Genomic DNA, 56583 nt, shown 5'->3' on the forward strand with positions numbered 1-56583 from the left:
TGTCCGCGCCTCCGTCCAAATGTCTCTCAGGACCGATCTTGCCATGAAGAGGGCGGATCGCCGAGGAGAAACGTGATCATCCGGGATGGAGCACCTAGCGGCACGCGCAACCGTATATGCCAGCGACTTGTTCGCGGGCAAAACCGTTGTCGTGACCGGCGCTGGCGGTGGTCTGGGTCTGGCCATTGCGGTCCTGTTCGCCAGGTTGGGTGCCAGTCTTGCGATCAATGGACGTGACGCGGAAAAGCTGACCTCGGCCAAGGAATTTCTCGAAACTTTTGGCGGCAATGTGTTTGCCATGCCCATGACCATCCGCGACCCAGAACGGGTCGAGGGTTTTGTCGGTGAGGTCAATCGGGAATTCGGTTCGATTGACGTTCTGGTGAACAATGCCGGAGGACAGTTTCCCCAGGCGGCGCTGGATTTTTCCCCAAAAGGCTGGAACGCGGTCATCGACACCAACCTCAACGGAACCTGGTGGATGATGCAATCCACCGCGCGCCGCTGGGTCGAGCAAAAGCGTCCCGGCTCTATCGTGAATATCGTGGCCGATATTTGGCGCGGGATGCCGGGCATCGCGCATACCTGTGCGGCGCGGGCAGGGGTGATCTACCTGTCCAAGTCGGTCGCGGTCGAATGGGCACCGCACGGCATCCGTGTGAATTGTGTGGCACCGGGCTGTTGCGAGAGTACTGGTTTCAGTCGCTATCCCGAGGATGGTGCGGCAACCTTTCAGGACTCGAATCCGATGCGGCATGCAGGCGACGAATGGGATGTTGCCGAAGGCGTTGTTTATATGGCGGCCAATTCAGGGAAATTTGTGACCGGTGAAGTTTTGAACATAGACGGCGGTCAGCAGTTGTGGGGAGATCCCTGGCCAACAGGCAGACCGGATTATTTCCGGATTTCCTGACGCAAGCTACGAACCTAGTGGGGACAACAGGATTAGATGACAGCAAAAAGCAAATCAGCAATCGGCATCGGTGATCGTGCGATACTGGAGTGCAGCGGGATCGAGCGCCGGTTTGGCGGTATTGTCGCTGTCACGGGTGTGGATATCTGCATTCGGGCGGGCGAAATTTTTGGCCTCGTCGGTCCGAATGGTAGTGGCAAGACAACGCTTGTCAACGCGATCACCGGGTTTTTCCCGCCGAATGTGGGGACAGTCCGACTGGCCGACAAGGACATCACCGGCACGACGCCTCACAAGGTTGCAAAGCTCGGGGTCGCCCGGACATTCCAGAACCTCGCCCTGTTCAACGGGATGAGCGTTCTCGACAACATCCTGCTCGGGCGGCATATCCACATGAATCCGGGCGTTTTGCGCACCGCACTTTATTGGTGGGCGGCTCAGCGTGAAGAAATCGAGAACCGTAAAATCGTCGAGGAGGTGATCGAGTTTCTGCAACTTGAGAGCGTCCGGCACGAGCTGGTCGATGGCCTTCCGATCGGGCTAAAAAAGCGGGTCGAACTGGCCCGGGCGCTGGTGGCAGAGCCGCAGATGCTGATCCTCGACGAGCCGATGGCGGGCATGAACCAGGAAGAAAAGGGGTATATGTCCCGCTTCATTCTGGATGCGCGGGCGGAACGCGGCGTCAGCGTGTTGCTGATCGAGCACCATATGGATGTCATCATCGGCATTTGTGACCGGATGCTTGCGTTGAACTATGGCGAAATGATCGCCAGCGGCATTCCGAGGGAGGTTGTGAACGACCCCCGGGTCATCGAGGCTTATATCGGAGGGTCTCATGGTTGAGGGGGCAAAAATGCAGTCTTCGGGGGACAATACGCTCGGCGCATTGCTGGCGCGGAACGCGTCGCGCCACGGAACGGATATCGCGCTTCGCGAAAAGGAACGCGGCATCTGGAAGGAAACCACCTGGGCCGAATATACTGAAGAGGTTCTTGAATGCGCGACTGGTCTTGAAACGCTCGGTGTCGCGCCCGGCAAGGCCGTGCTCATCCTGGGCGACAATCGTGCCCGGCTCTATATGAGCATGATCGCGGTCGCGCTGCTCGGGGGCTATGCGATGCCAGCTTATCCAGGCGCGACGCTCGAAGAGCTTCAGCATTTCCTTGGCGAGGTCGAAATCGTCGCGGCCGTCGCCGAAGACCAAGAGCAGGTGGACAAGATCCTTGAGGTGCGAGACGCAGGGGCTCGCGGCATTGCTCACATTATCTATGACGAAGCGCGCGGGCTTAGCTTTTACGAGATTGATGGCCTGATGTCCTGGGACCATCTAACCGCGGTGGGTCGGCACGTCCTCAACGAAGATCCGCATAGGCGCGAAAACCTCCTGCATCGGACCAAGCCAGAAGATCCGGCAATTTTTCTGCACTCGTCGGGCACAACGGGCAAACCGAAGGGCATAGTTTTGAGCCAAAAGAACGTTCTGGCCGCAGCGCGCAACGGGCACGCTGGCGGTACATTCGACGAAAACGAGGAAATCCTTGCCTATCTGCCCATGGCCTGGGTCGGCGACTACGCCATAACGGTCGCAGCCGCGTTGCTTCTGCGTTTTACTGTGAATGTGCCGGAGCGACAAGAAACAGTCCTTCGTGACATGCGCGAAATTGCGCCGACCTTCTATCTGGCAGCCCCCAGAAGCTGGGACCAGATGTTGACAACAATCCAGGTCGGAATGGAGGACTCAACCCCATTGAAGAAATGGTTGTACCATTTCTTCATGGACCGGGCTATTGCCGCCGAAACACGAAAGCTGAACGGTCAGGGCGGCGGGATCTTGGAACCATTGGGCCGACTATTGGGCGAGGCGATCATCTTCGGCCCGATCAAGGACCAATTCGGCATGAGCCGCTTGAGGAATGCATTCACCGGCGGCGAGGCGATCGGCGAAGACACGTTCGTATTTTATCGCGCCTTAGGGATCAAGCTGCGCCAGTTTTACGGTCAGACCGAGAACAGCGCGATCAATGCAATTCAGTCACCAGAGGAGGTGCGCCTTCATACGGTTGGCAAACCCGTGCCAGGCGTCGAAGTGAAGATCGCGGAGGATGGGGAAATCCTGTTGCGCTCTGACAGCGTGTTCGAGGGATATTTCAACAAGCCCGAAGCAAGCGCAGAGGCCCTGGAGGGCGGGTGGCTGCATTCCGGCGACGCCGGCTATCTGGAGGAGGACGGCCATCTTGTGGTTCTGGGACGCGTGTCCGAAGTCATGCACACGGCAGGCGGTGAACGGTATGTGCCCAACTATATCGAGAACAGGCTGAAATTCAGCCCGTATATAAAGGATGCCGCCGTGATCGGCGCCGGTCTGGACGAATTGACGGCAATGATCTGTGTGGACTTCGAATCGGTAGGACATTGGGCCGAGGTGAACGGTGTACCTTACGTGTCCTATTCGGATTTGTCGCAACGCGACGAGGTAGCCCTGCTTCTGCGCGAGGCTTTCGAGCGGGTGAACAAGGTCATCCCCGAGCCGCTACACCTGAAGCGCTTCGTAAGTCTGCCGAAGGAGTTCGATCCGGACGATGGAGAAATAACCCGAACAAGGAAACTGCGTCGGAAGGTCGTTCAGGAACGCTATGCAGACGTTATCGCGGCACTCTATGACGGATTTAACGAGGTCCATGTAAGTGCGCAGGTGACTTACGAAACCGGTGAAACGGGGAAGGTCGACCGAACTCTTCCCATAAGGGAGGTATGAATGGACTGGGTCTTTCTGACAGAGCTTGCGATCAACGGTGCCCTTACGGGTCTGCTCTATTCGCTTTTTGCCATTGGCCTCGTGCTGATTTACAAAGCATCCTCGGTGCCAAATCTGGCACAGGGGGGACTGACGATGCTCGGGGCATACGTGGTTCTCGCGCTCGCGCGCGACGCGGGTCTGCCGATGTGGCTAGCCATTCCGTTGGCGGCAGTTCTCATGTTCGGCCTTGGCTTCGGTATCGAGCGTGTTGCTCTCAGGCGCCTCGCTGGACGTCCTGTTGTCATGATCCTGATGCTGACACTTGGCCTCGACATTTTCCTGCGGGGCACGACGCTTGCCATCTGGGGTGGGACGTCGCGTCCGATTGAGCTGGGCGTCAGCTATGAGCCGCTGTTTCTGGGCGATATCTTCATCAGCCGCATCCATCTCGTTGGTGCCGGAGTTGCGCTCGCGCTGTTTGTTGCCTTCATGCTGTTCTTTCGGACCCGGACCGGGATTAAATTACGGGCGATTGCGGACGATTACATGGCGTCGTGGTCGGTCGGGATTTCGGTAGAGCGCGGGGTGGGGCTTTCTTGGGCACTGGCGTCGGTGGTGGCCTTGGCGACAGGTGTCATATGGGGCGAAATTCAGGGCGTCGATCAGGCGCTTTCGCTCTTGCTCTTAAAAGGTCTGACAGTCGCTGTTCTGGGTGGTCTCGACAGCATTCTGGGTGCGGTGATTGCGGGGATCATCCTTGGCATTATCGAAAACGTCGGCGCAGATTTTCTCGATCCGCTTGTCGGCGGCGGGAGTCGTGAACTCATCGTCGCCGCAGTCCTGATTCTCACGGTCATGATCCGTCCGCACGGACTGTTTGGCCGCCACGACATCGAAAGGGTGTAGTGATGTTTTATCGACTTTCCGGTGTCCATCACGCCAACTTCATATCGGACAGCCGCATGTTCAAGGTTCCAGCAGACCGGAATTTGGCGGTGTTCTTCCTTTTGTTCGGACTTGGGGCACCGTTCATCATACCGTCGCTTTACCTGAACAGTTACATGCTGCCTTGGTTGATTTGGACGGCGGCCGCCCTGGGACTGAACCTGGTGACGGGATGGGCCGGGCAGCTTCATCTGGGCTATGCCGCCGTCATGGCCGTCGGCGCATATTCGGCGATTCACGCTGCGCGGTTCGGGGTGCCTTGGGAATTCGCTCTGATCATCGGCGGGCTGGCGTCGTCGGTGATAGGTAGCCTGTTCGCCTTTGCCGCCTTGCGGGTGAAAGGTCTCTATCTCGCGCTTACGACGCTGGCGATGCAGTTCGTGATGGACTGGGTTCTGAACCACTCACCAGCGATTTCCGGGGGCTCGCACGCCTCGCTCCAATCGCCGACGCTGGCGCTGCTCGGACAGGAGATCACCTCCGATACCGGCTTTTATTATGTCGCGTTTGGTTGGTGTGTGCTGGTGACAATCTTCATGCTGAACCTCAAGCGCACCGGGCTGGGGCGGGCGCTGGTCGCCGTGCGGGAAAAGGACTTTGCCGCCGCGATCCTAGGCGTGAACAGTTTCTACTACAAGATCCTGGCCTTCGCGACATCGTCCTTCATCGCAGGGGTCAGCGGGGCCTTGCTGGTCGCGACCTTCTTCTTTCTGGCGGCACCGGAGCAGTTTTCGGTAAACGTATCAATTCAGGTACTTGCGATGGTGATCGTCGGCGGATTGTCGAGCATAATCGGTACTTACTTCGGGGTTGCTCTAATCCTGTTGGTGCCGGGGTTGGTGAACGGTTTTGTCGTCGTGACGAGCCAAGCGCTTGGCATGAAGATCAACGTTGAAACGCTCGCCCATATCCCGAACGCGGTCTATGGCGCGCTGATCGTCATCATTCTTCTGATCGAACCGTTAGGGCTGGGAAAGCTCTACGGCAACATCAGGGATTATCTGATGGTCTGGCCCTTCGATCAGCTCAGAAAGTAAAGGGAGAACCCGATGCAGGAAAAAGTCGAAGCCCCGTGCATTCTGGCGATGAACAGTGTCGAAGTGCTGTACGACAACGTAATGCTGGCGATCAAAGGTGTTTCGGTTCAAGTGCCAAAGGGCGAGATGATCGCACTTCTGGGTTCGAACGGAGCGGGGAAAAGCACAACTTTGAAAGCGATCAGCGGTCTTTTAAAGTCCGAACGCGGACATATCAGCCGGGGTGAGATCACGTTCGAGGGGACCAACATTACCGAAATGCTCGCGCAAGAGCGCGTGGAGATGGGGATCTGTCACGTTATTGAAGGGCGGCGTGTCTTTGAACATCTGACACCAGACGAAAACCTTACCGCGGCCGCACCGAAGGGAATGTCCCGATCAAAGCTGAATGTGGAAAAAGATAAGATATACAGCTATTTTCCCCGGCTTGCCGAGCGCCGAAATTCGCAGTCAGGCTATCTGTCGGGCGGTGAACAGCAAATGCTTGCCATAGGTCGGGCGCTGGTGACCCAGCCGAGTTTGCTGATGCTCGACGAGCCGAGTCTTGGGCTTGCGCCTTTCTTGGTGGCCGAGATCTTTGGGATCCTTCAAAAGATCAACCGGGAGGAGGGCATGTCAGTTCTTCTTGTGGAGCAGAACGCTCTCGCCGCTCTGGAGATCGTTTCTGAAGGATATCTGATTGAAAATGGTCGAGTGGTTATGCACGGCACCGCTGAAGCCCTGAAGGCCAATTCCGACATTCAGGAATTTTATCTTGGCGGTGGGGAAGGCACTGATTTTCATAATGTCAAACATTACAGTCGACGCAAGCGTTGGCTGAACTGAGATCCGAAAGGGTAAAGGTTCTAGGTGAATAATATGCAACAAGTTGCCAAGGCGTTAGCGGTTTTTTCGGTGACTGATGGTCTTATGTCCGGTGCCAAGGCTTTGGCCGCGCCCGTCGAAGTTGGCGTCGCTTACGATCTCTGCAAGCCCTATACGATTGGCTCACCAACAATTTCGCAGGCGGCGATGGATCCGATCATCTTGGGAGTCGCGCGGAACGCTGTGGATCTCCGCAGGCTGCCGATTACGCAGCACTCCTACAGCGCAGGAGTTGATGCACTGGAAGACTTCGATGCAAAAGGTCTGGTGTCCCAAGTAGCATTAGCGGTCGCCCCCCATGGCACCGACCAGACGCGCATCGAGATATGAAGCAGCCAGGTATGGGATTCGCGAACAGATTGGATTGCCGAACATACCGTTATCAGTTGAAACGTGGTCCCGGAAGGTCCTCGAAATACGGTTAATGCAGGTATGGCGGCAGAAGGCGCAGTGTCACGCGGGGGATGCGTCGGAACAAGTAAAAAGACCCCGCACCCAGTCCAAAGGGAGAGAGAGAGAAATGAAACTCAAACAGCACGTCAAGGCAGCGGCCCTTGCCACTGCTTTCGCATCGAGCGCTGCGGTCGCATCAGCCCAAGCCGAAGAGCCAATTCGGTTTGGCCTTTGCTTTGACCTCAGCAAGTCCTATTCCTTCGTCTCGCCACAGGTGGCGCAGGCCGCTCAGGATCTCGCGATGTACACCAACGACAATGGCGGCATCGAAGGCCATCCCGTTGAAATTATCGTCCGCGACCATGGCAACGAACCCCAGCGCGGCGTGGAATGTTATGAGCAACTCAAGCGTGAAGGTGTCTTCAACTTCTACTTCCTGTCTACGCCGGTGACCAACGCGGTGCTGCCGCGTGCCATGAAAGACGGAAATATCCTGATGCAAACTTTTGTTGGTCGCGGCGACGCAGTGGACGGTGAGGTGTTCGAATGGGTCTTTCCGGTTGGGCCGACCTACTGGCAGCAAGCGGCAAACGATGTGGCCTTCATCAAGGAGCAAATGGGTGGCAATCTCGAAAACGCAAAAATCGGCTTCATCTATCTGGATTATCCGTTCGGTCAGGAACCGATCGAGATTCTGAAGGCCATCTCCGAGAAAGAAGGTTTCGAGCTGGACCTCTATCCGGTTCCGTTGCCGGGGTCTGACCAGTCCGGCGCTTGGAGCAATATCCGACGCGACAAGCCTGACTATGTGATCAGCTGGCTTCTGGCTGGTGGACACGTGGTTGCGTCCAAGGAAATGCGCCGCAACCGCTTTCCGATCGACCGCTATCTGTCGGTGAACTGGATGAACGAGGTTGATATCAGCAATATTGGAGCGGAAGAGGCCAAGGGCATCCTGCGCGGGACCAATGTTGCCGGTGGCCAAGATGTGCCGATCGTCAAGACGATGCTCGAGACTTACTATGCTGATGGCAAGGGCTCAGGCCCTGAAAGCCTGGTTCGCGACGTTTATTACAACACTGGAATGGCCATCTATTCGACCGGGTTCGAAGCTGCGCGGCTGGCGATCAAGGCGAACGGCTGGCCGCTGACGCCCGAGACCATGAAGGCGGCCTTTGAGTCGATCGAAAACTTCGATGCCAATGGCCTGATGGCCCCCGTGACCGTCACGCCCTCGGATCACGGCGGCGGCGGCAAGACGCGCGTCGAACAGTGGGACGGTGACACTTGGGTTCCGCTGACCGACTGGAGCGCCGACTATCTCGATGTGGTGTGGGAAGTGATCAAAGAAAGTTCGGCGAAGTTCACGGTTGAATGAGTATCGACTTCCCCGCAGCGCAACAGCTGCGGGGGAACCCTCACGGCATCAAACCCGAAAAATTTACGACTTGGAGAGGCGTGGCTGATGAACCCCATCGACGTGACGATTGAAGACGGAATCGCAACGGTTTGCATTGACCGGCCCGAGCGCAAGAACGCGTTGTCGGTGGCAGCAACGAACGCGCTGACCGATGCCTGGGAGACAATCGAAGCCGATGACAGTGTCCGCGTGGCGATTCTTACCTCGACCGATTGCGGCGTGTTCTGCGCCGGGCTGGACCTCAAGGAAGCTGGGCAGATCGCGCGCGACGAAGGCGTCGATATCCTGATGAAAATGCGCGACCCTTTTCATGAAACGATGCGCGCCTGCAAGAAGCCCATCATCGCGGCCATGACCGGATCGCTGATGGCGGGGGGCATGATGCTGACGCTGAATTGCGATCTTCGCGTCGGCCTCAAGGGCACTAGGGTCGGCATCACCGAGGTCAAGATTGGCCGTGGCTCACCCTGGGCGGCCCCGGCGCTGTCGATGCTGCCGCAACCTGTCCTCATGGAAATCGTTTTGACCGGAGATCTGATGCCCATCGAGCGGCTGCATGGGTATGGGTTTACCAACTATCTCGAGGATACGCCGGACGCCGTGCGCGCGCGGGCGTTCGATCTTGCCAAACGGATCGCCAGCGCCGCACCGCTCTCTGTGGTGGCGGCCAAAGGCAGCGTTCGCGCCACCATGGATTTGGGCTGCGCTGGCGGTCTGGAAGCGGGCAAGCGGCTGCACGAGGTCGTTTACGCCAGCAATGACGCGATCGAAGGACCGAAGGCTTTTGCCGAAAAGCGATCGCCGGTCTGGACAGGAACCTGATGGAGACCTTAATGACCGACCTTATTCGCTTGGACAGGGATGGCCCAGTCGGTATCCTGCGCTTCCTCCAGCCCGAGAAACGGAACCCCTACAGCATCGCGTTCGTTGAGGAATTGGTCACGTATCTGCGTGAGGCCGAACGGGACGATACGATCCGCGCCATGGTCATGACCGGTGGCGAACACTTCAGCAGCGGGGGTGACCTGGTCGGCTTCCAGGCTGAGATCGCCAAGGGCGCGAGGGCCACATCCGAAATGGTCGACAAGGTTCATGATGGTGGGCGCGCCGCCTATCTCTTTCGCAAACCGTTGATTTCCGCAGTCTGCGGCGTCGCGTTCGGTGCCGGTCTGAGCTTGGCCCTGTCGGCGGATATCATAGTGGCCGCCGAAGATGCCCGGATATGCGAGGTTTTTGCCCGTGTGGGCGGGTGTCCCGATACCGGATCGAGCTGGCTTCTTCAGCAACGCGCCGGCGCGGGGGTGGCGCGGATGCTTGTGCTCACGGGCCGCGAGATTGATGGGCAGACCGCGAAGGACCTCCGCGTTGTGGAAGAGTGCGTTCCGGCCAAACAGGTTGAGCAGCGCGCGCTTGAGATCGCTCACGAGATTGCCCCACATCCGATGTTCGGCGTGCAGACCGCCAAGCGCGTGATGCGCGCTTCGGCGGAATGTAGCTATTTTGAAGCACTGGAAATCGAGCGTGATGCCCAAAGCGTTCTGCTGTGCGCGCATGACTTTCCCGAAGCCATGAAAGCGTTCTCCGAAAAACGAAAACCCTGCTTCCAAGATCGCTAGATCTATTGAAGCCAAATCGCAAACTCAAGGAGACCATGCCAATGAAGGTGCTTGTGCCTGTCAAGCGTGTGATCGACTATAACGTGAAGGTCCGTGTGAAGGCGGACGGGAGCGGTGTCGATCTTGCGAATGTGAAGATGTCGATGAACCCGTTTGACGAGATTGCCGTCGAAGAGGCGATCCGCCTCAAGGAAGCGGGCAAGGCCGATGAGGTTATCGCGGTTTCCATCGGCGTTAAACAGGCGCAAGAAACCCTGCGCACGGCGCTGGCCATGGGCGCGGATCGCGCGATCCTCGTGATTGCCGCCGATGACGTGCATCAGGATATCGAGCCGCTGAGCGTGGCCAAGTTCTTGGCGAAAATCGTCGAGGAAGAGCAGCCGGGCCTCGTGCTCTGCGGCAAGCAGGCGATCGACAATGACATGAACGCCACCGGCCAGATGCTCTCGGCGCTCCTGGGCTGGTCTCAGGCGACCTTTGCCTCGAAGCTCGCCATCGAGGGCGATCATGCGCTGGTCACGCGCGAGGTGGATGGCGGTCTGCAGACGATCAAGGTCAAGACGCCCACGATCGTCACCGTCGATCTGCGCCTCAACGAGCCGCGCTATGCGTCGCTGCCCAATATCATGAAGGCCAAGAAAAAGCCGCTGGATGAGAAGACCGCCGCAGATTACGGCGTCGACGTCACCCCCCGGCTGGAAGTTACCGGCACATCCGAGCCCGCAAGCCGCGCGGCCGGTGTGATCCTCGGCTCTGTCGACGAGCTGGTTGCGAAACTCAAGGAAGTAGGAGCCGTATGATGTCTGTTCTTCTTCTCGCCGAAGCCACCGATGGGGAACTGGCGCTCGACGCCACCGCCAAGGCCGTGACCGCCGCTGCCAAACTGGGCGATGTCACCGCTCTGTGCTGTGGCGCATCGGCTGCCGCGGCAGGGGCCGCTGCGGCCAAGATCGCCGGAGTGAAAAAGGTGCTCGTGGCCGAGGATGCCTCGCTGGGGCACCGCTTGGCCGAGCCCACCGCCGCGCTGATCGTGTCGCTCGCAGGCGACTACAGCCATATCGTCGCCCCCGCCACCACCGATGCTAAAAACGTGCTGCCGCGCGTGGCGGCGCTGCTTGATGTGATGGTGATTTCCGACGCCTCGGGCGTGGTGGATGCCGACACATTCGAGCGTCCGATCTATGCTGGTAACGCCATCCAGACCGTGAAATCGCGTGACGCGAAAAAGGTCATCTCCTTCCGTACCTCGACCTTTGACGCGGCGGGAGAACAGGCGGCAGCCCCCATCGAGACCATCTCGGCCGTGACCAACCCCGGCCTGTCGGAATGGATCGAGGACAAGGTTGCAGCCTCGGACCGCCCCGAACTGACCTCTGCCGGGATTGTCGTATCGGGTGGACGTGGCGTTGGCTCCAAGGACGATTTCGCGCTGATCGAGAACCTCGCGGACAAGCTGGGCGCGGCCGTTGGCGCGTCCCGTGCGGCGGTCGACTCGGGCTATGCGCCGAACGACTGGCAGGTCGGGCAAACCGGCAAGGTCGTGGCACCGAACCTCTACGTTGCCGTGGGCATCTCCGGTGCAATCCAGCATCTTGCGGGCATGAAGGACAGCAAGATCATCGTCGCCATCAACAAGGATGAAGAAGCGCCGATTTTCCAGGTGGCCGATTATGGCCTCGTGGCCGACCTCTTCACCGCCCTGCCGGAACTCACCGAAAAGCTGTAACCGATACTGGAAGGCCCGCCACCCGGCGGGTCTTTCCCGTGGGCGCAGAATTACTCGCCTTTGCCCAGTATGCTTTTGTTATGTTCTCCAAGCAAAGGGGCCGGGAGGTAGTCGTGCCTTGCAGGGGTAGCCGAAAACCGAACTGGTGGGCGTGTCGTCCAGATGGCGCCTTCCGTTGGATGATTGATCTGCTGAAAGAAACCGGTCGCGGCAAGATGAGGATCGCTGGGCAGGTCCGACAGGTTTCGCACCGGCATAGCGGGAATGTCGGCCTGTTTCATCAGGACAAGCCATTCTTCAGTTGTCCGTGTCAGCGCGATCTGCGCCACCAGATCGTAAAGTGCGCCAATGTTTCGGCTGCGGGTATCCATATCGGTAACCCATGGGTGGGCGAGCATGTCATCGCGCCCGACCGCCTTGAAGAACCGCGCCCATTGCACGTTGGTGTAGGGCAGGATCGTGATGAACCCGTCCGATGTCTGAACCGGGCGGCGGTGGGGGACCAGCATGCGATTATAGCCGAAATCCTGTGGTGTGTCCTCGAAAGTGGCGCCATCCATGTGCTCAACCAGCAGGAACGCCGAAAGCGTTTCGAACATCGGCACCTCGACATGCTGGGCCTCGCCCGTGCGCTCGCGGTGGAACAGGGCCGCCATGACGGCATAGGCCGCCGTGACGCCGCCAAGCTTGTCGGCAAGGATCGTCGGAGCATAGGCGGGCGCGGCCTCAGGGTCGCGCATTGATGCCAGGCTGGCCAACCCCGAGACCGACTGGACGATGTCGTCGAAGGCTGGTTTGGCGGCATAGGGCCCGTCCTGCCCGAAGCCGGTGGCGGATACCGTAATCAGATTCGGGTTCTCGCGGCGCAATGTGTCGGGATCGAGCGACAGTCGGGCAAGCGCTGCCGGTCGGATGCTTGAAATCATCACGTCAGCATCTGCCAACAGCTTGCGGAGACGGTTGCGATCGGCTGGCGTCTTGAGGTCGAGTATAACACTACGCTTGTTGCGGTTGGCCCCCAGAAAGGCGGCCCCCATCAACTTGTTGCGTGACGGCTGGACCTGGCGCAAGAGATCTCCCTCGGGGCTTTCCACCTTGATCACATCCGCCCCCAGATCGCCCAGCATTTGCGTGGCTAGGGGGCCGAAAACCACCGAAGTCAGATCAATAATCTTCACGCTATCAAGGATGGCGGGCTTCTGCGCGGCAGTCATCTATGTGAGCATCCTGTTTTATGCACGAGGGTCAAACTCGGCGCGGATGGCTTTACCGTCCGCGTCGAAAGCCGGGCAGGCGCCAAGGGTCGTCTCTCCGAGGCTGCGCCGAATCGGGGGCGCAGGAACTTTGATTTCGCCAGACGGCGTGCCGATGGTGGATCGGTCAAGCTGCGGATGGCCGGAAAGGGACGCCACGTCGTTCACCGCCCCGGATGCTATGCCCGCAGCGTCGAGCAGCTTCAGCATCTCGGCGCGGTCATGCGAGGCGAACACGGTCTTGATGAGCGCTTCGAGCGCGGGCTTGTTGTCAATTCGCGCCGTGTTGTCATGAAACCGGGGGTCGGCTGCCAGAGTTGCACCGCCCAGTATGTGTTCACAGAACCGTTGCCATTCGCCGCTGTGCTGCACGGTAATGACGACAAGCTGACCGTCCTTGCACTCATAGGCGCCGTAGGGGCAGATCACCGTATGGTTCAGACCGACGCGGGGCGTCGGTTTGCCAAGATAGTCGTGATAGAGCAGCGGAACCGACATCCAGTCGGCCATCACGTCGAACATGGCCACCGAAACGCCGCTACCTTTGCCGGTGCGCTCACGCCCGATCAGCGCTTCGCAGATCCCGGCATGGGCTGTCATGCCCGTGGCGATGTCGCAGACCGACACGCCAACCCGCCCCGGCCCGTCCGGCGTGCCGGTCACCGATGCCAGGCCGCTTTCGCATTGCACCAGAAGGTCATAGGCCTTGGCGTTGCGCATCGGGCCGTCTTCGCCGTATCCGGTGATGTCGCAAGTCACGAGACGCGGGAACCTCTCTCGCAGACTCGCGGAATCCAGACCCAGCTTTGCCAGGGCGCCCGGCAAAAGATTTTGAATGAACACATCCGCGTTTTCCAGCATTTTCAGCAGGATATCGCGATCTTCTGCTGCTTTGATATCCAGTGCGACCGATTCCTTGCCCCGGTTTAGCCATGTAAAATAGGCGCTTTCGCCGTTGGCGGCAGTATCATAGGCGCGCGCGAAATCGCCCACGCCCTTGCGTTCGACCTTGATCACCCGCGCACCGGCATCGGCAAGCCGCGAAGAGCAAAAGGGCGCCGCCACCGCCTGTTCGAGCGCGATGACGAGCTTGCCGGAAAGGGGGGCTGAACTTGAATCTGACATGGCGTTCTTTCAAGTGAACCTATGGGATTGACAAAATCTAACAGCTGTTAGAAATATTATCAATACGATTAACCAGGAATGGACCATTTGAGGAGAATGCCGGTGCCGGACGCCACAGGACCAGACCAGATATTCCAACGCGCGCTGACAAACGGGGAGATCATGCTGCCCAGGTGCGATGATTGCGGAGCCTATCATTTCTTTCCAAGGGTCCTGTGTCCGCACTGCCATGGGACCGCGATCTCTTGGCATCCCGCCAGCGGCAAGGGCCGGGTCCACACCACCACTGTCGTGCGTCAGAAGCCCGAGCGCGGCGGCGACTATAACGTGTGCGTGGTGGAACTGGAGGAAGGCGTTCGGATGATGAGCCGGGTCGAAGGCATTGCCCCCGGTGACATTGTCATCGACATGGCCGTGACAGCCTTCGTGGGCGAGGCCGAGGGCCAACCGGCTGTGCTTTTCAAGCCAGTGGAGGTATAACTCATGACCGCTAAACTTCGGGGAAAATCCGCCATTGTGGGAACCGGGCACGCGGGTTTCGGCGAGGCATATGGGCTGACGGCCTATGATGTCATGGCGCAATCCGCACTTGCGGCACTTGGCGATGCGGGGCTGAAGCTGTCCGATGTGGACGGTCTGTTCTGCACCATGATGGAAGACAGCATGCCTGCCCTTATGGCGGCCGAATATCTGGGCATTCAGCCCAGGTTCATCGACGGCACCATGACGGGCGGGTCGTCCTTCGTGAATTACCTGACCTCCGCCACAATGGCGCTGGAGGCTGGCCTGTGTGATGTGGCGCTGATCGTTTATGGCTCCAACCAGCGCACCGCGTCGGGCAAGCTGGTGACGGCCTCGCGCCCGCCCGCCTATGAGGCGCCCTATAATCCGCGCTATCCGATTTCCGCCTATGCGATGGCAGCGGCCCGGCACATGCACCTATACGGCACCACCCGCGAGCAACTGGCCGATGTGGCCGTGGCCGCGCGGGCCTGGGCGCAGCACAACCCCGAGGCATTCGAGCGCGGCCCGCTCAGCCGCGAGGATGTTTTGGGCGCGCGTATGGTGGGCGATCCGTTGACTGTGCGCGATTGTTGTCTTGTCACCGATGGCGGCGGGGCGATCGTGATGGTTCGCGCCGACCGTGCCAGGGACTTCCCTAAGGCCCCGGTTTACGTTTTGGGCAGCGCGGCGGAAAGCTCGCACCGGCAAATATCGCAGATGAAGGATTTCACCGTGACCGCCGCCCGCGAGTCGGGCGCACGCGCCTTTGCCGCGGCGGGCGTGTCGCCTTCGGACATTCAAGCGGTCGAGCTTTACGATGCGTTCACTATCAATACGATCCTATTTCTGGAAGATCTCGGCTTTTGTGCCAAGGGCGAGGGCGGTGCCTTTGTCGAGGGCGGGCGCATCGCGCCGGGCGGGGTCTTGCCGGTGAATACCAATGGCGGGGGTTTGTCCTGTGTGCATCCCGGCATGTATGGCATTTTCACCGTGATCGAGGCGGCGCGGCAGATCCGTGGTGATGCACCCGGCATTCAGTTGAAGGATGTCGACCTGGCGCTGGCGCATGGGAACGGCGGTGTACTGTCCAGTCAGGTCACGGCAATCTTGGGTTCGCAAAACACGCTCTGACAGCGATCGAGGGAGGAAATATCATGCCATTGGATTTCGACGCGCTATCGAACTGGGACTTCGAAGAGATCGAGCAGACGCTGACCGAGCGGGATACGATCCTTTATGCGCTCGGCCTCGGGTTCGGCGAGGATCCGACCGACAGGAAAGAGTTGGCCTTCGTCTATGAAGATGGGCTGAGGGCCGTTCCCTCGATGGCGGTCACGATGGGGTATCCGGGCTTCTGGCTGCGCAATCCGAAAACCGGGGTGAACTGGCAGAAGGTTTTGCACGGCGAACAATGGCTGGATATCTACAAACCGTTGCCGGTCAAGGGCAACATCATCGGCCGTCCCCGGATCGACTTCATTTCCGACAAGGGCGAGGGCAGGGGCGCCGTCATCTATCAAAGCCGCGACATCATTGACGCCGACACCGGCGACAAGCTGGCTCGCGTGGCGATGTCGGCCTTCTGCCGCGGCGATGGCGGGTTCGGTGGCGAAAACAGGCCCGGCCCGGCCCCGGCGGCCTTGCCCGACCGCGCGCCCGATCATGTCTGCGATATCGAAACACTGCCGCGCCAGGCGCTGGTTTACCGCCTTAGCGGTGACATGAACCCGCTTCATGCCGACCCGGATGTGGCGCGTTCGGTCGGGTTCGACCGCCCGATCCTGCACGGCCTTGCGACCTATGGTCTGGCGGCGCGGGCGATCCTCAAATCGCTGCTCGATTATGACGCCGCCCGGCTTGTCGGGCTGGACGTGCGGTTTTCCGCCCCGGTCTATCCCGGCGAGACCGTGCGGTTTGAGATCTGGGAAGAGGGTGGCGAGGCCCGGTTCCGCGCTTCGATCCCGGCCCGCGACGTGGTGGTTCTAAACAACGGGGCTGCGCGTTTCGCGTGAGGGAGGGACGATGACACAGCCGCTCAAGGATATCCTGGTGCTGGATTTCAGTACCCTTCTTCCCGGCCCGATGGCCACGCTCATGTTATCCGAAGCCGGGGCCGAGGTTATCAAGTTCGAGCGTCCGGGCACGGGCGAGGATGCGCGCCTGACCGCGCCGAAAATAGACGGGGAGAGCATTGGCTTCGCTGTTTTGAATCACGGTAAGCGGTCGGTGGCGCTCGACCTCAAGTCAGACGCGGCCATGGATATCCTGCGCCCCCTGCTGGAAAAGGCCGATGTCGTGGTCGAACAGTTCCGCCCCGGCGTGATGGACCGGCTGGGCCTGGGCTATAAGGCGGTGCGCGCGATCAATCCCGGTATCATCTATTGTTCGATTACCGGCTACGGCCAGACCGGCCCCAAGGCCATGGCCGCGGGCCATGACCTCAACTATGTGGGCGATTCGGGGATCCTCTCTCTCAGTCGCGGGCCGGACGCGCGGCCGACCATGCCCTTCGGGCTGGTCGCCGATATCGGCGGCGGCACCTATCCGGCGGTGGTGAATATCCTGCTTGCCCTGATCGCGCGACAGAAAAGCGGGCAGGGGGTGCATCTGGATATCGCCATGGCCGAGGGGGCGTTCGCCTTTGCCTATTGGGCCCATGCCGAAGGCGTGATCGCGGGGCGGGAGATCGCAAGCGGCAACACCCGCCTGACCGGGGGGCAGGCGCGCTATCGTCTCTATACGGCGGCGGATGGTCGGCAGATCGCCGTCGGCGCGATCGAGGAAAAGTTCTGGCAGGCGTTTTGCGACGTGATCGGCCTGCCGCCGGAGCTTCGTGATGACCTGAGCGACCCGGAACCCTCCGCCGCCGAAGTCGCGCGGCGTCTGGCAAGTCAGCCTTCGACCCATTGGGAACCGTTGCTGGCGGCGGCGGATTGTTGTTGTACCGTCGTGAAAACACCCGCCGAAGCTGCGACCGACCCGCATTTCACCGCGCGGGGCGTGTTCGGGCGGAAACTGAACATATCCGGTCGGGTCGTGCCAGCACTGTCGCTGCCTATCGCGCCGGAATTCCGTTCCCCCGCAGACCCGGCCGGACGTGCGGCCGCCCTGGGCGAAGACAATGCGCGCTTTGGCCTGGGTGTGCGGGAGACGGAATAAATCCCGTTGACGGGCAGGTTATGAATCATTAATCTAACACTTGTTAGAAAGTGAGGGGGGAAATGGCAAATTCCAAGGACGATCTGCCGACAGAGGCAGAACGCTATGTCATGCCGTCGCACTTTGTAGAAAGCGACAGTCGTGAAGTGCGGGACTTCGTGGCCTCTGCGTTGCGCGATCTTCCGCCGGATGCGTCCGGGCGCGACAAGGCGATCCGCCTGTTCGAGGCGGTTCGCGATGATATCCGTTACGATCCCTATTGCTTCGCGCTGGATGAAGACTCCTATCGCGCCAGCCGGATCGCCGGGGCAGAGGCGGCGTTTTGCGTACCCAAGGCAATTCTGCTCGCGGCTTGCCTGCGTTCCGTCGGCATCCCCGCCGCTTTGGGGTTTGCGGATGTGCGCAACCACCTGAATACACCCAAGTTGCAGGAATTGATGGAGACCGATCTCTTCATCTATCACGGCTACGTTCAATTGTGGCTGGGCGCAGAGACCTACAAGGTCACGCCTGCGTTCAACATGGAGCTATGTGAACGCTTCGGGGTCAAACCGCTGGTCTTCGATGGGTATCACGATGCCCTCTTTCACGAGTTCGATGAAGATAACCACCGGCACATGGAATATGTTAATGACCGGGGGCTCTATGTTGACCCGCCGATGGGGGAATTCCTGACAGCCTTCAAGGAAACCTACCCGAGACTGGAAGAGTTCAACCGTGTGCGAATTGCCAGGGATTCGAGCGGGTACGATTCCGGTTTCGCGAAGGAGGGGGCCTCTTGAGGTATCTGGAGGATTTCGCGCCGGGGCAGGTCTTCCGCTTTCGCAGCGCCCCGATGAGCGTGGATGCCATCAAGGCATTCGCCAAAGAGTGGGATCCACAACGGCTGCACACCGACGAAGACTATGCGACCACCATACATGGCAGTCTGATCGCCTCGGGCTTTCAGACGGTTCTCGCGATATTCAAGCCGATCATGAGTGAATTCATGACCGATGTTGCAAATATCGGCGGCATTGGTTTCGACAATCTACGCTGGTTTCGCCCTGTCCGCCCGAATGAACCGCTGGATATAGAAATGATCATCAACTCGGTCACCCCGTCGAAAAGCAAGCCCGACCGGGGCGTCCTGCACTACACCGTCAAGGCTTACAATCCCAAGGGCGAGGTTGTTTTTTCAACCGACACGCCCGCTATGGTTCAGCGAAAACGTAATGACAGAGGCTGATATGCACTCAAGCGACCAGGAAGATCTTCGCCTGCTGCGCGAAAGCGCGCGCACCCTGTTTGAACGGGCAGGGGGCAGTAGCCGGGCCAGAAAGCTGCGTGACGCCAGTGGCGGCTGGGACCAGAAGATGGTCCGCGAGCTGGCCGAGGCCGGCGTTTTTGGCGTCAATGTGCCCGAAGCAAATGGCGGGCTTGGCATGGGCCTGGCCGCCGGGGGCGTCCTCGCCGAGGAAGTAGGCCGCGTGATTGCCCCGGAACCGGTGGTGGTGACGGTCGGGCTGAGCCTTGGCCTTTTGCGCAGGCTTTGCCCGGATCACCCGAAGATGGCGGAGCTGATCAGCGGCGAAACCACCTTGGCGGTGGCCTGGCAGGAACGCGGACCGGGCGGGGCGCCCGCCGAGGCGAGCTGCCGCTTTGTCGACGGAAAACTGACCGGCAGCAAGGCCTGGGTCGTCGGCGCAGCCGGGGCGCATGGTTTCCTTGTTGTGGCCCAAGGGGACAATGGGCCGGTTCTGGCCCTGACCGAGGCCGCCGCCGACGGACTTTCCGTCGTTAAGCGTGTCCAGGCCGACGGCAGTTCGATGTGCGAGCTTTCGTTTTCGGGAACCCCGGCAGAGCAATTGGCCGGAGGCTCTGCGGTACAGGACGCGCTCTCCGAGGCGATCAGCGATGCAACAGCACTTGCCGCGGCCGAGCTTGTCGGGCTGAGCGATCGCGCCTTCGAAATTGCTCTGGACTACATCAAGACCCGCGAGCAATTCGGCAAGCCCATCGGGACGTTTCAGGTTCTTCAGCACCGCGCCGTGGACCTGCACATCATGCGTGAGGTTGCACAGGCGACCGTGCGCGAAGTTCTCGCGCAGATGGACTGCGAAACCGACCAAAAGATCCGCACGCGGCTTGCCAGCCGTGCCAAGGCGCGTGCGGTCACCGCCGCCAGGAGGATCACGCGAGATGCGATCCAGATGCACGGGGCGGTCGGCTATACAGACGAGTATGATATCGGGCTTTACCTGAACCGCGCGCTCGTCCTGTCGGCTTGGCTGGGCGACGACGCCCATCACCGAAGGATCTGGTTCGAGACGCGCGAAGAAGAGGGGGCAGCATAATGACCGACTGGAACGCAATGAGCGACGCGGAATTTCGAAAGGAGATCCGGCAGTTCTTTGAGGCGGAATACCCCGATGATCTGCGACATCTGCCGTACCGTCCGAAATTTTCCGAAATCGAGCATTGGCACCGCAAGCTTCACGCCAAGGGGTGGGTTGCCCCGGCCTGGCCCACGGAATATGGCGGCATGGGGCTGAGCGCGTCCAAGCTTCTGATCTTCTACGAGGAACAGCAGCTCTGGGGCGTGAACCGTGGGCGTGACATGGGTGTCCAGATGGTCGGTCCGCTGATCATCAAGTTCGGCACCCAGAAGCAGAAAGACTATTGGCTGCCGCGCATTCTGAGCTGCGAAGACATCTGGTGTCAGGGCTATTCCGAACCCGGAGCCGGGTCGGATCTGGCCAACCTGCGCACCCGCGCAGAGATCGACGGCGACGATTTTGTCATCAACGGCCAGAAGATCTGGACCACAATGGCGCATGATGCCACGCATATCTTCATGCTGGTGCGGACCGATCCGGATGCGCCAAAGAAACAGCAAGGCATCAGCTTTCTTCTGGCGCCGATGTATCAGCCCGGCGTCGATGTGCGTACGATCACGACGCTTTCGGGGGAACCCGAGTTTTGCGAGGTCTTTTTGGACAATGCCCACACCCCGCGCGAGAACCTTGTGGGCGAGCTGAACGAGGGCTGGACGATGGCCAAGGCGCTCTTGAGTTTCGAGCGTATCTTCATCGGTTCGCCAAGCCTGGCCCAGAACGCCCTGGGTCAGCTTGAAAGCTTCGCCCGGAGCCGTGGCGCTTTCGACGATCCGGTATTCCGCGACCGTTTTGCCCAAGCCGCGCTAGATGTTGAAGATCACGCCGCGCTTTACGCCCGTTTTGCCGACCAACTCAAGCGAGGCGAAACGTTGGGCGCGGATGTCTCTATGCTCAAGATCTGGGTGACCGAGTGCTTTCAGCGCATCAGCGAACTGATGATCGAGGCGGCCGGACCCGATGGCGGCACTGTTGGCCCGCTTCAGGTTGGCAACGTAAGCGTGGATGTCTTGTCGAACTTCTACAAGGCCCGCCCGACAACGATTTACGGCGGATCGAACGAGATTCAACGCAACATCGTGTCCAAGGCCGTCCTTGGACTGCCTGGTTGAACCCACACTGACATCAAACGAAGGAACAGAATCATGTCGGACCGTTACGCAAAATATCACAAGATGAAATTCGACTACCCGGCTGATCGCGTCCTGCGCATCACATTCGACCGTCCCGAGTCATTCAATTCCGTGGACGCGGAAACCCACACTCAAATGACGGATATGTGGATCGATATCGACCGCGACCCCGACATCAATGCAGTGATCGTCACCGGCGCGGGCAAGGCATTCTCGGCCGGCGGCGATTTCAGCCTGATCGAGAACATGATCGGCAATTCCTACGAGATCATGAAGACGTGGAAAGAGGCCAAGGACCTCGTCTACAACATCATCAACTGCAACAAGCCGATCATTTCCGCCATCAATGGCCCTGCCGCTGGTGCCGGCCTTGTTGTTGCCATCCTGGCCGACATCTCGATCGCCGGGAAAAAGGCCAAGATCGTCGATGGTCACCCGCGCCTGGGCGTTGCCGCTGGCGACGTCGCGGCGATCATCTGGCCGCTGCTGACCTCGATGGCCAAGGCGAAATACTATCTGATGACCTGCAAGCCGGTTTCCGGCGAAGAGGCAGAGCGCATCGGTCTTGTGTCGATGTGCGTCGAGGATGACGAGTTGCAACAGATCGCGCTGGACACGGCTGTGGAACTATCGAACGGCTCGCAAAGCGCCATTCGCTGGACTAAGTATTCGCTCAACAACTGGCTGCGCCAGGCCGGGCCGATCTTCGATGCCTCGACGGCGCTGGAAATGCTCGGCTTTATGGGCGAGGATGTTAAGGAAGGGGTTCTGTCGCACCGCGAAAAACGCGCGCCGAATTTCCGCAAGGACTGCCCGCTTTGATCCACACACGGTCAGGGAGGCATGGTCATGTCTGACGATATCTACCGGGACATCGCACAAGCCTATGCCGCCGCGGCCGAAAAGGCCCCGGGCCTGAAAGCGCGATTCGCGGCGGTCGGGTTCGATCCGGCCGCCGTCACATCCCTGGCGGATCTGTCGCACCTGCCGATGATGAAGAAGGAAGAGCTTCTCAAGCTCCAGCGTGACACCCCGCCCTTCGGCGGGTTCCTCGCCGCTGATCTCAAGGATATCGGGCGGATCTACGTCTCGCCCGGCCCGATCTTCGAACCCACACTTCCCGGAGCGGGGGGGCATGGTCTGGATCTGCTGTTCAAGACGGCCGCCGTGGGCGCAGGAGACATCATCCTGAACACCTGGATGTATCACCTCGTGCCGGCGGGGCTTTTGTTCGACGAAGCGGCGCAGGCTGCGGGGGCGACGGTGATCCCCGGCGGCGTCGGCAATACCGAACTTCAGGCGCAGATCATTGTCGAGGTCGGCGTTACCTCAATCTGCGCATCGACCGCTTTCTTCCTGACGCTGGCGGACAAGGTGATCGAAACCTATGGGCGCGACGCCTGGAAGGTGAAAACCGCGTTTCTGGGCGGTGAGATGGGCGACTGGATGGCCAAGCGCCGCCGGATCGAGGCCGAGTATGGCGTCTCCACCTGGGCCGCCTATGCCACCGCCGATCTGGGCCTTGTCGGTTATGAGGATGGCGGCGAGGGCTATGTGGTCCATCCTGATCGGGTGGTGCAGATCTGCGATCCGGTCAGCGGCGCGCAGGTGGCCCATGGCGAGCCGGGCGAGGTTGTGGTGACCGCGCGCGACGCCACCTGGCCGATGATCCGCTTCGGCACCGGCGACAGTGCATTCGCCCTTGAAAGCAACAAGGATGGCGGCGTCCGCCGCCTTTCCGCCTTGCAGGGCCGGGTCGGCGCGGCCGTGAAGGTGCGCGAGATCTTCGTCTATCCGCGCGTCATCGAGGAGGTCGTCATCGCAACGCCGGGCGCCAGGGCCGCGCAAGCCGTGGTGACGCGCGAGAACGACCGCGACATCATCCGCCTATCGCTCGTCCTGGAAAGCGGTGCCGATTCCGCTACCGCCGTGGCTGCAGCTGCCGAGGCATTCAAGCAGCACGCAAGAATCCGCGCCGATGCAGTTAATGTGTTGGCTGAACTACCGGAAGGGGCAGATCTGATCGTGAACGCGAAAGACGTCTGATCGCTCACGATCCAGTCCGGGATGGTCGTCAAGTGCTGGAACGACCGGTCATGAAAGCGCGCCGCCCGTTCCGGTCGTCCCCGAATCTGGCGCGTACGGCAAGGCCCCTGCGCGCCAGGATTGATCTGCTGAAATTTCCTTAGTTCAAAAGGACCGCGGCATACCCAAGATATGCTCGGCCACATAGGACAGGATCAGGTTGGTCGAGATCGGCGCCACCTGATACAGCCGGGCCTCGCGGAACTTGCGCTCGACATCGTATTCGCGCGCAAAGCCAAAACCGCCATGCGTCTGGATGCAGGCATTGGCCGCCTCCCAGCTGGCATCGGCCGCCAGCAGCTTGGCCATGTTCGCCTGCGCCCCGCAATCAAGCCCGGCGTCAAAACGCCGGCACGCCTCAAAGCGCATCAGGTTGGCAGCCTCGACATTCACATAGGCGCGGGCGATGGGAAACTGCACACCCTGGTTCTGACCGATGGGGTGATCGAACACAATCCGTTCGCCGGCATAAGCGCGCGCCTTGTCCACGAACCAGTAGCCGTCACCGATACATTCCCCCGCAATCAGCGTTCGCTCGGCGTTCAGCCCATCGAGGATGTGATAAAAGCCGCGCCCTTCCGTGCCGATCAGGTTTTCGGCGGGGATTTCGAGATCGTCGAAGAACACTTCGTTGGTCTCGTGGCCGGGCATGTTGGCGATGGGGCGCACCTCCATGCCGCTTCCGATAGCCTCTTTCAGATCGACCATGAAGATCGACAGCCCCTCGGATTTCCGCTTCACCTCGCTCAGCGGCGTGGTGCGGGCCAGCAGGATCATCAGGTCCGAATGCTGGATGCGGCTGATCCAGACCTTCTGACCGTTGATCACATAGCGGTCGCCCTTTCTGACCGCCGTGGTCTTTAACTTGGTGGTGTCGGTGCCGGTGGTCGGTTCGGTCACGGCCATGGATTGCAGGCGCAAGTCGCCGCTGGCGATGGCGGGCAGGTATTTCTGCTTCTGTTCGTCCGAGCCATGCCGCAAAAGCGTGCCCATATTGTACATCTGCCCATGGCAATGGCCCGCGTTGCCGCCGCAGCGGTTGACCTCTTCCATGATGATCGAGGCCTCGGTCAGGCCAAGGCCCGAGCCGCCGTATTCCTCGGGGATCATGGCGGCAAGCCAGCCCTCGCGGGTCAGCGCATCGACAAACGCCTCGGGGTAGGTCTCGGCGGCGGCGGCTTCGCGATGGTATTCCGGCGGAAACTGCGCACAAAGCGCGCGCAGGGCGTCGCGCAGGTCATTATGCTTTTCGGGGGCCGATGTCCGCATCGCCTATTTCGCTCCGGGGCCGGAGGTTTCGAGGATCTCCTCTTCGGCGCGTTGCCACAGTTCGAAGGAAATCGGGTTCTCGCTTTCTTCAAGGATATGGCCGACCAGCCCGATGGCCCGCGCCATCACACCAAAGCCGCGCACGATCTTCCATGGGAAGCCGAATTCGCAGCAGATCGCGCCGATGGCACCGGTGGCGTTGATCGGCAGCATCTTGCCCGATTTTTCCTCGGCCACATCCTGAATCTTCTGGATCAGTTCGACATATTCGCCGGACTTGCCGTTCTCTGCCGCGATCTCGAACAGGCGCGGCGTGCGCGGATCGACCGGCTTGTGCACCGGGTGGCCCAGCCCCGGCACGATGGCCTTGCGGGTGCGGAATTTCTCGACCGTCTCTGCGGCGATCGCATCCAGATCGGCACCGGTGCCCAGGGTGTCCTGCGGCAGCGCCTCGTAAAGCATTTTCGAAGCGCCCTCCATCGAGCCGACAAAGACCATGCCCAGCCCGCACAGCCCGGCCGCCACCGCCGCCTGAAGCGATTCCGGTGCGCCCATATAGGTCATGCGCGCGGCCAGCGCCGAGGGCGTGATGCCATGTTCCACCAGGGTGATGATGATGGCGTTGAAGACTTGGCTTTCTTCGGGCGTCGCCTTGCGGCCCGTCAGTTGCAGAAAGGCGAGATCGCCCAGGTTCATGTGCCCCAGAATTTCATTCGGCAGGTCGAGGCCACGTACGCAGATCTTGTCCGGCGTGCTCCAGGCGATGTTCGAGCTGATTTTTCCCTGTCGTTTTCCCATCAGACCGGATCCCACGAAAAGACGTCCGCCGAAACTTCGAGCGGCGTGAATTGCGATTTGAGCGCGGGAATGGCGCGCTCGGCGATTTCATCGGCGGTCCAGCCATCGCTCGAATGGACGGATCGCACCGGACGGGGCTGATTGAATAGGAATATCTCGTTGTTGCGCACAGCGAAGATCTGGCCGCTGACACCCTCGGCCCGGTCGGACATCAGGAAACAGGCCATCGGCGCCACCTTTGCGGGGGTCATCTGTTTGAGTTTCTCGACCCGCGCCTGCTGCTCGGGCGTGTCGGTCTTGATCGACGAGATCATCCGGCTCCAGGCAAAGGGCGCAATGCAGTTCGAGCGCACGTTCCAGCGCTTGAGATCGAGCGCGACCGATTTCGAGAAGGCGGCGATGCCCAGTTTGGCTGACGCATAATTGGCCTGCGCGAAATTGCCGATCAGCCCCGAGGTCGAGGTCATGTGCACCAGTGCGCCGCTTTCCTGTTCCCGAAAATAGTCGGCGGCCGCGCGGGATGTGTTGAAGGCACCGTAAAGGTGGACCTTCACCACCGCGTCGAAATCCTCAAAACTCATCTTGTGGAAGAACCCGTCGCGCAGGATGCCGGCATTGTTCACAACCGCGTCGATACGGCCGAATGCCTTGACGCCGGCCTCAATCATCGCGCGCGCCGCGTCTGGATTGGCGACCGACCCGCCATCGGCGATCGCATCGCCCCCTGCGGCCTTGATTTCCTCGACGACCTTCTGCGCCGCCGTTTCAGTCTGGCCGGTACCCTTGAGCGACGCACCCAGATCGTTTACAACCACCGCGGCCCCTTCGGACGCTGCCATCAAGGCAATATCGCGACCGATCCCGCCACCTGCCCCGGTGACCAGAACCACCTTTCCCTCAAGTGCCCTTGCCATGTCTTTCCCTCCTCAACTTGCCTTGCGATATTTGTCCAGACCGCCGCTATGCATGGCCCGGCCCATGAGCGGCGCGCCGATGATTTCTTCTGCCTTGAGCGCCGCCGCGATCAGCTTGTCGAGATCAATTCCCGTCTCGATACCAAGCTCATGGCATAGGAATACGGCATCCTCCGTGCAGACATTACCTGCGGCGCGCGCGTGGCCGTGGCCAGCGAACGGACAACCGCCCAGCCCGGCGATCGAGCTTTCGAACATGTCCACCCCCATCGACAGGGCCGCGTAGAGATTGGCGATGCCAAGGCCGCGCGTGTCGTGGATATGCATCCCGATGCGGGCGTCCGGCGCCAGATCGCGCAGCGCACCGATCATGCGCTTGACCGCCTCTGGGTTGCCCCAGCCCATGGTGTCGGCGATGACAAGGATCGGAACCGGAATGTCCTCTTCTTCGCAAACCTGCAGGATAAAGCGGAAATCGTCAAGAATGCGCTCTTGCGGGATCGGGCCCTCATAGTTGCAGCCAAAGGCGGTCATCACATAGGCCGCATCGACCGTGTAGCCGTCCTGCTTGTAGATTCGGACCCACTCGCGCTGTTTCTCGCGCATTTCAGCGGCGGAGCAGTTGTTGTTGGCCTGCGCGAACGCTTCGGACGGGTAGAACAGCAGGCGCGGGTCGATATCGACCTCATGCGCGGTCAGCGCCTTGCGGAACCCCTTGTCGTTGAGCCAGAGCGACGTGTATTTCACGCCGGGCTTGCGCTTGATGCGCTGGAACAACTCGCCGGTGTCGGCCATTTGCGGCACATATTTCGGGCTGACGAAACTGCCCACCTGAATGCGTTTCAACCCGGTCTCGCTGAGCATGTCGATCAATTCGATCCGCTGCTCGATCGGATAGATCTTCTTCTCGATCTGAAAGCCCTCGCGCGGGCCCTCTTCGTGGAATTCGACGAATTTTGGAAAATCGCTCATGTCGTCATTCCTCAAGTTCCAGGATCTCGGCGATGACCTGGCCGCGATCGACCATGTCGCCATTCGAGACGGATATATTGCTGGCGATGCCGGCTGCGGCCGCGCGGATCGAGATTTCCAGTTTCATGGATTCCATGACCGCGATCACGTCGCCTTCGGCCACGGGCTGACCCTCTGCCACCTTGACCTCGACGATCGCCCCGGTCAGCGGCGAGGTCACGGCGCGATCCGCCGCCGCATCGCCGCCGGCGAAATCCAGCGGGGCCGCCGGACAGAAGATCAGGCGGCCTTCGGGCGTGTCCATCTCGATCACCCCGGCATGCAGCCGCGTGTCGATCAGGAAGACGGTATCGCCCTCGCTCAGGCGCCATCGACCCGGCGTGATTTCGCGCGCGGTCAGCATGGTCGCATCGCCGTTTTCCGACAGGACGGTGTAGTTCTCTGCGTGTTTGACCGGGCCGACGCGCAATTCCTCGGATATCGCGTCGGCATCCGTGAGCGTCACGCGCTGTCCTGCCTCCATCGCATCGCCACCGAGGCCGAGCCGCCAGCCGGTGAACGTGTCGCGGTTGGTCCAGGGATCGGCACTCTGGCTGCACCGCCCGCTTGCCACGAAGAGAACGGCGGCGGCCGCCTTCCACAGCTCGGGCCGCGACAGGGTGCGTGGCTGCGTCAGATCGTCGATCCGGCCGTCGATCCAGAGCGTATGCACCTGCATCCGCCCGAACTCGGGATTTCGCGCCAGCGCCGTCAGAAAGGCGCGGTTGGTCTGCACGCCCTCGACCGCGACATGATCGAGCGCCGTCGCCAGCCGCGCGAGCGCGGTTTCCCGGTCGGGCGCGTGCACGATCAGCTTGGCGATCATGGGATCGTAATAGGGCGTGACCTCGTCGCCCTCGGCAACGCCGCTGTCGATCCGCAACCCGTCGGGCAGGCTGAGCGTGGTCAGCGTGCCCGTGGAGGGTGCGAATTGCATCGCCGGGTCTTCGGCATAGAGCCGCGCCTCGACGGCGTGGCCGTTGATTTCGAGATCGCCCTGCACAATACCAAGGCCCGCGCCTTCGGCGATCCGCAGATGCAGCGCGACCAGATCGAGCCCGGTGATCGCCTCGGTGACGGGGTGTTCCACCTGGATGCGCGGGTTCACTTCGAGGAAGAAATACTTGTCTCCTGCAACAAGGAACTCCACTGTGCCCAGGCCGCGATAGTGGAGCGTCTCGCCCAGTCGCACCGCGTCATGCGCGATCTCGTCCAGAAGCGCGCGCGGCAGGCCCCAAGCCGGGGCCTCTTCGATGACCTTCTGGTGGCGGCGCTGAAGCGTGCAGTCGCGCTCGAACAGATGCACCACATGGCCCTTGCCGTCGCCCGCGATCTGCACCTCGACATGGCGCGCCTCGGGCAGGAAACGCTCGAGCAGAAGGCCCTCCGAGCCGAAGGTGGACTTGGCCTCGCGCAGCGCGCCTTCGATGTCTTCCTCCAGCGTGGTCTCGTCGGTCACGAGCCGCTGCCCGCGCCCGCCGCCGCCGCCGACCGCCTTGAGCAGCACCGGAAGGCCCATCTTGCGCACTTCGGCGGCGATTTCCCGAGAGTCCGATCGTGCGCCCTCCGCGCCCGAGATCACCGGAACGCTGGCGGCAATCGCCGCCGCCTTGGCGCTGGCCTTGTCGCCGAATCGCGCGAGCGTTTCGGGCGTCGGCCCCATGAAGATCATGCCCGCGGCCTCGACCGCGCGGGCAAAATCGGGGTTCTCGGCAAGAAAGCCATAGCCGGGATGGATCGCATCCGCGCCGACGGATTTCGCGGCGGCGATGACTGCGTCGATCTTCAGGTAGCTCTCGGAGGCGGGACCGGCACCGATGCAGACGGATTTGCCGATCTCGCGGACATGCAGCGCGTTGGCGTCGGCCTGCGAATGCACGCCGACCGGAGTGATGCCGCTGACCCGCGCGGTGCGCGCGATCCGGCAGGCGATTTCGCCGCGATTGGCGATGAGAAGCGTCTTGATTTTCATGGGGTCCGCCTCACATCCTGAACACGCCGAAATGGGTTTCGACCTTGGGCCGGCGCGACGCCAGATCGAGCATCAGCGCCATGATGTTACGGGTTTCGCAAGGCTCGATCACGCTGTCGATCCAGAGGTTCGAGGCGAAGTTGTAGGCGCCCTGGAAATCCTCGTATTCCTTGCGAACCGGGGCCTTGAATGCTTCTTCCTCCTCGGGGGTCCATGTCTTGCCCTCACGTTCGTTGATCTGCGCGCGGACCTGCGCCAGCACGCTGGCGGCCTGTTCCGGCCCCATGATCGCCGAACGCCCCGTGGGCCAGGCGAACATCGCGTCGGGCTGGAACGGGCGGCCGAGCATGGCCAAATACCCCGCCCCGTAGGAACCGCCGGTGATGATGGTGAATTTCGGCACCCGCGCCGAGGACATGGCGGTGATCATCTTGGCGCCGGCCTTGGCGATGCCCATCTGCTCGACCTCGCGGCCGACCATGAAGCCGTTCACATCCGCGAGAAACAGCAGCGGAATATCGCGCTGGACGCAGAGATTGATGAAATGCGTGGCCTTCAGCGCCGCCTCGACAAAGAGCACGCCGGTATTGGCGAGAATCCCGACCTCGTGGCCGTGGATGCGGCCCCAGCCGGTCATGATCGTGTCGCCGTAAAGCGGCTTGAACTCGTGAAAATCGCTGTCGTCCACAAGACGCGCGACGATCTCGCGGTTGTCGGTGGGCACCTTCGGGTCGCGGCTGACCAGCCCATAGATTTCCTCAGTCGGGTAGGCGGGCGGGCGCGGGGTTATGGGTGACTTGCGGCGCAGCGGCTTTTCCCCCAGATGGCTGACGATCTCGCGGGTGATCGCCAGCGCGTGCGCGTCATCCTCGGCAAGGTGGTCTGTCACGCCCGAAACGGACGAATGCATCTTGCCGCCCCCCAGCGTCTCGGCATCGACCGTTTCGCCGGTCGCCGCAAAGGTCAATTCCGGCCCGCCCAGATACATGAAGCCCTGACCGCGCACGATCACCACCTCGTCACAAAGCGCCGGGATATAGGCCCCGCCCGCGGTGCAGGGCCCCATGACCACGGCGATCTGCGGCACGCCGTCGCCCGACATGCCGATCTGCTGATGGAAAATCGAGCCGAACTGCCCCTCGTCAGGAAAGATATTCGCCTGTTCCGGCAGGAATGCGCCACCCGAATCGACCAGCGTGATCACCGGAAGACGGTTTTTCCAGGCGATTTTCTGGGCCCGCACATGTTTGCGGCAGGTCATGCCGAAATAGGTGCCGCCCTTCACGGTGGCGTCATTGGCGATGATCATGCAGTGACGACCTTCGATCACGCCGAGGCCGGTGATGATGCCGGCCCCCGGCGGCACGCCGTCATATTTGTCCAGCCCGGCAAGCTCGCCGATCTCAAGAAACGGCGTGCCCGGGTCGATCAGCCGCTCGACCCGTTCGCGCGGCAGGATCTTGCCCTTGCTCACATGCCGTTCGCGCGCCTTTTCGGGGCCGCCGATGCGTTGCATGCGCCGGAGGGCATGCAGGTCACCGACCTTTTCGCGGTAAACCGCGTCATTTGCCCGGAAGTCGTCTGACCCGGTGTCGAGCAGGGATTTCATTCTGGTCATGGCAGTTCAGGATACTTTCTGAGAACAAAGGCAACCTTGGCGGCGCCGGGTTTTTCAAACGTGTCGGGCGCAACAATGTCGACGTCGGCCTTGAACACCAGCGTATCGCGGAGGCGTTGTTCGATCTTTTTCTTGAGGGCGGCGTCATCCACCGGATCGCGATCGGGGCCGCGTTCGACGATCACCTTCAGCGCACCCTGCGTGGTGTGGCCTTCGAAATCCGCCACGATCCGCATGACGCCATTGGTTTCCGGCGCCATTTCAGTGATCACACTGTTGATCGCGGAAGGGAACACGTTGGCTCCGCGCACGATCAGCATATCATCGGTCCGCCCGGTGCAGCGGATCTTGGGACCGGTGCGCCCGCAGGAGCATTCGGTGTCGAGGACCTCGATATAATCGCCAGACCGGAACCGCACGAGCGGGCTAGCCTGCCGACCGAGCGCGGTATAGACCATCTCGCCTTGGGCACCTTTTTCCCACGGGATGATCCTGCCGCTTTCGGGATCGAGCAGTTCGGTGATGATATAATCCATGTTGACCATATGCATACCCGACTGATCATCGCATTCGGCCCAGTAGGTCACGCCCAGATCGGTGCCGCCAAGCATTTCGGTGCATTTCGCGCCCCAGGCTTCTTCGATCCTGGCGCGGATCGCCGGTATACCGCCACCCGGTTCGCCGCCCACAACCACCCGTTCGACACCCAGTTCACTGGCCTTGCAACCAAGCACTTCAGGAGCCTTTTCGGCCAGGTGCAACACGAAATTCGGTGCCCCGACGATACAGCGTGGGTGGATGTCGTCACAGGCGCGCAGCAGCCGTTCGGCACCGCCATCCGCCCCCACCGGCACATCGATCGCGCCCATGTATTGCAGCCCCTGCATTATCGGGATACCGCCGACAAAACCCTTGGCCAGCGAAAACGCGTGCAGCACCAAATCGCCCGGACGCACCCCGTTGGCGAAGAAGCAGCGCGCAGTCATCTCGTGCCACATCTCGGCGTCGGATTCGGTAAGGGCAACATATGAGGGGCTGCCGGTGGTGCCCGACGAGGCCTGCATCTGGATGATATCGGCCATGGGCGCGGCGCGGTGCTTGCCAAAGGGCGGCTCGGTGGCCAGGCTTTCGCGGATCTCGGTCTTGTAGGTATAAGGCAATTTTTGAATATCTTCGATGGTTCGGATATCGTCGAAATCCACACCCGACTTGGCGAACTTCTCCTGATAGAATGTCGAGTTCGCCTTGAGATAGGCCATCTGCTCGCGCAGCCGCTCTTCCTGGATGCGGCGCACGTCGTTGAGGGAGGTGCCCTCGATTTCGTGCCAGAAGCGATCGTTCACCTTGTCGGCGGCGTCTTGCCGCCGGAAGCGCATTCCGAATTGCATGTCGTTCTCCCTGACAGACGGTGAGATCAATAAGATCTTGGCAGGCCCATGACCTTTTCGCCGATAAAGCTGAGGCACAGTTCGCGGTTCACCGGCGCGGTGCGCAGCAGCCGCACCAATGGATACATTTCGTAAAGCCCCGTATCCTCGGTAAAGCCGGATCCGCCATGCGCCTGAAGTGCTGCGTCCACAGCCTCGATCCCGGCTTCGGCGGCGGCATATTTCGCCATGTTGGAAGAGGCTCCCGCCGGCAGCTTGTTGTCGAACTCCCATGCCGCGCGGCGGGTCATCAGGCTGGCCATCTCGACCGCCGTATGCGCCCTGGCCATCGGGTGTTGCACCCCCTGATGCGCGCCGATAGGCTGGCCAAAAACATTGCGCTCGGAGGCATAGGCCACCCCCTTGTTCAGGGCGAAGCGGCCGATGCCGCAGCACAGCGCGGCCAGGATGATGCGTTCGGGGTTGAGGCTGTCGAACAGGATGGAAAACCCTTCGTCCACCTCGCCGACCACGTCCTCGGGACCCAGATCCACCTCGTCGAAAAACAGGGTCCACTGTTCTTCGGGTAGGGGGATCGAGATCTTCACCCGTTGTTGCGCGACGCCCTTCTTTTTCAGGTCCACGGCAAAAAGGGTGAACCCGTCGGTCTTGCGGCTGACCTCGGTGTGCGGCTTGGTTCGCGCCACCACCAAGCAATAGTCAGACACGTCGGCCCCGGTGATGAAGGTCTTTTCCCCCGACAGGCTGAACCGGTTGCCCCGGCGTTTGGCCAGCGTCGTGGTCTTCATCGTGTTGGACCCGGCCCCCGGTTCAGTGATCGCGAAACAGAACTGGATTTCGCCCCGGCAGGCGGCCGGAAGCAGCTCTTTCTTGTGGAAGTCGGTCCCGTGGCTGGCGATATGGGCCAGTGACATGGTTGGGCCGACCACCATCATCAGCAACGGAATGCCGTGATTGGCCGTGCCCTCCATGAACAGGGCCATCTCTGTCATGCCAAGCCCGGCACCGCCGTATTCTTCGGGAACCATGATGCCCAGAAAGCCGTCATCGGCGATCTGCCGGAACATCTCGTGCGGAAACTCGTGCTTGCGCGCGTGCCGCAGCCAGTAATCATTGTCGAATTTTTGCGCCAACTGGCCGCCGTATTCGTAGATCTGGCGTTGTTCGTCATTCAGGGTGAAATCCATGGTTCTTCCTCAACACTGAAAAGCCGGTTTGCGCCGGCCCTCAAAAGCATCTAGCCCTTCGGCGACGTCATCGCCGGGCAGCGCGCGCACGGCTGCATCGCGCTCAAGCCGCATCTGCTGGTCGATGCCAAGGTCCGCACCTTCCCGCGCCAGCCGTTTCATTTCGGCGATACCGCGGCGCGAGCGGGTAGCGATGGTCTGGCAATAGTTCAGCGCGGCCTTGTGCAACTCGGCATCCGGCACGATGTAATTGACCAGACCAGCCTCTCTGGCCTCGTCCGCCTTGAGCCAGCGGGCCGAGAACATCAGGTCGAGCGCCCGGCGCAGCCCCATCAGACGTGTCAGCCGCTGCGACCCGCCCCAGCCGGGGATCAGGCCGAATTGTGCGTGTTGATCGCCAAACTGGGCGGTTTCGGCGGCAAAGCATACGTCGCATGCCAGCATCAGTTCGATCCCGCCGGCCAAACACAAGCCCTGCACCGCTACCACGACAGGAAGCGGGCTCGACTCGAGCGCGCGCAGGTTTTTCATGCCGAAGGAGATGAAATGGTCCAGCGCGGCGGGGTCGGTCAGTTTGCCCTTCACCTCAGTCAGATCGGCGCCCGTGCAAAAATGTTTGCCCTGCGCCCGGATCAGGATCGACCGGATATTCCGGGCGGCCTCGAAGCTGGCGCGCGCGTTCGAAATGCATTCATGCACCTCGAGTGAGAGGCAATTGAATTTCTCGGGGCGCGCCAACTCGATGATGCCTACGCTACCTTCGATGCTTACGGCGACGGGATCACTCATTTCGATACTCCCTTCGCCTTCTTGTCGTATTGCAGCGCCACGCGGCCGACCTTTTCGCGCGCGATCACAAGTTTCTGGATCTGCGCAGTGCCGTCACCGATCTGTAGGCCCAGCACGTCGTTGTAGCGCTGATGATGGGGCAGGTCGGTGGTGTATCCGTAATGCCCGTGCAGGATCAGGCACTGATGCAGGATCTCGCAGGCGGTCTTGGGCAAGTACCACTTGCACATCGCCGCCTCGGAGGTGTGCGGCAAGCCGCGGTCGCGCAGGTCCAGCGTGTAATAGCAAAGCTGCCGCATCATGGTCAGTTGGGTTTCGGCCTCGGCCAGCGGGAAGCTCACGCCCTGATATTGTACGATGGGGGTGCCGAACGCCTCGCGTTCCCTGACATAGGCCCAGGTTTCATCCACCGATGCCTGCGCTGCGCCCAGGCATTCCAGCCCGATCAACGCGCGGGAATAGTCGAACCCCGCCATGATCGTGCCAAAGGCGCGGTCCTGTTCGGCCATCATGTTTTCGGCCGGAACAAAAATATCGTCAAAAAACACCGATCCGCGCCCAACCGGCTTGGTGCCGATGTCGTCAAAATGGGTGCGCGTGATGCCTTCCTGATTCAGATCGATGAAAAAGGCACTGACCCCGCGCGAGCCCCCGTCAGGATCGCCCGTGCGTGCAAACACCACGGCTGCGTCGGCTTGGGACGCAAAGCTCATCGAGGTCTTCTCGCCGTTCAGCCGCCAGCCGTTGCCGGATTTGGTGGCCTTGAGAACCAGGTTCGCCGCATCCGATCCGCCGCGCGGCTCCGTCAGGCCCAGACCGATGACGGCATCCCCCGAGACAACCTTGGGCACCCATTCCGACGCGATATCCTTGGAGGCGTGCTTGGCCACCATTCCCCCCATGAGAGAGCCGAGAAGCTGGACATAGCTTGCGTTGAAATCGGCATAGGCGATCTCTTCAACTATGAGTCCCGCAGTGACGGAGCTTTCGCCAAGCCCGCCGAATGCCTCGGGCAGATCGGCACCGATTAGACCCAGTGCGCCCATTTTCCTGATCAGCGCGCGATCAAAGGTGTGGCCGCTTGCGCGCTGCTGGTAGCCGGGCGCTAGCTTTTCGGTGGCGAATCGCTTCGCGGTTTCGCGAAACGCCTTTTGATCTTCTGTTGGCTGGAATTGCATCGGTGCTGCCCCCCCGTGACCGAAAATTCTTCTTTCCAAAAATCTAACGAATGTTAGAATATAGATCAAGCGAAGTTTTGAGGAGAGCGTTCACAGTGGAAAATACGCAGAGGGAAAGCTTCGGGACCATGCTTTCGCCCATCCGCGCAGGCGGGCACATGTTGCGAAACCGTGTTATCATGGGGTCGATGCACACCAGGCTGGAAACCGAGCCGGACAGTCTCGCCAAACAGATCGCCTTTTACGCCGAAAGGGCGCGTGGCGAGGCGGCGATTCTGGTCACGGGCGGGTTTTCACCCAATGCCGAGGGGATATTCGATCCCGAAGGTCCGCGCATCGATGACCCGGATCAGGCGCGGCACCTGCGCCCGATCTGCGAGGCGGTACAGGCCGAAGGCAGCCTGATCTGCGCGCAACTGCTTCATGCCGGGCGCTATGCAAAGATCGAAGGCTGCGTTGCCCCAACTCCGATCCGGGCACCGATCAACCGTTTCGTTCCGCGTGAAATGACCGATGCCGATATCCGCCGCACTATCGAGGATTTCGCCAAAGCCGCCGCCAATGCGCAGGCAGCGGGGTTCGATGGCGTGGAAATCATGGGGTCCGAGGGCTATCTTATCAACGAATTCACCGTCACGCATACCAACAAGCGTGAAGACGACTGGGGCGGAAGCGCCGAGAACCGCCATCGCTTTCCGGTCGAGATTGTGCGCGCGGTGCGCGAGCGGTGCGGGCCGGATTTCCTGATCATCTATCGGATTTCGGCGGCCGACCTGATCGAGGGCGGCGCGCCCGCAGATGAAATTGCCGCGCTCGCGCGCAAGATCGAGGCGGCGGGGACCGACATTCTCAACACCGGCATCGGCTGGCACGAGGCACGCGTGCCGACGATTGCCTATCCGGTGCCGCGCGGCGCCTGGCGCAAGGCGGCGGCCAATATCAAGGCGGCGGTGTCGATCCCGGTGGTCGCCTCCAACCGAATCAACACGCCCGCAATGGCAGAGGACATCCTGTTCTCGGGGGATGCAGACATGATCTCGATGGCGCGCCCCTTTCTGGCCGATCCGCATTTCGTGAAAAAGGCGCGCGAGGGCCGCGCGGACGAGATCAATACCTGTATTGCCTGCAATCAGGCCTGCCTGGATTTCATCTTCTCCGACCGGCCAGTGAGTTGCCTGGTCAATCCCCGGGCGGGTCACGAAACCGAATTCCGCGATACCCCCGCCGCGCAGCCGCGCAAGCTGGCCGTTGTCGGCGGCGGTGCCGCAGGAATGGCCACGGCCACCGAGGCGGCGCGGCTGGGCCACGACGTTACCCTGTTCGAGGCTCAGGACAAGCTGGGCGGGCAATTGAACCTGGCGCGCGCCGCGCCGGGCAAGGATGAGTTCGACGAAACCCTGCGGTATTATACCGGTCAGATGATAAAACACGGGGTCAAGCTACGTTTGGGGCAGCGGGCTGACGCCGGTGATCTGACCGGCTTTGACCATGTGGTTATCGCCACCGGGGTGACGCCGCGCATTCCCGACCTGCCGGGCATCGACCATCCCAAGGTCGCGACCTATGCCGAAATCCTGTCCGGCGAAAGCATGGCGGGCGATACGGTAGTGGTGATGGGGGCAGGGGGCATCGGCCATGACGTGGCCGAGTTCCTCGTGACCGGATCGGCAGAGGTCCGCAGCGCTGACACATTCTGCGAGACATGGGGCGTAGACCCGGAATTCGCCGCGTCGGGCGCGCTGGTGGGCGATCCGCTGGCATCGACACCATCGCGGCGCAAGGTGGTCATGCTTCAGCGAAAAACCTCGAAACCGGGTGCCGGGCTTGGCGTTTCGACGGGTTGGATCCTGCGCAACGCGCTGCGCAAGCATGGGGTCGAGGCCATCGGCGGGGTGGTTTATGACCGCATCGACGACGCGGGGCTGCATATCCTCGTGGACGGAAAGCCAGAGGTCATCGCCGCCGACACGATCGTGCTCTGTACCGGGCAGGAACCCGAACGCGCCCTGGCCGAGGCCCTCGCCGCGCGTGGCGTCCCGGTCACGATGATCGGCGGGGCAAAGGAGGCCGCCGAACTTGATGCCTTGCGCGCCATCGATGAAGGGGTACGTCTGGCGCAAGGTCTCTGACCCGACAGCGGCCGGGGACAGGCAAGGTCAGCAGGCGGTTGGTGATACCGCCTGCATGGGAAGCCGATCGGCGCGGGAAATCACGAGGGCAAGCGCCGCGTCCTCACCCGGCCACGCCGGTCCGCCCCACCATCGCCATCAGCGTCGCGGTCATCGTGGCGACGAGCTTTTCCTCCCCGCCCTTCACGGCATAGGCGCGCGCCTCGCAGATGGTCAGGGTTTTCCCCGGTTTCAGCACGTCGGCGACAAAGCGAAACCGCGCGCCATCCGCCGGGTTGACCAAGTTGATCTTGAATTCCGCCGTCAGCACCGCAGCCTCGGCGGGCATCAGCGAAAACCCGGCATAGCCACACGCACTGTCAAGCGCGGTCGCAACGACCCCAGCGTGCAGGAACCCGTGCTGCTGGGTCAGCGCGTCATCATGCGGCATTTCCAGAACGATATGACCGGGCGTAAGCTCGGCAATGGTGATCCCCATCGTGCGCATCACGTTCTGGCGGTTGAAACTGTCGCGCACACGCGTATCAAAATCGGGGTCTCGCGGCTCGAATTTCGGCATGGTCTGGTTTTGCTCCTCTCGTTATCCGTTGATGATATGTTTTACACGGGTCTTCAGCCGCTCATCTTGTAAGAAATGGCCAAGCGGTTGCCGCGCCGCCTGACCGCGAAGCGCGCCGGGGGACATGTCGGCAAAGGCCCGACAAGCGGATGACATATGCGGTTGGTCGTAAAATCCGGCGTCCAGGGCGAGATCGCTCAACGGAAGGGTCTGGCAGGCAAGTTCGTCAACCAGACGGCGAAAACGCCGGATCGCGGCGAGCCGTCTTCGTGACATGCCGGTCTCTGCCCGGATTCTGCGGCGTCCGGTCCGGTCGCTGAACGCCTGCGGGATCGCCGCGAATGACAGGTCTTCGGCCAATCCATCGAGTGCGGTGACAAGTTCAGGCATCGCGTCATCGCCGACTCTGACCCGTCGCAGGATCGAAGCCAAAGAGTCGAAAGTCTCGGCCGGGGGCATATGCTGCGGTCGCGACGACAGCCGCAGCCCGGCCACGATGCCGCAAAAAGACGCCCGGCGGGGAACGAAGCCGGGGCGGGGTGGCGCGAGCGACACATGCGGGCCGGTATCGCAGGCGTTGAGAACGCTCACCGACAGGTCGAACAGATCGGTTGCGAACAGCCCCCTTCCGCGACGGCTCAGCACGCCAGCGTCGCGGAAAACGTACAGAGTCTCGACCTGTGCTTCCGCGCCCGCAGGCGGCGCGAACTCGAGATAAAACGGCGCCGCCGTCAGGTCACTGGACGAAGGCATCCCGATTCTCGGCGATAAAATCGCGCAGGCGGCGGGCCGGGCGCCCAAGCACGTCGCTGACCGTGGTCTCGATCCCCGCGAGATAGCCCTTTGGGGCGATGGAGGCGAGTTCGACCATGGCTGCGGCGACCTCTTCCTGCATCCCGGCGGCGATCATGGCCGCCTTGGAGTCCTCGACCGACAGGGGCGCGCAGGTGATGGTGCGTCCGGTCACCTCTGACAGCATGGCCGCGATATCTTCGCCGGTCAGGGCCTCGGGGCCGGTCAGGCCATAGGTCTTGCCCTCATGGCCCGGGCCGGTCAGCGCCTCGGCGGCGACATCGGCGATGTCGCGGGCGTCAATCCAGGCCACAGGACCGCCCAGATCGTCGTAATAGACACCGTCTTTGGCGATGGTGTCGGCCTGCCAGAGCAGGTTCTGCATGAAATAGGTCGGCTGCACGAAGGTCCAGTCAAGCCCGCTTTCCTTCAGCAGTTCCTGCGTCTCGGAGTGCCACTTGCCAAAGGTCACCTTGGCCTTGGGCGACGCACCCAGCCCGGTGGCCAGAACGACATGGCGCACGCCCGCGGCCTTGGCGGCCGCGATCGCATTCGCCTTCCAGCGGCGCATGTCCAGATGCGCAGGCGTCACCAGGTAGATCCTCTCGGCCCCGGCACAGGCCCGTTCCAGGGCGGCGGGGTCAGTGAAATTGGCGGTGACCGCCTCGCACCCTTTGGCCTTGAGATTTTCGATCTTGGCGGGATCGCTGGTGACGGCGCGCACTGCCGCCCCCTTGGCCAGAAGGGTATCGACAAGCGGCGCGCCGGTGTTTCCGGTGGCTCCGAAGACAGTGATCATGGCGTTTCCTTTCGCAGGTCTGCAATGGGCTGCATGGTTTCGGGATTGCTGACCGATGACAGATCGCCCGGATCCTCGCCCAGATAGGCCGCGCGGACGATCCGGCGCATCGTCTTCATGCTGCGGGTCTTGGGCAGCGCCTCGACGAAATGGATCTCGCGCGGGCGGAAGGGCTTGGAGACGACCTCGCCCACCCGGTCCTTGAGCCGGTCCACGAGGGCGGCATCGGGCGTCACACCTGGTGCCGCGACACAGATGCAGACCACGGCCACGCCCTTGATATCATCGGGCGCGGCGATGGCGGCGGCGTCCACCACCTCTCCGGTTTCGGTCAGGGCTGCCTCGATCTCGGGCGGGCCGATGCGCTTGCCGGCGATGTTGAGCGTATCGTCCGAGCGGCCGAGGATATACCATGTGCCGTCCGGATCGCGGCGCACCCAGTCGCCGTGCCGCCAGACACCGGGGAAGGTGGACCAGTAGGTTTCAAGATATCTTTCCCGGTCGCCCCAGATCGCCGGGGTCAGGCCCATGGGCGGCTGGCTTACGACCAGTTCGCCCACCTCGCCCGGCGCGGCTTCGCTGCCATCCTCGCGCAGCACTTTCGCGCCCACACCGAGGGCCTCGGCCGAAAACCCGCCGGGCTTGATCTCGTGCAGGACGGTCGAGGTCAGGATGGCCCCGAACAACTCGGTCCCGCCGGAGATGTTCAGCGGCACGGCGTGGCGGCGGCAGATATGGTCGAGATGCCAGAGCCAGGCATCGTCAGTCCAGGGTTCCCCCGTCGCGGCGACGATACGCAGGGGAGAAAGGTCATAGCCGGAAAGCGGCGCGGGATCGTGCGTCATGAACTGGCGCACCAGCGTCGGTGCAATGCCCAGGTGCGTCACCTTCATGTCCGCGGTGATCCGCAACAGCCGGAAGGGGTCGCCGGGCATCGAGGGCGCGCCCTCGGCCAGAACCAGCGTAGCCCCCGAAAGCAGCACCGACAGAAGGGTGAGCGGCCCCATCACCCAGCCCATATCGGTCATCCACAGATGCCGGTCGTCGCGCTTCATGTCGAGGCACAGCAGGAAATCCGCCGTGGCCTTGGCCGGCACACCAAGATGGGTATGCACCACGCCCTTGGGCTTGCCGGTCGTGCCCGAGGTATAGGCGATTAGCAGCGGCGCGTCGGCCTCGACCGGATGGGCGGGGCGTGTCGGATCGGCCTTGCCGACACTCTCCTGCCAGTCCAGATCGCGCGCCGGATCGGCCACTACGCCCCCGAATCGCCGCAGGCTGATGACGGTGTGGACCGCGGGCACCTCGGTCAGCGCCTCGGCCAGCGCGGCCTCCATCCAGACGGGCTTGCCGCGCCGGGGCGTGGCATCCGCCGTCAGAACCGCCACCGCCCCGGCATCCTGGAGGCGGCTGACGATGGCAGGCGGCGCGAAGCCCGAGAACAGCGGCACCGCCACGGCCCCCAGCCGGGCGATACCCAGAAGCGCCGCCGCGATTTCAGGGATCATCGGCATGTAGATGCCCACCCTTTCGCCCGGTTTCACCCCGCGCGCGGCAAGCGCCGATGCCACGCGCGCGGTCTCGGCGGCAAGCTCGGCATAGGTCCAACAGCGGCGGCTTGCATCCTCGCCGACCCAGTCGATCACCATCTTGTCCGCCAACCCCTCCTCGATGCGCGCATCAAGGCATGTCTCTGTCAGGTTCAGAGCGGCGCCAACGGCCCATCGGATCGATTCGGGTCCCTTGAAAATATCGCGAAGCTGTAAGTAGGGGCGGCTGAACCGGATGCCGGCATGGTCGATGATCCGGCGCCAGAACCAGTCCGGCGCGGCGTTGGCGCGGCGGACGAGATCTTCATAGCTGTCCGCGGCACAGTCAGCCAGAAAAGCGGCAAGCGTACTTGAACGCTGAATGTCGGGAGATGGCTGGAACATCCTTGACCTTTCTCTAAGCCAGACAAGGCCGCGCCTGTGGCACGGCCTTACGGCTGTGCCGTATCACATCGCATCGCGACGCGATCACCCGTGCATCGACAAGCCACCTGAAACCGAAATGACCTGGCCTGTGATGAACCCGGCGTCGTCGGATGCCAGAAAACAGATGATTCCCGGATAGTCTGTCGGCTTTGCCAGCCGCTTCATCGGAATGGCCCGCTTGAGACCTTCTGCGATCTTTTCACCGCCCTCACCCTGAGCAATCTGGGCAAAGAGCGGCGTGTCGGTCGGGCCTGGCGCGACAGCGTTCAACTGGACGCCTTTGCGCGCCAGTTCCCGCGCGACCGTTTTGGTGAACGAGATGATCCCGCCCTTGCAGGCCGAGTAAACGGCCTCTCCCGACGAGCCGACGCGGCCGGCGTCCGAGGCGATGTTGATCACGCGGCCGCCACCGTTCTTGACCATGCCCGGCAACACCGCGTGGTGCATATTGAGCGGGCCGTAAAGGTTGATGTCGATAACCTTCTTCCAAAGGGCCTCGTCCGTGTCGAGGAACGGTTTGATCTCGTCCCATCCCGCATTGTTCACCAGCACATCGATCGGGCCTCCGGCCTCGACTGCGGCTACGGCCTTGTCGACCTGGGTGCGGTCGGTGATGTCCACGTTGAATGCTTGCGCCGTTCCCCCCGCTTGCTGGATCAAACGGGTCGTTTCATGCGCTCCCTCGTCGTTCAGGTCAAAAATCGCAACCTCGGCACCTTCTTCACCGAAACGTTCGCAAACCGCGCGTCCGATGCCGCTGCCGCCGCCGGTTATGATCACGCGTTTTCCCCTTAACCCTCTCATATGGAGGTCCTCCTTTTCCGGTATCATCTTGGTAAATATCTTGATTCGAAGCGTCTCATCGTTCATTCTAACAATTGTTAGATTTATTGCAATGGACACTCTTGTGGCAGACAAGTATCGACAGCCAATGGTACGATCGTTTGATGCAATCAAGAATACGGAAGACGATCTGAGCAAATCAGAGAGGACTCGCGGGGAGATTCTTTCTGCGGCGGCTCACCTTTTCCGGCACGAAGGTTTCTATGCGACAACGATGCGCGACATCGCGCAGAAATCTAGAATAGAGGCCGGAAGCATCTATTATCATTTTGAATCAAAAGATAAAATTCTGAGCGAAGTGCTGGATATCGGGGTTCGGGAACTCTACGAAAAGGTCAGCACCATCGTCCGATTGGCAAAGATACCGGACTTTCGCAAGACCTTCGCCATTCTCATCGAAACGCACCTCACCTTTCTCTTGGCTGACAGCGACTTCACCTCGGCCAATATCCGGAACTATCCGATGCTGTCGGATGAGGCCCGCGCCCCACACCGTGAGTTGCGTGCCGCGTATGCAGAGGTATGGAGCAGTTTTCTGAAAGACGCGGAGCGTGCCGGCCACCTGAGAAGCGACATTTCCATAACCGCGATCCGCCAGTTCGTTTTGAGCGCAATGAACTGGACTGTTGAATGGTATGATGTGGATCGATATCCCGTGAGTGTCCTCTCGGACCGTATGAGCAAACTGATACTCGACGGAATGTGTACGCGCCACAAAGCGAACACAGAGGGGCAGAAGACAAGCGCCGCCATTCCCGTCCAAGCAGCTAAATCGATCACCAAGGCCGCAAATACCCGCGCGGAAATCCTGAGGGCGGCAGCATGCGTGCTAAGGGACAATGGCTACAAAGCGACAACGCTAAGACAGATCGCGACAGAAGCTGATATGAAGGCAGGCAGCGTATACTACCATTTCAAATCCAAAGAAGAGATCGTAAACGAGGTTCTGAACGCCGGATTGAGCGATTTGCTATCTGGTGTCAGCGCCGCAGTCGAAGAATTTCATAAGCCATATGACCATCATGCAAGGATCGCGACCGCAATCTGGACACATCTTCATTTTCTCTTCAAGGCAAGCGAATTCACGTCTGCCAACATCAGAAGCTACGGTATGCTACCCAAACATTTCAGGGAGCGACACAGGAAGATTCGACATGAATACGGACGACTCTGGGACAGGATTCTTCGCGAAGCGCAGCAAGACGATGCTATCAGGTCCGATATCAAAATTGTACCCCTGCGTCAGGTTATGTTGGGTGCCCTGAATTGGACGGTGGAGTGGTTCGATCCCAACAAGGCAGAAAAGCAGGGGTATCTTTCACTGCCCGAGTTTTCTGACATGCTCATTAGGCTTCTTCTTGAAGGGATCTGCGACAGGGATAACGCCAGTTGCGCCACGCAAACAGGAATTTAATGATCGCAACTATTGCGATCAGACCAAAAGGAAGTGGTAAAGCCCTTCCGCGACTGGTTTTTCTTGGTCCGTCTGCCACGCCATCACCCTCACGCTCGCGATGCGCTTGCCTTTGCGCGTCACCGTAGCGCGGGCATAGAGCGGGCCTCTCACGCCCGGCCTGAGATAATCGACGGTAAGATTGATCGGCTTGGCAGGGACGTCCGCAAAATCCGGCTGAACAGCGATTGCAGAAGTGGCTTCCATGAAGCTTGCGATTATGCCGCCGTGGTAATGCTCCATGACCGGGTTGCCGATATGGCGTTCTAAAAAGGTCATCTCGGCTTCGGCATGGAGACTGTCCATGCTCTGGACCTCGAAGTTGAGAAATCGGAAGAACGGCACCCGGGAGACATTTGCATTGACGATTTGCAAGGTCATCATGTTCATTTTTCCCTTGTCATGGCGTCAAACAGGCTGGTTTCACCGCGCGTCAAGGCAAACGAGGCGGATCCGCGGGCAATCTCCGCATCCTCATGGCCATCGAACCAGATATTGCCAGAATTGAAGGCGATATGACGAGTCTGACGATAGCAATGGGCACGCACGAAGATATCTGCTCGGGAATGTGCAGGCCGCAGGTAATCGACCCTTAGGTCAAGCGTTGCCATCGTGCTGACACCCTGGATGGCAATAAAGTTTGCGAGTCCGAATACACTGTCGAGAAGGGCCGTCAGGATGCCGCCGTGAAGAAGGGTCTGATCTCTGTCAACGCAGAAATCCGGATTGAACGGCATCCTCACCCGAACGCCTTCGGTCGATACTTCTTCGATCTCAAGCGCCATATGATCAATCAGACCCTTACCGCGCGCATTCCACATCTGTGCGATCTGGTCAATTTTCTCCCGTGTAATGTCACGCATGCGTTGTTTCCCCTAGCGCCCTGTGAAGTTCGGTTTTCGTTTTTCAAGAAACGCCGCGACCGCCTCATGGTGGTCTTCGGTCTGATGCATCAACGCTTGATAGGCCGCCGCGGAATTCAGGAAATCGGGCAGATCCATCCGTTCGGCATTGCGCATCAGGCGCTTGGCGACACGCACTGCGCGCGGCGGCTTCGATGCGATGACGGCCGCGCGTTCGCGGGCGCGGTCCATGAGCCGGTCATGGGCCACGACCTCCAGAACCATACCCAGCTCCAGCGCCTCGGCGGCATCGACCATGCGTCCCGAAAAGGTCAGATCGGCGGCTTTCTGGTGGCCCAGACGGCGCAGCATGAACCAGCTGCCCGCGTCGCCTGGAATGATGCCGAGGTTCAGGAACACCTCGCCGAACCGCGCCTTTTCCGAGGCGACGCGCATGTCACACATCATGGTCAGGTCGCATCCCGCGCCAACCGCCGGGCCGTTGACCGCGGCTATGGTCGGAATGTCTAGATTGTAAAGCGCCAGGGGCAGGCGCTGCACCCCGTCGACATAGCTTTGCGCTGCCGCAAGCGGTTCCTTGCGAAAGACACTTTCGGGGTCGTTCATCTCCTTAATGTCGCCACCGGAGCAAAATGCCGGATCTGCGCCTGTCAGGATCATGACGCTAACATCGGGGTTTGCCTGCACCTGCGCGAATGTGTCCAGAAGGGCGGCGATCATGTCGTTTCCGGTAACCGGATTGCGGCGTTCCGGATCGTTCAGCGTGACCGTGGCGATCCTGTCGGAGATATTCAGAAGAACGGGGGGGTTACTCATTCTTGCCATCTCCTCGTTCGCGCTTCTCGAACATTTCAGGATTTATCATGTCACGGGCATCGTGACCCATGTGCAGGGTTTCCCCGCCACCTATATGGATGTCTTCGTCAGTAATGAAATTCCCCAATCTGGACGCGAGGAAGATGACCGTGCTGGCGATGTCCTCGGCCACGGCCATACGGTTCAGGACCGAGCGGTTGAGTTCCTTCCAACGTTCCGGTGGAATGGGGTAGCGGCCAAGCGCCTCGGTCTTGATTGTTCCCGGCGCGACGCAGTTCAGGCGGATACCGTATTCGCCCCATTCGGCAGCCAGCGTCTTCATCATGCCCGTCACACCGGCGCGGGCGGCGACGGTATGGGTTAAACCAGTGAGCGCGGTGCGCGCTGAAATGGCGGCCACAAAGACGATGGAGCCACCATTGCCACACATGAAATGATCGGCCACACAGCGGGTTATCTGCCACGATCCGATCGGATTATTGCGGATCACCGCTTCGAAGCCCTTGTTGGTGATGTCGCGCGCCGCCGCGATATACTGGCCGCCCGCGTTATTCACCAGGACGTCAAGCTGCCCATATTGGTCCTTTATACGCGCCATCGCGGCCTCTATACTATCTTCTTCGCGGGTGTCGCCGGGCACGACAACGGCCTCGCCACCCGCCGCGCGGATCATCCGGGCGGTCTCTTCCAGTGGCTCCTGACGGAGCGCAAACAGTGCCAGCCTAGCCCCGCAAGAAGCCATTTCCAGCGCCGTGGCACGACCCATGCCCGAGCCGGAGCCGGTAACCAGCGCGACCTGGCCGGCCATAAGGTCTGGCGCAAAGCGCCGCGCTTTTTCTTCGCTCATGTATTTACCCGCCGAACAGAGTGTCAATCGCGTCGACTGAAATCAAACACATGTTAGAAATTAGATCAAGCCAAGCTTTTTTGCGACGGGACGTTGCACCCAAAGCGAAAGGAAGATGCGGGGAAGCTTTGGCAACACGACAACTGCCCGACCTCTGGCGCTCGAACTGAGACGAGAAGTTGGTAAGTGTCTACTTTGATCAAAAGACGGTCGAAATCAGCGGAAAGTGCGGCGACTCAGGCAGCGAGACAAGCCTGCGCATCGTTGATAGTACGCCGAATCAAAAATTAAAGAACGCAAAGCGCGACAAGGCTTAAGTGGGCCATGTCAGGATTGTTCCATGTCAAAAGGCAGAAAAATTCGAAGGCTATATGGCTAGGATGTGATGGCACCTGCGGTCAGGGCAAGGTAGTGCCCCGAGGAGTGGTGTAGGAACTGGCGTCCACCTGCTTCTTCATAGCTGGTGCTGCTCGTTCACTGAGCGGCGATCATCGCCGTCTCACTTTCATCGTGGCACATGGCGGTCAGCTTTTCCACCGGCATGTAGCGGCGGGAGACGGCCCATTCGTCGTTCTGCTCCAGCATCAGCGCGCCGACGAGCCGGATCACGGCTTCACGGTTGGGGAAGATCCCGACAACGTTGGTCCGTCGCTTGATCTCCTTGTTGACGCGCTCCAGCGGGTTGGTGCTGTGCAGCTTCGAGCGCAGGCTCTCATCGAAAGCCATGTAGGCCAGCACGTCATGCTCTGCCTCGTCCATGAGCTCAGCGACATCCCGGAACCGCTCGCGCACGCTGTCGACGACCTCGCGCCAGCGGGCATGGGCCTGGTCGCGGTCCTTCTCGGCGAAGACGGTCTTCACCACGGCGCTGATCACCGGCTTGTTGGTCTTTCCCACACGGGTGAGGAGGTTGCGCTGGAAATGCACGCGACAGCGCTGCCAGCCGGTGCCCAGGACCTTGCGTGGTAAGGAGGATCAGCAAACGGTCCGGGGGACCGTTTGCCCGACGAACGCTTTGAGGCCCTCGTGCGCATCGCTGATGACCAACTGCACGCCACGCAACCCACGACGCGTGAGAGACCGTGAGGCAAGTCGACCCAGAAGGTCTCGGCTTCGGAGGGCATGACAGTGATCCCCAGGATCTCGCGCCGCCCGTCAGTGTTGACCGCGACGGCCACTATCACCGCCATCGAGATGATGCGTCCGCCCTCGCGCAGCTTCACATAAGTGGCGTCGAGCCAGAGGAAGGGCCAGTCGCCCTCGAGGGGCCGGTTCAAGAATGCCTGTACCCTCTCGTCGATCACCTCGCACAGCCGTGAGACCTGGCTCTTGGAGGTGCCCGTCAGTCCCATGGCGCGCACCAGATCGTCGACAGCCCGCGTGGAGATCCCGTGGATATAGGCTTCCTGTATCACGGCCATCAGCGCCTTCTCGGCTGTCCGGCGCGGCTCCAGGAACGTGGGGAAATAGCTGCCCTTGCGCAGCTTGGGGATGTTCAGGCCGATGGTGCCTGCCCGGGTGTCCCATTGCCGCGGTCGGTAGCCGTTGCGATGGTTCTCCCGGTCCGGGCTGCGCTCGCCGTGTCCGGCACCGCAGACAGCAGCCACTTCGATGTCCATCAGACGCTGTGCAGCATCCTGGATCAGCTCGCGCAGAAAATCGGCATCATCGCTCTTGGCGATCACGCTCGGAAGGTCAATCATGGTCTCGGTCATCGTGCTCTCCTTCGTTGTCATCGGTCTTTGAACAACCTCAGACTACGAAGAAGCGCGGTGGCCGCCAGCCCGGCCGCACGCTACGCTACGCCAAAAGGCTCCGCGTGCGGCCTCTTACACCACCCGGTGGGGCACTACCCAGGGCAAACCAAATCACCGCGAAAAACTTGGTTGCACTGTTTCGGCAGCAGGGAGGCTACGATGGCCGCATATGTCTTGACGACTCATCAGGACATCGACACGGCCACGGCTATTTCAGAGACCGCCGGTAAACGTGTCGAGAAGGTTGACAGGGTAGTGCTGGAATGCCTAACGTATGTTAGTTATGTAATTTGCGAAAGAAAAGCCTTGCCGGATACCACGATGAGCGAGACCAGCAAGACCCCGCGCAACGTGGTGGGCCGCGAGGGCGTGCTGAATGTTGCCGCGCGACTCTTCCGCGAACAGGGCTATGGAGCGGTGTCGCTCAGAAAGATCGCCGAGGCCGCAGGGATCAAGGCGGGCAGCATCTACTACCATTTCGGCTCCAAGGATGAGATCGTCGCGGCCGTTCTGGATGCAGGTATTCAAGTCGTTCACGAGAGCATGCGCCACGCCGTTTCCGCGTTGCCCGAGGGCACCGGTGCCGAAGCGATCCTGAGAACCGCAATCGGAGCGCATCTGCGCGCGCTTCTCGATGCAAGCGATTATTCTTCGGCCAATGTGCGCATTTTCGGGCAGGTGCCGCAATCCGTCCGGGATGCCAATCTGCCCACCCGCCGCGCCTATGAGGCCGAATGGGACAACCTGTTGTCCTGGCTTCAGAATACCGGCGCGCTGAAAGCTGGCCTCGACATTCGCCGCCTGCGCCTGATGCTGATTGGCGCGTTGAACGCCACGCTTGAATGGTTCGACCCAGATCGCGGCAGTGCAGATGCGTTGTCGCAAACCTATGCCGATGTGTTCCTCCACGGAATACTCGAAGAACAGGAGACCTGACCCATGGCGCGCCTTGAAACAGCCGTGCTGACCGCATCAGAGATCTACGCACGCAATCACCAGGCGCAAAGCGCGCGGGTCGAGACGCTGCGCGCGCGGATTGCCGAGGCCACCTCGGGCGGACGCCCCGATATGGTGGAACGTCACCGCAAACGCGGCAAGCTCCTTGTGCGCGAGAGGATCGACCTGCTGGTGGATCCGGGCACGGCGTTTCTGGAACTGTCGTCGCTCGCGGCCTACGGGCAATACGGCGGCGAGGTGCCTGGTGCGGGGATCGTGACCGGCATCGGCATCGTTCATGGGCTGCCCTGCATGGTGATCGCCAATGACGCGACGGTGAAGGGCGGATCATTTTACCATGAGACGGTGCAAAAGCACATCCGCGCCCAGGAAATCGCGGCGGAAAACCGGTTGCCCTGCCTTTATCTGGTGGATTGCGGCGGGGCCTATCTGCCCGAGCAGGACCGGGTCTTTCCCGACGCCCGCCATTTCGGCAATTCCTTCTATCGCCAGACCAACATGTCGGCCAGCGGCTTGCCGCAGATCTCGGCCGTGTTCGGCGGCTGCACGGCAGGCGGGGCCTATATTCCCGCGCTGTCGGACGAGGTCATCATGGTGCGCGGCAACGCGCGCATCCATCTGGGCGGCCCCTCGATCGTCAAGGTGGCGATCAACGAAGATGTCGATGGCGAAACGCTGGGCGGAGCCGAGATGCATTCGCGCGTCTCGGGCGTGTCCGACCATCTTGCCGAGGAAGAATACCATGCGCTGGCGCTGATGCGCGACATCGTGGCAGAACTTGGTCCATCGCGCCCGATGCAGCCCAACACAGCCCCCGCGCCGCCCGCGCATGACCCGTCAGAATTGCTCGGCATCATCAGCGCCAACCGCAAGCAGCCCTACGACATGCGCGAGGTTCTGCTGCGCATGATCGACGCGGGCGAGTTCCGCGAATTCAAGCCCGGCTGGGGCGAGACGCTGGTTTGCGGCACCGCGCGGATCCACGGCTATCGGGTCGGTATCCTGGCCAACAACGGCGCGCTGATGTCGGACAGTTCGCTGAAGGGCGCGCAGTTCGTCTCGATGTGCGACCAGCGCAATATCCCGCTCCTGTTCCTGCACAACATCGCGGGTTTCATGGTCGGGACCGAGGCGGAGCGCGGCGGCATCGCCAAGAACAGCGCCAAGCTGGTCTATGCCATGTCCGTCGCCAAGGTGCCGCGCCTGTCTGTCCTGCTTGGCGGATCCTATGGCGCGGGCAATTACGGCATGTGCGGACGCGGATTTGCACCGAGTTTCCTCTTTGCCTGGCCAACGGCGGAGTTGGCCACCATGTCCGCGGACATCGCGAGCAACGTGATGCTGGAATTGCGCCGCCAGAAAGGCGGCGAGCCTGAAAGGATGGCGACCGATCTTGCGCAGATCGAGGCGCAGGTGCGTGCCCAATATGGCGAACAGTCCGATCCGTATTACGCCACTTCGCGGCTTTGGGATGACGGGCTGATCGAACCTGGCCAGACCCGCGACATCCTTGGCCTGTGCCTGGCCATCGTAACATCGGTGCCAGGGGCAGGGCGCCATACACCCGTATTCAGAATGTGAGGCAATGACATGACGACGACGTATGAAACCCTCCTGATCGGGACCGATGCGCGCGGTGTCGCCACCGTAACCCTGAACCGACCCGAGAAACACAACGCCCTGAACGGCACGCTGATTGCGGAACTGCATGATGCGGCGGGGCGGCTGGCATTCGCCGACAATGTGCGCATCGTGGTTTTGACTGGCGTCGGCAAAAGCTTCTGCGCCGGAGGGGATTTCAACTGGTTCGCCTCGAATATAGAAAAGACCCGCGCCGAGCGGGTCGCGCAAAGTGCGACGCTTGCGCAGCTTTTGCACCGGCTCGACACATTGCCCAAACCGCTGATCGGGCGGATCAACGGCCCGGCCTATGGCGGCGGGGTCGGCATGATATCGGTTTGCGACTATACGATCAGCACCGAAGAGGCGCGGTTCGGCCTGACCGAGGTGAAACTGGGCCTGCTGCCCGCGAATATCTCGCCCTATGTGGTCGCCCGCATCGGCAAGGTTCATTCGCGCGAGACCATGCTTTCGGGCGCCCTGTTTGACAGCGCGCGCGCCGAACGGATCGGGCTTCTGACCGAGGTCGTGGCCCCCGACGCGCTGGACGCTGCCGTTGAACGGGTGGTGCATGATCACCTTCAGGCTGCACCCGGTGCCGTGGCCGATACCAAGGCGCTGATCGCCCATGTCGCGGCGCATGACCTGGAAACCAACATGATCTACACCGCCGACCGGCTGGCCGATGCCTGGGAAACCAGCGAAGGGATCGAGGGCATCAACAGCTTTCTTGCCAAAGGCAGCCCGTCATGGCGCGTGAAATGAGCTTTACCCGCGTCCTCATCGCCAACCGGGGCGAGATCGCCCGGCGCATCCAACGCGGGTGCCGCAAGCTGGGGCTGGAAAGCGTGGCGGTGTTCTCCGTAGCCGACCGCGACGCGCCGTTTGTGGCAGAGGCGGATCACGCCATCTGTATTGGCGGGGCCGCGCCATCTGACAGTTATCTGAACATCGAGGCCATCCTCGGGGCCGCGCACGCCACGGGCGCGGGTGCGGTGCATCCCGGCTATGGATTTCTGTCCGAAAACGCCGATTTTGCGGCGGCGGTCGAAGCTGCGGGGCTGGTCTTTATCGGGCCGGAACCCGACGCCATCGCTCAGATGGGGTCCAAGATCGCGGCGAAGGCCGCCGCCGAGGCCGCTGGCGTGCCCGTCCTGCCCGGCTACCGCGGTGCCGATCAGTCCGACGCGCGACTGCTGCAAGAGGCCAAGGCGCTCGGCACGCCGTTCCTGGTCAAGGCCAGCGCGGGCGGCGGCGGGCGCGGCATGCGCCTTGTCACCGATATGGCCGACGCGCCCGAGGCGATCTCCTCTGCCAGGGCCGAGGCGCAGGGCGCATTCGGCGATCCGGCGGTATTCCTGGAACGCTATGCCCCCCGCGCCCGCCATGTCGAGGTGCAGGTGCTGGGCGACACAAACGGCACCGTGCTGCACCTGGGCGACCGCGACTGTTCGCTTCAGCGCAACCACCAGAAGCTGATCGAAGAGGCCCCGGCCCCCGATCTGCCGGACGATCTGCGCGAGGACATGCGCGCCGCCGCCGTGCGGCTTGCGCAGGCGATCGGGTACCGCTCTGCCGGGACGGCGGAATATCTTTATGACCCCGAGCGCGCCGAGTATTACTTTCTTGAGATGAACACCCGCCTTCAGGTCGAACATCCCGTGACCGAGGCGATCACCGGGATTGATCTGGTGGAATGGCAATTGCGCATCGCGCGGGACGAGGCGCTTGGCTTTGCGCAATCCGATCTGCGCTTCGACGGCCACGCCATCGAGATGCGCATCGCCGCCGAAAACCCGGCTGAAAACTACCGCCCCGAAACCGGCACGATCACGCTTTGGGCACCGCCTTCGGGCGTGCGGCTGGATACTGGCGTCAGGGAAGGTTCAGTTGTCGGCCATCACTACGATTCCATGCTGGCCAAGCTGATCATCCATGCGCCGGACCGGGCACAGGCGATCCGTGACAGCGTGGCCGCGATCGACGGCTTTGCAGTGGGCGGGGTGGGGCTGAACCTGGCGTTTCAGCGCGCCTTGCTGATTCATCCCGATTTTGCCGCGATCCGGCATCACACCGCCGGGCTTGGCGAGATGTTTGTGAACGGCTGGACACCCCCCGAACCCGATGCGCAAAGCCGCGCGCTGGCAGCGCTGGCCCTGCATTTGCATCTGGCGCCAAAGACCGGCAACACCCCGTGGCAAACGCTGGGCGCATGGCGCCTGACCGCGCCTGCGGGTCGACCGGGTGCGGCATATTATTGGGCCTTGGGCGATGACGATCCGACCCGCGTGGCGGGCGATGCAACGAAGCTGGCAGTGATATTGCCCGACGGCGCCCATTTGGCGATTGCAGCGCCCGACCTGGCCGCCAATCGCCTAACCGGGCGCATCGACAGTATCCCCTTTGCCCGCACCGCGCATCTGCGCCGCGCCAAAGATCACTGGCAGGTGCATCTGTCCGCGCCCGACGGCATGGCCACCTTCGGGTTTGAAACGCTGGCAGACCGCCACCTGCAACGCGCCTCGGAACAGGCCGGGGGGGCAGACACCCTGCGTGCGCCGATGCCCGGTGCCGTGGTCGAGCTGCGCGTCGCGCCCGGCGACCGGGTGGCGGCCGGCGACACGCTGGTGGTGCTTGAGGCGATGAAACTGCTGCAAAGCCTGACCGCCCCCGTTTCGGGCATCGTAGCTGAAATCTACTGCGCTGTCGGCGATACGGTCGCCGGGCAGACCCCCCTTGTAAAACTAGATCCGGAGGAAACCCGATGACCAGACAAGACCCCATCGACGCGGCCACAGGCCCGTTCAACGAAGATCTGGAGATGATCCGCGCGCAGTTGCGCCGGTTCATCGAAACCGAGGTGACGGCAAAGGCCGACGCCTGGGAACAGGACGGCATGGTGCCGCGCGACGTGCTGCGCCGGATGGGCGATCTGGGCGTGCTGGGCATGCGCTATGATCCGCAGTATGGCGGCGCGGGGCTGGATGTGATGTCGAGCGTGATGCTCGCCGAAGAGGTGGGGCGTTCCACCTTCGGCGGCTTTTCGGCCACGGTTCTGGTGCATACCGACATGGCCTCGCCGCATCTGGAAAACGCGGGCTCGCCCGAACAGAAGGCGCGCTGGATGCCTTTGATCACCTCGGGCGATAAGATCGCCGCCGTGGCCGTGACCGAACCGGGCGCCGGTTCCGATGTCGCCGGGATGCGCACCCGCGCGGTGCAGGACGGTTCGGACTGGGTGCTGAACGGTACCAAGATGTTCATCACCAACGGGGTGCATGGCGACATCTATTTCGTTGGCGCGAAAACCGACCCCGACGCCAAGGGATCGCGCGGGATCACCATGTTCGCGGTCGAAAAGGGCACGCCGGGGTTCTCGGTCGGCAGGGCCTTGAACAAGACCGGCTGGCTGTGCTCGGACACCGCCGAGTTGATTTTCGAGGATGTGCGCATCCCGGCCGAAAACGTGCTGGGTGAGGTCAACCGGGGCTTTTATTCGGTGATGAAGAACTTCCAGAACGAGCGGATCGTGCTGGGTGCAATGGCCTGCGCCGAAGCGCAATCCGCACTGGAAATGACTGTGGATTACGTTAAGCAGCGCAAGGCTTTCGGTGGTGTGCTGTGGGACAAGCAGGCAGTGCGCCAGCGGTTGGCCGATTGCCAGACCCGGATCGAGGCGGGACGCCAGCTTACCTATCACGCTGCGTCACTAGATGCCGCGGGCCGCGATTGCGTCAAAGAAGTATCGATGGTCAAGGCCTATTGTGGCGAGCTGGTGAACAGCGTGCTTTACGACTGTGTCCAGTTCCATGGCGGTATGGGCTATATGCGGGAAACACCCGTGGAACGCATGTCGCGCGATGCCCGTGTCCAGGCCATCGGCGGCGGTGCCACCGAGGTCATGCTCGAAGAGGTCGCCAAGCGGATGTGACCTCACCATTACAAAAACCATATCAACGACCAGCTGACACAAGGACTAACGACATGAATTTGGAATCCACTCAACGCCAACCGATCGCAAGTCTGTCCCGAGAGTTCGCAACTATACTCATCGGCACCATTCTTCTGACACTCTCCGCGAAAATCGTGGTGCCTTTCTACCCGGTTCCGATGTCGACCCAATCCCTAGCAGTCCTGGGCCTTGGACTTTTTCTGGGTCCGGTTCGCGGTGGTCTTGTTGTAGCAATCTACCTTCTGGAAGGCGCGCTTGGCCTTCCGGTTTTCGCTGGCACGCCTCCCGCGCCGGCCGGATTGGTCTATATTGCCGGCCCCACAGGCGGATACTTGATTGGGTTCGCATTCGCAGCGGCTGCCGCCGGATGGATGATTCAAAAGTTGAGAGGGTTTCAGCCTGCATTCCGAGCAACTGTCGCTGTACTTTTCGGTTCTGCACTTATGTATTGCGCAGGGCTGTTATGGTTGGGCGGCTTTGTCGGCTATGGAGAAAAATTGCTGAACGTCGGGCTTTACCCGTTCCTGCTTGGAGATATGGCCAAGGCGGCAATTGCCGTGGTGCTGTATACAGGGTTCCACAATCGGGGCCGTGTTTGAACGCTGGGCTTCGTTGCTTTGTTCCAGTGCCGGGTTTGACCGACGCTGGACGCCCGCCTGAGGATTCCGAATCTATGCAAGAGCAAGAGGCGGAGCTGCATGATCCGGATTGTTCGCAGTCAATACATGGTCGTAAAGAATGACAAGAAACAACATGTTTTACGCTGAGCCTGACCCTCCTCGTGCGCAGGGCGTAGAGGTGGCCGAGGGAATCCTAAGGATCGTTGCGAACAATCCCGGGAAGATGACCTATCACGGGACGAATAGCTATATCATTGATACTCCTGACGGTCGGTTCATTATCGACCCCGGTCCAGCAGAAGACAGTGCACATTTCGAAGCAATCGTCGAGAATTTGGGAGCCAACCCAGCCGGAATTCTCCTGACACATCACCATTCCGATCATTTCGGGGCCGTGCCGGCATTGCGCGAACGCACAGGTTTGCCGGTTTATGTTTCGCGGGCATTTCCTGACGATGCGTTTGAACCTGACGGGTTCTTGGAAGACGGACAGGTGGTCGCTGGTCTCACTGTCCTGCACACACCTGGTCATGCGAGCGATCACCTCTGCTTCGCGAGGCCGGATGGAGTGCTTTTCACGGGCGACCACGTGATGAGTTGGAACAGTTCGATCGTCAGCCCCCCTGACGGCAACATGCGCGATTACTGCGCCCAGCTTCAGCGGCTCATTGAGCGCGACGATAAGATCTGCCTGCCGGGGCACGGACCCGAACTCCGCGACCTGAGACCTTACGCCCAACGGTTGCTCGCCAATCGAATGCGTCGGGAGGCAGAAATTCTCGCGCACCTCTCGAATACCTCCGATTCGCTCCAGAATATTGCCACTTCGGTCTACAGGAAGTCCGACCCGCATATTGCATTGGCCGCCGAACGGAACGTTGCGGCGCATCTGGAGAAGCTTCTTTCAGAATCGCGGGTGATTCAGGACGAAGGGATTTGGAAAGCCACTTAACATAACTATCATTATGCGACTTTACTCTTGGCCGACTGCTATCTCATGGAAGCACTCAGCAAGGAAGGTTCCTAGAAGCGACATAATGGCTGGTGCGAAGCCCGGGTCTCCCGGGCGGTTGCTCCCTGACTGGGGAGACAACAATATGCTCGTCATCAGCCGCAGCGTGCTCAAGCAGCGTGATTTCAAGATCATCGTCGGCCTTGCCGATATGAGCTGCACGACCGCCAACATCCCGC

53 protein-coding genes and 1 pseudogene (1 of these 54 only partly in view) are annotated in these 56583 nt (G+C 61.1%); 32 read left to right on the forward strand and 22 right to left on the reverse strand.

Annotation, left to right across the window (positions count from 1 at the left end):
- Window positions 1–85 precede the first annotated feature (85 nt).
- The 12 genes from ACSSV8_RS14715 (at window position 86) to ACSSV8_RS14770 (ending at window position 11651) form a co-directional block, all read left to right on the forward strand.
- Window positions 86–913, forward strand: coding sequence for an SDR family oxidoreductase (locus ACSSV8_RS14715; protein ID WP_454282950.1), 828 nt, complete (start codon window positions 86–88; stop codon window positions 911–913).
- Window positions 914–949: 36 nt separating this feature from the next.
- Entirely contained in the window at window positions 950–1756 is an 807-nt protein-coding gene (locus tag ACSSV8_RS14720; RefSeq protein WP_454282951.1) for an ABC transporter ATP-binding protein, read from the forward strand.
- Window positions 1749–3668: an AMP-dependent synthetase/ligase gene (locus ACSSV8_RS14725; RefSeq protein WP_454282952.1), complete on the forward strand. Its 1920-nt coding sequence runs from the start codon at window positions 1749–1751 to the stop codon at window positions 3666–3668. The genes ACSSV8_RS14720 and ACSSV8_RS14725 overlap by 8 nt, the downstream gene beginning before the upstream one ends.
- Window positions 3669–4556 carry a branched-chain amino acid ABC transporter permease gene (locus ACSSV8_RS14730; RefSeq protein ID WP_009820012.1) on the forward strand — a complete coding sequence of 296 codons (888 nt, stop codon included), beginning with the start codon at window positions 3669–3671 and terminating at the stop codon, window positions 4554–4556.
- 2 nt (window positions 4557–4558) lie between these two features.
- The gene (locus tag ACSSV8_RS14735; protein WP_454282953.1) at window positions 4559–5632 is read left to right on the forward strand and encodes a branched-chain amino acid ABC transporter permease; all 1074 of its coding nucleotides are present in this window, start codon (window positions 4559–4561) and stop codon (window positions 5630–5632) included.
- Window positions 5633–5644: 12 nt separating this feature from the next.
- On the forward strand, window positions 5645–6457 hold the full coding sequence (locus ACSSV8_RS14740) for an ABC transporter ATP-binding protein (RefSeq protein ID WP_454282954.1): 813 nt from the start codon (window positions 5645–5647) through the stop codon (window positions 6455–6457).
- A 33-nt stretch (window positions 6458–6490) separates the two neighbouring features.
- Window positions 6491–6826 carry a hypothetical protein gene (locus ACSSV8_RS14745; protein WP_454282955.1) on the forward strand — a complete coding sequence of 112 codons (336 nt, stop codon included), beginning with the start codon at window positions 6491–6493 and terminating at the stop codon, window positions 6824–6826.
- 190 nt (window positions 6827–7016) lie between these two features.
- Window positions 7017–8267: an ABC transporter substrate-binding protein gene (locus ACSSV8_RS14750; protein ID WP_454282956.1), complete on the forward strand. Its 1251-nt coding sequence runs from the start codon at window positions 7017–7019 to the stop codon at window positions 8265–8267.
- A gap of 87 nt (window positions 8268–8354) precedes the next feature.
- Complete coding sequence (locus ACSSV8_RS14755) at window positions 8355–9131, forward strand: enoyl-CoA hydratase/isomerase family protein (protein WP_454282957.1); 777 nt, start codon at window positions 8355–8357, stop codon at window positions 9129–9131.
- 11 nt (window positions 9132–9142) lie between these two features.
- Entirely contained in the window at window positions 9143–9925 is a 783-nt protein-coding gene (locus tag ACSSV8_RS14760) for an enoyl-CoA hydratase/isomerase family protein (RefSeq protein WP_037240245.1), read from the forward strand.
- 41 nt (window positions 9926–9966) lie between these two features.
- On the forward strand, window positions 9967–10725 hold the full coding sequence (locus ACSSV8_RS14765) for an electron transfer flavoprotein subunit beta/FixA family protein (RefSeq protein WP_454282958.1): 759 nt from the start codon (window positions 9967–9969) through the stop codon (window positions 10723–10725).
- The gene (locus ACSSV8_RS14770) at window positions 10725–11651 is read left to right on the forward strand and encodes an electron transfer flavoprotein subunit alpha/FixB family protein (protein WP_454282959.1); all 927 of its coding nucleotides are present in this window, start codon (window positions 10725–10727) and stop codon (window positions 11649–11651) included. Before ACSSV8_RS14765 ends, ACSSV8_RS14770 begins: the two co-directional genes overlap by 1 nt.
- Before the next feature lie 50 nt (window positions 11652–11701).
- On the opposite strand, the gene ACSSV8_RS14775 is transcribed toward ACSSV8_RS14770, so the two are convergent.
- Together ACSSV8_RS14775 and ACSSV8_RS14780 are read right to left on the reverse strand one after the other, a co-directional pair.
- Window positions 11702–12865 carry a CaiB/BaiF CoA transferase family protein gene (locus ACSSV8_RS14775; RefSeq protein ID WP_009820003.1) on the reverse strand — a complete coding sequence of 388 codons (1164 nt, stop codon included), beginning with the start codon at window positions 12863–12865 and terminating at the stop codon, window positions 11702–11704.
- An 18-nt stretch (window positions 12866–12883) separates the two neighbouring features.
- Window positions 12884–14029: a CaiB/BaiF CoA transferase family protein gene (locus ACSSV8_RS14780; protein WP_454282960.1), complete on the reverse strand. Its 1146-nt coding sequence runs from the start codon at window positions 14027–14029 to the stop codon at window positions 12884–12886.
- A gap of 96 nt (window positions 14030–14125) precedes the next feature.
- On the opposite strand from ACSSV8_RS14780, the gene ACSSV8_RS14785 reads away from it, so the two are divergent.
- The 10 genes from ACSSV8_RS14785 to ACSSV8_RS14830 all read left to right on the forward strand — a co-directional run bounded on the left by ACSSV8_RS14785 (window position 14126) and on the right by ACSSV8_RS14830 (window position 23246).
- Window positions 14126–14509 (forward strand): Zn-ribbon domain-containing OB-fold protein, encoded by a 384-nt coding sequence (locus ACSSV8_RS14785; protein ID WP_009820001.1) that lies wholly within the window; start codon window positions 14126–14128, stop codon window positions 14507–14509.
- 3 nt (window positions 14510–14512) lie between these two features.
- A complete protein-coding gene (locus ACSSV8_RS14790) occupies window positions 14513–15664 on the forward strand; it encodes a thiolase (protein WP_151975931.1) in 1152 nt (383 codons plus the stop codon).
- A gap of 23 nt (window positions 15665–15687) precedes the next feature.
- Complete coding sequence (locus ACSSV8_RS14795; RefSeq protein ID WP_009819999.1) at window positions 15688–16545, forward strand: MaoC/PaaZ C-terminal domain-containing protein; 858 nt, start codon at window positions 15688–15690, stop codon at window positions 16543–16545.
- Between the two features lie 10 nt (window positions 16546–16555).
- Window positions 16556–17692 (forward strand): CaiB/BaiF CoA transferase family protein, encoded by a 1137-nt coding sequence (locus ACSSV8_RS14800; RefSeq protein ID WP_454282961.1) that lies wholly within the window; start codon window positions 16556–16558, stop codon window positions 17690–17692.
- A gap of 62 nt (window positions 17693–17754) precedes the next feature.
- The gene (locus tag ACSSV8_RS14805) at window positions 17755–18474 is read left to right on the forward strand and encodes a transglutaminase-like domain-containing protein (protein ID WP_454282962.1); all 720 of its coding nucleotides are present in this window, start codon (window positions 17755–17757) and stop codon (window positions 18472–18474) included.
- Window positions 18471–18920: a MaoC family dehydratase gene (locus tag ACSSV8_RS14810; RefSeq protein ID WP_454282963.1), complete on the forward strand. Its 450-nt coding sequence runs from the start codon at window positions 18471–18473 to the stop codon at window positions 18918–18920. The genes ACSSV8_RS14805 and ACSSV8_RS14810 overlap by 4 nt, the downstream gene beginning before the upstream one ends.
- A 1-nt stretch (window position 18921) precedes the next feature.
- A complete protein-coding gene (locus ACSSV8_RS14815; protein WP_454282964.1) occupies window positions 18922–20028 on the forward strand; it encodes an acyl-CoA dehydrogenase family protein in 1107 nt (368 codons plus the stop codon).
- Window positions 20028–21179 carry an acyl-CoA dehydrogenase family protein gene (locus tag ACSSV8_RS14820; RefSeq protein WP_454282965.1) on the forward strand — a complete coding sequence of 384 codons (1152 nt, stop codon included), beginning with the start codon at window positions 20028–20030 and terminating at the stop codon, window positions 21177–21179. The genes ACSSV8_RS14815 and ACSSV8_RS14820 overlap by 1 nt, the downstream gene beginning before the upstream one ends.
- A gap of 33 nt (window positions 21180–21212) precedes the next feature.
- Window positions 21213–22022, forward strand: a complete 810-nt coding sequence (locus ACSSV8_RS14825; protein WP_009819993.1) for an enoyl-CoA hydratase/isomerase family protein — start codon at window positions 21213–21215, stop codon at window positions 22020–22022.
- Window positions 22023–22049: 27 nt separating this feature from the next.
- Complete coding sequence (locus ACSSV8_RS14830; protein WP_254656514.1) at window positions 22050–23246, forward strand: phenylacetate--CoA ligase family protein; 1197 nt, start codon at window positions 22050–22052, stop codon at window positions 23244–23246.
- Between the two features lie 144 nt (window positions 23247–23390).
- Here the strand turns inward: ACSSV8_RS14830 and ACSSV8_RS14835 are convergent, their stop codons facing one another.
- The 10 genes from ACSSV8_RS14835 to ACSSV8_RS14880 are packed head-to-tail and all read right to left on the reverse strand — an operon-like array spanning window position 23391 to window position 35409.
- On the reverse strand, window positions 23391–24554 hold the full coding sequence (locus tag ACSSV8_RS14835; RefSeq protein ID WP_454282966.1) for an acyl-CoA dehydrogenase family protein: 1164 nt from the start codon (window positions 24552–24554) through the stop codon (window positions 23391–23393).
- A 3-nt stretch (window positions 24555–24557) separates the two neighbouring features.
- Complete coding sequence (locus ACSSV8_RS14840; protein ID WP_454282967.1) at window positions 24558–25352, reverse strand: citryl-CoA lyase; 795 nt, start codon at window positions 25350–25352, stop codon at window positions 24558–24560.
- Window positions 25352–26266: an SDR family NAD(P)-dependent oxidoreductase gene (locus ACSSV8_RS14845; RefSeq protein ID WP_454282968.1), complete on the reverse strand. Its 915-nt coding sequence runs from the start codon at window positions 26264–26266 to the stop codon at window positions 25352–25354. The genes ACSSV8_RS14840 and ACSSV8_RS14845 overlap by 1 nt, the downstream gene beginning before the upstream one ends.
- A 12-nt stretch (window positions 26267–26278) precedes the next feature.
- Complete coding sequence (locus tag ACSSV8_RS14850) at window positions 26279–27238, reverse strand: hydroxymethylglutaryl-CoA lyase (RefSeq protein ID WP_454282969.1); 960 nt, start codon at window positions 27236–27238, stop codon at window positions 26279–26281.
- Window positions 27239–27242: 4 nt separating this feature from the next.
- Window positions 27243–29249 (reverse strand): acetyl/propionyl/methylcrotonyl-CoA carboxylase subunit alpha, encoded by a 2007-nt coding sequence (locus ACSSV8_RS14855; RefSeq protein WP_454282970.1) that lies wholly within the window; start codon window positions 29247–29249, stop codon window positions 27243–27245.
- Between the two features lie 10 nt (window positions 29250–29259).
- Window positions 29260–30867, reverse strand: coding sequence for an acyl-CoA carboxylase subunit beta (locus ACSSV8_RS14860; protein WP_454282971.1), 1608 nt, complete (start codon window positions 30865–30867; stop codon window positions 29260–29262).
- Window positions 30864–32255 carry a phenylacetate--CoA ligase family protein gene (locus ACSSV8_RS14865; protein ID WP_454282972.1) on the reverse strand — a complete coding sequence of 464 codons (1392 nt, stop codon included), beginning with the start codon at window positions 32253–32255 and terminating at the stop codon, window positions 30864–30866. Before ACSSV8_RS14865 ends, ACSSV8_RS14860 begins: the two co-directional genes overlap by 4 nt.
- Window positions 32256–32281: 26 nt before the next feature.
- A complete protein-coding gene (locus ACSSV8_RS14870) occupies window positions 32282–33442 on the reverse strand; it encodes an acyl-CoA dehydrogenase family protein (RefSeq protein ID WP_009819984.1) in 1161 nt (386 codons plus the stop codon).
- A gap of 9 nt (window positions 33443–33451) precedes the next feature.
- Complete coding sequence (locus ACSSV8_RS14875; protein WP_290899419.1) at window positions 33452–34231, reverse strand: enoyl-CoA hydratase/isomerase family protein; 780 nt, start codon at window positions 34229–34231, stop codon at window positions 33452–33454.
- Entirely contained in the window at window positions 34228–35409 is a 1182-nt protein-coding gene (locus ACSSV8_RS14880) for an acyl-CoA dehydrogenase family protein (RefSeq protein WP_037239533.1), read from the reverse strand. Before ACSSV8_RS14880 ends, ACSSV8_RS14875 begins: the two co-directional genes overlap by 4 nt.
- Before the next feature lie 128 nt (window positions 35410–35537).
- Between ACSSV8_RS14880 and ACSSV8_RS14885 the strand changes: the two genes are divergently transcribed.
- Window positions 35538–37538, forward strand: coding sequence for an NADPH-dependent 2,4-dienoyl-CoA reductase (locus tag ACSSV8_RS14885; protein WP_151975939.1), 2001 nt, complete (start codon window positions 35538–35540; stop codon window positions 37536–37538).
- 103 nt (window positions 37539–37641) lie between these two features.
- Here ACSSV8_RS14885 and ACSSV8_RS14890 read toward each other — a convergent pair whose 3' ends face one another.
- From ACSSV8_RS14890 to ACSSV8_RS14910, 5 genes are all read right to left on the reverse strand, one after another.
- Window positions 37642–38097, reverse strand: a complete 456-nt coding sequence (locus ACSSV8_RS14890; protein WP_151975940.1) for a PaaI family thioesterase — start codon at window positions 38095–38097, stop codon at window positions 37642–37644.
- A gap of 21 nt (window positions 38098–38118) precedes the next feature.
- Entirely contained in the window at window positions 38119–38850 is a 732-nt protein-coding gene (locus tag ACSSV8_RS14895; RefSeq protein ID WP_151976021.1) for a helix-turn-helix domain-containing protein, read from the reverse strand.
- Window positions 38834–39688 carry an SDR family oxidoreductase gene (locus ACSSV8_RS14900; protein WP_009819978.1) on the reverse strand — a complete coding sequence of 285 codons (855 nt, stop codon included), beginning with the start codon at window positions 39686–39688 and terminating at the stop codon, window positions 38834–38836. The genes ACSSV8_RS14895 and ACSSV8_RS14900 overlap by 17 nt, the downstream gene beginning before the upstream one ends.
- Entirely contained in the window at window positions 39685–41622 is a 1938-nt protein-coding gene (locus tag ACSSV8_RS14905) for an AMP-binding protein (RefSeq protein WP_151975941.1), read from the reverse strand. Before ACSSV8_RS14905 ends, ACSSV8_RS14900 begins: the two co-directional genes overlap by 4 nt.
- An 84-nt stretch (window positions 41623–41706) precedes the next feature.
- Complete coding sequence (locus tag ACSSV8_RS14910) at window positions 41707–42534, reverse strand: glucose 1-dehydrogenase (protein WP_009819976.1); 828 nt, start codon at window positions 42532–42534, stop codon at window positions 41707–41709.
- A 37-nt stretch (window positions 42535–42571) separates the two neighbouring features.
- Between ACSSV8_RS14910 and ACSSV8_RS14915 the strand changes: the two genes are divergently transcribed.
- On the forward strand, window positions 42572–43921 hold the full coding sequence (locus tag ACSSV8_RS14915) for a TetR/AcrR family transcriptional regulator (RefSeq protein ID WP_454282973.1): 1350 nt from the start codon (window positions 42572–42574) through the stop codon (window positions 43919–43921).
- Between the two features lie 18 nt (window positions 43922–43939).
- On the opposite strand, the gene ACSSV8_RS14920 is transcribed toward ACSSV8_RS14915, so the two are convergent.
- The 5 genes and pseudogenes from ACSSV8_RS14920 to ACSSV8_RS14940 all read right to left on the reverse strand — a co-directional run bounded on the left by ACSSV8_RS14920 (window position 43940) and on the right by ACSSV8_RS14940 (window position 48201).
- Window positions 43940–44350, reverse strand: a complete 411-nt coding sequence (locus ACSSV8_RS14920; RefSeq protein WP_009819974.1) for a PaaI family thioesterase — start codon at window positions 44348–44350, stop codon at window positions 43940–43942.
- Window positions 44347–44823 (reverse strand): PaaI family thioesterase, encoded by a 477-nt coding sequence (locus ACSSV8_RS14925; protein ID WP_009819973.1) that lies wholly within the window; start codon window positions 44821–44823, stop codon window positions 44347–44349. Before ACSSV8_RS14925 ends, ACSSV8_RS14920 begins: the two co-directional genes overlap by 4 nt.
- Before the next feature lie 12 nt (window positions 44824–44835).
- Window positions 44836–45639 (reverse strand): enoyl-CoA hydratase-related protein, encoded by an 804-nt coding sequence (locus ACSSV8_RS14930; protein WP_454282974.1) that lies wholly within the window; start codon window positions 45637–45639, stop codon window positions 44836–44838.
- Window positions 45632–46486 carry an SDR family NAD(P)-dependent oxidoreductase gene (locus tag ACSSV8_RS14935; protein ID WP_454282975.1) on the reverse strand — a complete coding sequence of 285 codons (855 nt, stop codon included), beginning with the start codon at window positions 46484–46486 and terminating at the stop codon, window positions 45632–45634. The genes ACSSV8_RS14930 and ACSSV8_RS14935 overlap by 8 nt, the downstream gene beginning before the upstream one ends.
- 474 nt (window positions 46487–46960) lie before the next feature.
- Window positions 46961–48201 (reverse strand): annotated as a pseudogene (locus ACSSV8_RS14940) (IS256 family transposase).
- Between the two features lie 201 nt (window positions 48202–48402).
- Between ACSSV8_RS14940 and ACSSV8_RS14945 the strand changes: the two are divergent.
- The 8 genes from ACSSV8_RS14945 to ACSSV8_RS14980 all read left to right on the forward strand — a co-directional run.
- Window positions 48403–49179 carry a TetR/AcrR family transcriptional regulator gene (locus ACSSV8_RS14945; protein WP_454282976.1) on the forward strand — a complete coding sequence of 259 codons (777 nt, stop codon included), beginning with the start codon at window positions 48403–48405 and terminating at the stop codon, window positions 49177–49179.
- 3 nt (window positions 49180–49182) lie between these two features.
- The gene (locus tag ACSSV8_RS14950; RefSeq protein WP_454282977.1) at window positions 49183–50781 is read left to right on the forward strand and encodes an acyl-CoA carboxylase subunit beta; all 1599 of its coding nucleotides are present in this window, start codon (window positions 49183–49185) and stop codon (window positions 50779–50781) included.
- A 9-nt stretch (window positions 50782–50790) separates the two neighbouring features.
- The gene (locus tag ACSSV8_RS14955) at window positions 50791–51585 is read left to right on the forward strand and encodes a crotonase/enoyl-CoA hydratase family protein (RefSeq protein WP_300551283.1); all 795 of its coding nucleotides are present in this window, start codon (window positions 50791–50793) and stop codon (window positions 51583–51585) included.
- Window positions 51570–53588, forward strand: a complete 2019-nt coding sequence (locus tag ACSSV8_RS14960) for an acetyl/propionyl/methylcrotonyl-CoA carboxylase subunit alpha (protein ID WP_454282978.1) — start codon at window positions 51570–51572, stop codon at window positions 53586–53588. Before ACSSV8_RS14955 ends, ACSSV8_RS14960 begins: the two co-directional genes overlap by 16 nt.
- Complete coding sequence (locus tag ACSSV8_RS14965) at window positions 53585–54751, forward strand: acyl-CoA dehydrogenase family protein (RefSeq protein WP_300551287.1); 1167 nt, start codon at window positions 53585–53587, stop codon at window positions 54749–54751. The genes ACSSV8_RS14960 and ACSSV8_RS14965 overlap by 4 nt, the downstream gene beginning before the upstream one ends.
- Before the next feature lie 53 nt (window positions 54752–54804).
- Window positions 54805–55371 carry a biotin transporter BioY gene (locus tag ACSSV8_RS14970; RefSeq protein WP_300551288.1) on the forward strand — a complete coding sequence of 189 codons (567 nt, stop codon included), beginning with the start codon at window positions 54805–54807 and terminating at the stop codon, window positions 55369–55371.
- Window positions 55372–55570: 199 nt separating this feature from the next.
- On the forward strand, window positions 55571–56344 hold the full coding sequence (locus tag ACSSV8_RS14975) for an MBL fold metallo-hydrolase (RefSeq protein WP_254656511.1): 774 nt from the start codon (window positions 55571–55573) through the stop codon (window positions 56342–56344).
- A gap of 145 nt (window positions 56345–56489) precedes the next feature.
- A protein-coding gene (locus ACSSV8_RS14980; RefSeq protein WP_454282979.1) for a hypothetical protein crosses the window boundary here: on the forward strand, window positions 56490–56583 show its 5' portion. It continues 65 nt past the right edge of the window; only the first 94 of its 159 coding nucleotides appear in the window; the start codon lies at window positions 56490–56492; its stop codon lies off the right edge, out of view.

The organism is Roseovarius sp. MBR-79 (assembly GCF_053628555.1).

Bases quoted from the DNA above. Each gene is read 5' to 3' on its own strand.
- ACSSV8_RS14795 (WP_009819999.1), top strand. From the start codon at position 15,688: ATGCCATTGGATTTCGACGCGCTATCGAACTGGGACTTCGAAGAGATC.
- ACSSV8_RS14765 (WP_454282958.1), top strand. From the start codon at position 9,967: ATGAAGGTGCTTGTGCCTGTCAAGCGTGTGATCGACTATAACGTGAAG.
- ACSSV8_RS14965 (WP_300551287.1), top strand. From the start codon at position 53,585: ATGACCAGACAAGACCCCATCGACGCGGCCACAGGCCCGTTCAACGAA.
- ACSSV8_RS14950 (WP_454282977.1), top strand. From the start codon at position 49,183: ATGGCGCGCCTTGAAACAGCCGTGCTGACCGCATCAGAGATCTACGCA.
- ACSSV8_RS14945 (WP_454282976.1), top strand. From the start codon at position 48,403: ATGGCCGCATATGTCTTGACGACTCATCAGGACATCGACACGGCCACG.
- ACSSV8_RS14840 (WP_454282967.1), bottom strand. From the start codon at position 25,352: ATGGGAAAACGACAGGGAAAAATCAGCTCGAACATCGCCTGGAGCACG.
- ACSSV8_RS14925 (WP_009819973.1), bottom strand. From the start codon at position 44,823: ATGCGTGACATTACACGGGAGAAAATTGACCAGATCGCACAGATGTGG.
- ACSSV8_RS14890 (WP_151975940.1), bottom strand. From the start codon at position 38,097: ATGCCGAAATTCGAGCCGCGAGACCCCGATTTTGATACGCGTGTGCGC.
- ACSSV8_RS14970 (WP_300551288.1), top strand. From the start codon at position 54,805: ATGAATTTGGAATCCACTCAACGCCAACCGATCGCAAGTCTGTCCCGA.
- ACSSV8_RS14720 (WP_454282951.1), top strand. From the start codon at position 950: ATGACAGCAAAAAGCAAATCAGCAATCGGCATCGGTGATCGTGCGATA.
- ACSSV8_RS14800 (WP_454282961.1), top strand. From the start codon at position 16,556: ATGACACAGCCGCTCAAGGATATCCTGGTGCTGGATTTCAGTACCCTT.
- ACSSV8_RS14870 (WP_009819984.1), bottom strand. From the start codon at position 33,442: ATGGATTTCACCCTGAATGACGAACAACGCCAGATCTACGAATACGGC.
- ACSSV8_RS14930 (WP_454282974.1), bottom strand. From the start codon at position 45,639: ATGAGTAACCCCCCCGTTCTTCTGAATATCTCCGACAGGATCGCCACG.
- ACSSV8_RS14880 (WP_037239533.1), bottom strand. From the start codon at position 35,409: ATGCAATTCCAGCCAACAGAAGATCAAAAGGCGTTTCGCGAAACCGCG.
- ACSSV8_RS14920 (WP_009819974.1), bottom strand. From the start codon at position 44,350: ATGAACATGATGACCTTGCAAATCGTCAATGCAAATGTCTCCCGGGTG.
- ACSSV8_RS14900 (WP_009819978.1), bottom strand. From the start codon at position 39,688: ATGATCACTGTCTTCGGAGCCACCGGAAACACCGGCGCGCCGCTTGTC.
- ACSSV8_RS14815 (WP_454282964.1), top strand. From the start codon at position 18,922: ATGCACTCAAGCGACCAGGAAGATCTTCGCCTGCTGCGCGAAAGCGCG.
- ACSSV8_RS14715 (WP_454282950.1), top strand. From the start codon at position 86: ATGGAGCACCTAGCGGCACGCGCAACCGTATATGCCAGCGACTTGTTC.
- ACSSV8_RS14865 (WP_454282972.1), bottom strand. From the start codon at position 32,255: ATGCAATTCGGAATGCGCTTCCGGCGGCAAGACGCCGCCGACAAGGTG.
- ACSSV8_RS14955 (WP_300551283.1), top strand. From the start codon at position 50,791: ATGACGACGACGTATGAAACCCTCCTGATCGGGACCGATGCGCGCGGT.
- ACSSV8_RS14725 (WP_454282952.1), top strand. From the start codon at position 1,749: ATGGTTGAGGGGGCAAAAATGCAGTCTTCGGGGGACAATACGCTCGGC.
- ACSSV8_RS14785 (WP_009820001.1), top strand. From the start codon at position 14,126: ATGCCGGTGCCGGACGCCACAGGACCAGACCAGATATTCCAACGCGCG.
- ACSSV8_RS14730 (WP_009820012.1), top strand. From the start codon at position 3,669: ATGGACTGGGTCTTTCTGACAGAGCTTGCGATCAACGGTGCCCTTACG.
- ACSSV8_RS14740 (WP_454282954.1), top strand. From the start codon at position 5,645: ATGCAGGAAAAAGTCGAAGCCCCGTGCATTCTGGCGATGAACAGTGTC.
- ACSSV8_RS14760 (WP_037240245.1), top strand. From the start codon at position 9,143: ATGACCGACCTTATTCGCTTGGACAGGGATGGCCCAGTCGGTATCCTG.
- ACSSV8_RS14780 (WP_454282960.1), bottom strand. From the start codon at position 14,029: ATGTCAGATTCAAGTTCAGCCCCCCTTTCCGGCAAGCTCGTCATCGCG.
- ACSSV8_RS14775 (WP_009820003.1), bottom strand. From the start codon at position 12,865: ATGACTGCCGCGCAGAAGCCCGCCATCCTTGATAGCGTGAAGATTATT.
- ACSSV8_RS14825 (WP_009819993.1), top strand. From the start codon at position 21,213: ATGTCGGACCGTTACGCAAAATATCACAAGATGAAATTCGACTACCCG.
- ACSSV8_RS14850 (WP_454282969.1), bottom strand. From the start codon at position 27,238: ATGAGCGATTTTCCAAAATTCGTCGAATTCCACGAAGAGGGCCCGCGC.
- ACSSV8_RS14830 (WP_254656514.1), top strand. From the start codon at position 22,050: ATGTCTGACGATATCTACCGGGACATCGCACAAGCCTATGCCGCCGCG.
- ACSSV8_RS14755 (WP_454282957.1), top strand. From the start codon at position 8,355: ATGAACCCCATCGACGTGACGATTGAAGACGGAATCGCAACGGTTTGC.
- ACSSV8_RS14770 (WP_454282959.1), top strand. From the start codon at position 10,725: ATGTCTGTTCTTCTTCTCGCCGAAGCCACCGATGGGGAACTGGCGCTC.
- ACSSV8_RS14790 (WP_151975931.1), top strand. From the start codon at position 14,513: ATGACCGCTAAACTTCGGGGAAAATCCGCCATTGTGGGAACCGGGCAC.
- ACSSV8_RS14960 (WP_454282978.1), top strand. From the start codon at position 51,570: ATGGCGCGTGAAATGAGCTTTACCCGCGTCCTCATCGCCAACCGGGGC.
- ACSSV8_RS14845 (WP_454282968.1), bottom strand. From the start codon at position 26,266: ATGGCAAGGGCACTTGAGGGAAAGGTGGTTCTGGTCACCGGGGCAGGT.
- ACSSV8_RS14750 (WP_454282956.1), top strand. From the start codon at position 7,017: ATGAAACTCAAACAGCACGTCAAGGCAGCGGCCCTTGCCACTGCTTTC.
- ACSSV8_RS14820 (WP_454282965.1), top strand. From the start codon at position 20,028: ATGACCGACTGGAACGCAATGAGCGACGCGGAATTTCGAAAGGAGATC.
- ACSSV8_RS14885 (WP_151975939.1), top strand. From the start codon at position 35,538: ATGCTTTCGCCCATCCGCGCAGGCGGGCACATGTTGCGAAACCGTGTT.
- ACSSV8_RS14935 (WP_454282975.1), bottom strand. From the start codon at position 46,486: ATGAGCGAAGAAAAAGCGCGGCGCTTTGCGCCAGACCTTATGGCCGGC.
- ACSSV8_RS14860 (WP_454282971.1), bottom strand. From the start codon at position 30,867: ATGACCAGAATGAAATCCCTGCTCGACACCGGGTCAGACGACTTCCGG.
- ACSSV8_RS14835 (WP_454282966.1), bottom strand. From the start codon at position 24,554: ATGCGGACATCGGCCCCCGAAAAGCATAATGACCTGCGCGACGCCCTG.
- ACSSV8_RS14745 (WP_454282955.1), top strand. From the start codon at position 6,491: ATGCAACAAGTTGCCAAGGCGTTAGCGGTTTTTTCGGTGACTGATGGT.
- ACSSV8_RS14910 (WP_009819976.1), bottom strand. From the start codon at position 42,534: ATGAACGATGAGACGCTTCGAATCAAGATATTTACCAAGATGATACCG.
- ACSSV8_RS14805 (WP_454282962.1), top strand. From the start codon at position 17,755: ATGGCAAATTCCAAGGACGATCTGCCGACAGAGGCAGAACGCTATGTC.
- ACSSV8_RS14875 (WP_290899419.1), bottom strand. From the start codon at position 34,231: ATGAGTGATCCCGTCGCCGTAAGCATCGAAGGTAGCGTAGGCATCATC.
- ACSSV8_RS14735 (WP_454282953.1), top strand. From the start codon at position 4,559: ATGTTTTATCGACTTTCCGGTGTCCATCACGCCAACTTCATATCGGAC.
- ACSSV8_RS14855 (WP_454282970.1), bottom strand. From the start codon at position 29,249: ATGAAAATCAAGACGCTTCTCATCGCCAATCGCGGCGAAATCGCCTGC.
- ACSSV8_RS14895 (WP_151976021.1), bottom strand. From the start codon at position 38,850: ATGCCTTCGTCCAGTGACCTGACGGCGGCGCCGTTTTATCTCGAGTTC.
- ACSSV8_RS14905 (WP_151975941.1), bottom strand. From the start codon at position 41,622: ATGTTCCAGCCATCTCCCGACATTCAGCGTTCAAGTACGCTTGCCGCT.